Annotated in this window: 50 protein-coding genes, 1 tRNA gene and 1 pseudogene (1 of these 52 cut by a window edge); 28 read left to right on the forward strand and 24 right to left on the reverse strand. The window is 54.2% G+C overall.

The annotated features are described in order from the left end of the window. The 4 genes from B3759_RS01470 to hpf all read left to right on the forward strand — a co-directional run. On the forward strand, nucleotides 1–753 hold a 753-nt coding region (locus B3759_RS01470), incomplete at its 5' end, for a hypothetical protein (RefSeq protein WP_291362941.1). Between the two features lies 1 nt (nucleotide 754). Then, nucleotides 755–1,558, forward strand: a complete 804-nt coding sequence (gene lptB, locus B3759_RS01475; RefSeq protein WP_291362943.1) for an LPS export ABC transporter ATP-binding protein — start codon at nucleotides 755–757, stop codon at nucleotides 1,556–1,558. A gap of 9 nt (nucleotides 1,559–1,567) precedes the next feature. Continuing rightward, on the forward strand, nucleotides 1,568–3,013 hold the full coding sequence (gene rpoN, locus B3759_RS01480) for an RNA polymerase factor sigma-54 (protein ID WP_291362945.1): 1,446 nt from the start codon (nucleotides 1,568–1,570) through the stop codon (nucleotides 3,011–3,013). Nucleotides 3,014–3,078: 65 nt separating this feature from the next. Continuing rightward, nucleotides 3,079–3,675, forward strand: coding sequence for a ribosome hibernation-promoting factor, HPF/YfiA family (gene hpf / locus B3759_RS01485; protein ID WP_291363243.1), 597 nt, complete (start codon nucleotides 3,079–3,081; stop codon nucleotides 3,673–3,675). Nucleotides 3,676–3,757: 82 nt separating this feature from the next. Here hpf and B3759_RS01490 read toward each other — a convergent pair whose 3' ends face one another. Genes B3759_RS01490 through fliF form a run of 7 tightly spaced genes read right to left on the reverse strand, consistent with a single transcriptional unit; the run spans nucleotide 3,758 to nucleotide 11,929 of the window. Then, nucleotides 3,758–4,717 carry a hypothetical protein gene (locus B3759_RS01490; RefSeq protein ID WP_291362947.1) on the reverse strand — a complete coding sequence of 320 codons (960 nt, stop codon included), beginning with the start codon at nucleotides 4,715–4,717 and terminating at the stop codon, nucleotides 3,758–3,760. Nucleotides 4,718–4,734: 17 nt separating this feature from the next. Then, the gene (flhA, locus tag B3759_RS01495) at nucleotides 4,735–6,885 is read right to left on the reverse strand and encodes a flagellar biosynthesis protein FlhA (RefSeq protein ID WP_291362949.1); all 2,151 of its coding nucleotides are present in this window, start codon (nucleotides 6,883–6,885) and stop codon (nucleotides 4,735–4,737) included. Then, entirely contained in the window at nucleotides 6,885–8,216 is a 1,332-nt protein-coding gene (locus B3759_RS01500) for a sigma-54 interaction domain-containing protein (RefSeq protein ID WP_291362951.1), read from the reverse strand. Before B3759_RS01500 ends, flhA begins: the two co-directional genes overlap by 1 nt. 11 nt (nucleotides 8,217–8,227) lie before the next feature. After that, entirely contained in the window at nucleotides 8,228–8,521 is a 294-nt protein-coding gene (gene fliN, locus B3759_RS01505; protein ID WP_291363245.1) for a flagellar motor switch protein FliN, read from the reverse strand. A 22-nt stretch (nucleotides 8,522–8,543) separates the two neighbouring features. Continuing rightward, complete coding sequence (locus tag B3759_RS01510; protein ID WP_291362953.1) at nucleotides 8,544–9,254, reverse strand: hypothetical protein; 711 nt, start codon at nucleotides 9,252–9,254, stop codon at nucleotides 8,544–8,546. Next, nucleotides 9,251–10,258, reverse strand: a complete 1,008-nt coding sequence (gene fliG / locus B3759_RS01515; protein WP_291362955.1) for a flagellar motor switch protein FliG — start codon at nucleotides 10,256–10,258, stop codon at nucleotides 9,251–9,253. Before fliG ends, B3759_RS01510 begins: the two co-directional genes overlap by 4 nt. Before the next feature lie 3 nt (nucleotides 10,259–10,261). Then, the gene (gene fliF, locus B3759_RS01520) at nucleotides 10,262–11,929 is read right to left on the reverse strand and encodes a flagellar basal-body MS-ring/collar protein FliF (RefSeq protein WP_291362957.1); all 1,668 of its coding nucleotides are present in this window, start codon (nucleotides 11,927–11,929) and stop codon (nucleotides 10,262–10,264) included. Nucleotides 11,930–12,277: 348 nt separating this feature from the next. Between fliF and B3759_RS01525 the strand changes: the two genes are divergently transcribed. Together B3759_RS01525 and B3759_RS01530 are read left to right on the forward strand one after the other, a co-directional pair. Next, a complete protein-coding gene (locus tag B3759_RS01525; RefSeq protein WP_291362959.1) occupies nucleotides 12,278–13,084 on the forward strand; it encodes an NAD kinase in 807 nt (268 codons plus the stop codon). A gap of 11 nt (nucleotides 13,085–13,095) precedes the next feature. Further along, nucleotides 13,096–14,256 carry a serine hydrolase domain-containing protein gene (locus tag B3759_RS01530; protein ID WP_291362961.1) on the forward strand — a complete coding sequence of 387 codons (1,161 nt, stop codon included), beginning with the start codon at nucleotides 13,096–13,098 and terminating at the stop codon, nucleotides 14,254–14,256. Between the two features lie 107 nt (nucleotides 14,257–14,363). Here the strand turns inward: B3759_RS01530 and B3759_RS01535 are convergent, their stop codons facing one another. Further along, the gene (locus tag B3759_RS01535; protein ID WP_010665776.1) at nucleotides 14,364–15,377 is read right to left on the reverse strand and encodes a ferritin-like domain-containing protein; all 1,014 of its coding nucleotides are present in this window, start codon (nucleotides 15,375–15,377) and stop codon (nucleotides 14,364–14,366) included. Between the two features lie 102 nt (nucleotides 15,378–15,479). Then, the gene (locus tag B3759_RS01540; RefSeq protein ID WP_291362965.1) at nucleotides 15,480–16,169 is read right to left on the reverse strand and encodes an ATP-dependent Clp protease proteolytic subunit; all 690 of its coding nucleotides are present in this window, start codon (nucleotides 16,167–16,169) and stop codon (nucleotides 15,480–15,482) included. A 145-nt stretch (nucleotides 16,170–16,314) separates the two neighbouring features. Between B3759_RS01540 and B3759_RS01545 the strand changes: the two genes are divergently transcribed. After that, the gene (locus B3759_RS01545; protein WP_291362967.1) at nucleotides 16,315–17,346 is read left to right on the forward strand and encodes a hypothetical protein; all 1,032 of its coding nucleotides are present in this window, start codon (nucleotides 16,315–16,317) and stop codon (nucleotides 17,344–17,346) included. An 84-nt stretch (nucleotides 17,347–17,430) separates the two neighbouring features. Then, nucleotides 17,431–17,506, forward strand: a tRNA-Glu gene (locus B3759_RS01550). Between the two features lie 180 nt (nucleotides 17,507–17,686). Here the strand turns inward: B3759_RS01550 and B3759_RS01555 are convergent. The 15 genes from B3759_RS01555 to B3759_RS01625 all read right to left on the reverse strand — a co-directional run bounded on the left by B3759_RS01555 (nucleotide 17,687) and on the right by B3759_RS01625 (nucleotide 34,562). Beyond that, a complete protein-coding gene (locus B3759_RS01555) occupies nucleotides 17,687–18,949 on the reverse strand; it encodes a glycerate kinase type-2 family protein (protein WP_291362969.1) in 1,263 nt (420 codons plus the stop codon). A 148-nt stretch (nucleotides 18,950–19,097) separates the two neighbouring features. After that, nucleotides 19,098–20,687, reverse strand: a complete 1,590-nt coding sequence (locus tag B3759_RS01560) for an acyl CoA:acetate/3-ketoacid CoA transferase (RefSeq protein WP_291362971.1) — start codon at nucleotides 20,685–20,687, stop codon at nucleotides 19,098–19,100. A gap of 289 nt (nucleotides 20,688–20,976) precedes the next feature. Then, complete coding sequence (locus B3759_RS01565; protein WP_291362973.1) at nucleotides 20,977–21,672, reverse strand: TetR/AcrR family transcriptional regulator; 696 nt, start codon at nucleotides 21,670–21,672, stop codon at nucleotides 20,977–20,979. A gap of 182 nt (nucleotides 21,673–21,854) precedes the next feature. Next, on the reverse strand, nucleotides 21,855–22,889 hold the full coding sequence (locus B3759_RS01570) for a zinc-dependent alcohol dehydrogenase (RefSeq protein WP_349679282.1): 1,035 nt from the start codon (nucleotides 22,887–22,889) through the stop codon (nucleotides 21,855–21,857). Between the two features lie 19 nt (nucleotides 22,890–22,908). Beyond that, nucleotides 22,909–23,925 (reverse strand): ABC transporter permease, encoded by a 1,017-nt coding sequence (locus B3759_RS01575; protein WP_291362975.1) that lies wholly within the window; start codon nucleotides 23,923–23,925, stop codon nucleotides 22,909–22,911. Next, on the reverse strand, nucleotides 23,862–25,367 hold the full coding sequence (locus tag B3759_RS01580; RefSeq protein ID WP_291362977.1) for a sugar ABC transporter ATP-binding protein: 1,506 nt from the start codon (nucleotides 25,365–25,367) through the stop codon (nucleotides 23,862–23,864). The genes B3759_RS01575 and B3759_RS01580 overlap by 64 nt, the downstream gene beginning before the upstream one ends. 6 nt (nucleotides 25,368–25,373) lie before the next feature. After that, nucleotides 25,374–26,339, reverse strand: a complete 966-nt coding sequence (locus B3759_RS01585; protein ID WP_291362979.1) for an ABC transporter permease — start codon at nucleotides 26,337–26,339, stop codon at nucleotides 25,374–25,376. Nucleotides 26,340–26,425: 86 nt separating this feature from the next. After that, complete coding sequence (locus B3759_RS01590; protein ID WP_291362981.1) at nucleotides 26,426–27,535, reverse strand: sugar ABC transporter substrate-binding protein; 1,110 nt, start codon at nucleotides 27,533–27,535, stop codon at nucleotides 26,426–26,428. 169 nt (nucleotides 27,536–27,704) lie between these two features. Next, nucleotides 27,705–28,757, reverse strand: a complete 1,053-nt coding sequence (locus tag B3759_RS01595) for an aldo/keto reductase (RefSeq protein ID WP_291362983.1) — start codon at nucleotides 28,755–28,757, stop codon at nucleotides 27,705–27,707. A 176-nt stretch (nucleotides 28,758–28,933) separates the two neighbouring features. Further along, the gene (locus B3759_RS01600; protein WP_291362985.1) at nucleotides 28,934–29,863 is read right to left on the reverse strand and encodes an electron transfer flavoprotein subunit alpha/FixB family protein; all 930 of its coding nucleotides are present in this window, start codon (nucleotides 29,861–29,863) and stop codon (nucleotides 28,934–28,936) included. Further along, nucleotides 29,863–30,624, reverse strand: a complete 762-nt coding sequence (locus B3759_RS01605) for an electron transfer flavoprotein subunit beta/FixA family protein (RefSeq protein ID WP_291362987.1) — start codon at nucleotides 30,622–30,624, stop codon at nucleotides 29,863–29,865. The genes B3759_RS01600 and B3759_RS01605 overlap by 1 nt, the downstream gene beginning before the upstream one ends. 15 nt (nucleotides 30,625–30,639) lie before the next feature. Then, complete coding sequence (locus tag B3759_RS01610; protein ID WP_291362989.1) at nucleotides 30,640–31,497, reverse strand: sugar phosphate isomerase/epimerase family protein; 858 nt, start codon at nucleotides 31,495–31,497, stop codon at nucleotides 30,640–30,642. Between the two features lies 1 nt (nucleotide 31,498). Continuing rightward, on the reverse strand, nucleotides 31,499–32,647 hold the full coding sequence (locus tag B3759_RS01615; RefSeq protein WP_291362991.1) for a dihydrodipicolinate synthase family protein: 1,149 nt from the start codon (nucleotides 32,645–32,647) through the stop codon (nucleotides 31,499–31,501). Between the two features lie 8 nt (nucleotides 32,648–32,655). Beyond that, nucleotides 32,656–33,423, reverse strand: coding sequence for a 3-ketoacyl-ACP reductase (locus B3759_RS01620; RefSeq protein WP_291362992.1), 768 nt, complete (start codon nucleotides 33,421–33,423; stop codon nucleotides 32,656–32,658). Further along, nucleotides 33,420–34,562 (reverse strand): acyl-CoA dehydrogenase family protein, encoded by a 1,143-nt coding sequence (locus tag B3759_RS01625; RefSeq protein ID WP_291362994.1) that lies wholly within the window; start codon nucleotides 34,560–34,562, stop codon nucleotides 33,420–33,422. Before B3759_RS01625 ends, B3759_RS01620 begins: the two co-directional genes overlap by 4 nt. A 671-nt stretch (nucleotides 34,563–35,233) precedes the next feature. Between B3759_RS01625 and B3759_RS01630 the strand changes: the two genes are divergently transcribed. The 20 genes and pseudogenes from B3759_RS01630 to B3759_RS01725 all read left to right on the forward strand — a co-directional run. Then, complete coding sequence (locus B3759_RS01630) at nucleotides 35,234–36,733, forward strand: aldehyde dehydrogenase family protein (protein WP_291362996.1); 1,500 nt, start codon at nucleotides 35,234–35,236, stop codon at nucleotides 36,731–36,733. Beyond that, nucleotides 36,730–38,325: a GMC family oxidoreductase gene (locus B3759_RS01635; protein WP_291362998.1), complete on the forward strand. Its 1,596-nt coding sequence runs from the start codon at nucleotides 36,730–36,732 to the stop codon at nucleotides 38,323–38,325. Before B3759_RS01630 ends, B3759_RS01635 begins: the two co-directional genes overlap by 4 nt. A 261-nt stretch (nucleotides 38,326–38,586) precedes the next feature. Next, the gene (locus tag B3759_RS01640; RefSeq protein ID WP_291363000.1) at nucleotides 38,587–40,284 is read left to right on the forward strand and encodes a carbohydrate porin; all 1,698 of its coding nucleotides are present in this window, start codon (nucleotides 38,587–38,589) and stop codon (nucleotides 40,282–40,284) included. A 212-nt stretch (nucleotides 40,285–40,496) separates the two neighbouring features. Next, nucleotides 40,497–41,259: pseudogene (locus B3759_RS01645) on the forward strand (IS5 family transposase). Nucleotides 41,260–41,440: 181 nt separating this feature from the next. Beyond that, a complete protein-coding gene (locus B3759_RS01650; RefSeq protein ID WP_291363002.1) occupies nucleotides 41,441–42,001 on the forward strand; it encodes a phosphate-starvation-inducible PsiE family protein in 561 nt (186 codons plus the stop codon). A gap of 69 nt (nucleotides 42,002–42,070) precedes the next feature. Next, entirely contained in the window at nucleotides 42,071–42,226 is a 156-nt protein-coding gene (locus B3759_RS01655; RefSeq protein ID WP_173574848.1) for a hypothetical protein, read from the forward strand. 601 nt (nucleotides 42,227–42,827) lie between these two features. Then, complete coding sequence (locus B3759_RS01660; RefSeq protein WP_291363005.1) at nucleotides 42,828–43,253, forward strand: NADH-quinone oxidoreductase subunit A; 426 nt, start codon at nucleotides 42,828–42,830, stop codon at nucleotides 43,251–43,253. Further along, nucleotides 43,250–43,885, forward strand: a complete 636-nt coding sequence (locus B3759_RS01665; RefSeq protein WP_291363007.1) for a NuoB/complex I 20 kDa subunit family protein — start codon at nucleotides 43,250–43,252, stop codon at nucleotides 43,883–43,885. The genes B3759_RS01660 and B3759_RS01665 overlap by 4 nt, the downstream gene beginning before the upstream one ends. Before the next feature lie 5 nt (nucleotides 43,886–43,890). Then, nucleotides 43,891–45,651 (forward strand): NADH-quinone oxidoreductase subunit C/D, encoded by a 1,761-nt coding sequence (gene nuoC / locus B3759_RS01670; RefSeq protein WP_291363009.1) that lies wholly within the window; start codon nucleotides 43,891–43,893, stop codon nucleotides 45,649–45,651. Then, nucleotides 45,638–46,129: an NADH-quinone oxidoreductase subunit NuoE gene (nuoE, locus tag B3759_RS01675; protein WP_291363011.1), complete on the forward strand. Its 492-nt coding sequence runs from the start codon at nucleotides 45,638–45,640 to the stop codon at nucleotides 46,127–46,129. Before nuoC ends, nuoE begins: the two co-directional genes overlap by 14 nt. Beyond that, nucleotides 46,126–47,430, forward strand: a complete 1,305-nt coding sequence (gene nuoF, locus B3759_RS01680) for an NADH-quinone oxidoreductase subunit NuoF (RefSeq protein WP_291363013.1) — start codon at nucleotides 46,126–46,128, stop codon at nucleotides 47,428–47,430. Before nuoE ends, nuoF begins: the two co-directional genes overlap by 4 nt. Further along, nucleotides 47,427–50,162: an NADH-quinone oxidoreductase subunit NuoG gene (nuoG, locus tag B3759_RS01685; RefSeq protein WP_291363014.1), complete on the forward strand. Its 2,736-nt coding sequence runs from the start codon at nucleotides 47,427–47,429 to the stop codon at nucleotides 50,160–50,162. Before nuoF ends, nuoG begins: the two co-directional genes overlap by 4 nt. Further along, nucleotides 50,159–51,115 (forward strand): NADH-quinone oxidoreductase subunit NuoH, encoded by a 957-nt coding sequence (gene nuoH, locus B3759_RS01690; RefSeq protein WP_291363016.1) that lies wholly within the window; start codon nucleotides 50,159–50,161, stop codon nucleotides 51,113–51,115. The genes nuoG and nuoH overlap by 4 nt, the downstream gene beginning before the upstream one ends. Before the next feature lie 25 nt (nucleotides 51,116–51,140). After that, nucleotides 51,141–51,653 (forward strand): NADH-quinone oxidoreductase subunit NuoI, encoded by a 513-nt coding sequence (nuoI, locus tag B3759_RS01695; protein ID WP_291363018.1) that lies wholly within the window; start codon nucleotides 51,141–51,143, stop codon nucleotides 51,651–51,653. A gap of 5 nt (nucleotides 51,654–51,658) precedes the next feature. Further along, the gene (nuoJ, locus tag B3759_RS01700) at nucleotides 51,659–52,159 is read left to right on the forward strand and encodes an NADH-quinone oxidoreductase subunit J (RefSeq protein ID WP_291363020.1); all 501 of its coding nucleotides are present in this window, start codon (nucleotides 51,659–51,661) and stop codon (nucleotides 52,157–52,159) included. A 1-nt stretch (nucleotide 52,160) separates the two neighbouring features. Next, complete coding sequence (gene nuoK, locus B3759_RS01705; RefSeq protein WP_291363022.1) at nucleotides 52,161–52,472, forward strand: NADH-quinone oxidoreductase subunit NuoK; 312 nt, start codon at nucleotides 52,161–52,163, stop codon at nucleotides 52,470–52,472. A gap of 5 nt (nucleotides 52,473–52,477) precedes the next feature. Continuing rightward, nucleotides 52,478–54,445: an NADH-quinone oxidoreductase subunit L gene (gene nuoL / locus B3759_RS01710; protein ID WP_291363024.1), complete on the forward strand. Its 1,968-nt coding sequence runs from the start codon at nucleotides 52,478–52,480 to the stop codon at nucleotides 54,443–54,445. Next, nucleotides 54,442–55,953 carry a complex I subunit 4 family protein gene (locus B3759_RS01715; protein ID WP_291363026.1) on the forward strand — a complete coding sequence of 504 codons (1,512 nt, stop codon included), beginning with the start codon at nucleotides 54,442–54,444 and terminating at the stop codon, nucleotides 55,951–55,953. Before nuoL ends, B3759_RS01715 begins: the two co-directional genes overlap by 4 nt. Then, nucleotides 55,950–57,410 carry an NADH-quinone oxidoreductase subunit N gene (locus B3759_RS01720; RefSeq protein WP_291363028.1) on the forward strand — a complete coding sequence of 487 codons (1,461 nt, stop codon included), beginning with the start codon at nucleotides 55,950–55,952 and terminating at the stop codon, nucleotides 57,408–57,410. The genes B3759_RS01715 and B3759_RS01720 overlap by 4 nt, the downstream gene beginning before the upstream one ends. A gap of 45 nt (nucleotides 57,411–57,455) precedes the next feature. Then, nucleotides 57,456–57,671 carry the 5' end (the start) of a CBS domain-containing protein gene (locus B3759_RS01725; protein ID WP_291363030.1) on the forward strand. The gene runs 285 nt beyond the window's last position, so the window shows 216 of its 501 coding nt (coding positions 1–216); it begins with the start codon at nucleotides 57,456–57,458; its stop codon lies beyond the right edge, outside the window.

Below are 57,671 nucleotides of genomic sequence, written 5' to 3' on the forward strand. Positions count from 1 at the left end.
ACGCCTGCAACGCCTGCAACGCCACCCGAAGCCGACCACCCGACAGCGGTCAATCCCGGCGGAGCCGAAGAAAATCCTGCACCTGCCAAACAGGCAGACGCACCTTCCGGTGGACCAGACTCTTCAGGATCGAACGAGATCTATCGTCTGGAAGCGATCGGCAACGTGCATATCTTCACCCAGACAGATCAGGCGTGGGGTGACAAGGCGATCTACGACATCGATCAGGCCACACTGGTCATGACCGGCCATGCGCTGAAGCTGACGACGCCGCAGGATCTCCTGACAGCCCGCGACACGATGGAATATTACTCGCAGACCCGCATCTCCATCGGGCGTGGGAATGCGACGGTCACCACCAATGAAGGCAAGCAGATCAAGGCTGACGTGCTGGTTGGCTACAGCGCGCCGCCTTCAGACGCGCCGGCCCAACCGGCTGATTCGAAGAAGGCAAGCGGTGATCCACTCGCCAACGGCTCCGGCAAGCTGGAGAAGGTCAATGCCTTCGGCCATGTGTGGGTCCGCACGCAGACCGAAACCATCACAGGTGACCGCGGTGTTTATGTGCCGGATACTGGAATCGCCCGGATCGTTGGCAACGTCCATATTACCCGTGGCCAGAACCAGCTTCAGGGCTCTGCCGCCGTCATCAACATGCACACTGGTGTCGCAACCATGACTGAACAGCCGGGAGCCCGTGTCAGTGGGCTCGTCGTTCCAAACAGTGACGGCAACAGCAAGGGTGGACACTGAGATGAACTCTGAAGATTTCATGCAGGATTTCGTGCCAGCTTCTGTTGACGCAAGTCCAGGCGGACCGATTCTGCGTGACCGCAAGCATGGCCTGTTTGCCGACGGAATCGGCAAGTCCTATAAAAAACGCGAAGTGGTGCGCAACGTCTCGATCGAGGTTCATCGCGGCGAGGCTGTTGGTCTCCTCGGTCCCAACGGCGCGGGCAAGACGACCAGCTTCTACATGATCGTTGGGCTGGTCCAGCCTGACACGGGCAACATCACGCTCGACGGCGCGGATATTACGCGCCTGCCCATGTATCGGCGCGCCCGTTTGGGAATCGGCTACCTACCGCAGGAAGCCAGCATTTTCCGTGGTCTGAACGTCGAGCAGAACATCATGGCGGCGCTTGAAGTGGTCGAACCCGATCCCGACAAACGTGACGCGATGCTGGACGGTCTTCTCGGCGAGTTCGGCATTTCCCATCTGCGCCGCTCTCCTTCTCTGGCTCTGTCTGGTGGTGAGCGTCGTCGTCTTGAGATTGCCCGCGCGCTAGCCAGCCAACCGCACTATATCCTTCTGGATGAGCCGCTGGCCGGTATTGATCCGATCGCTGTCGGGGAAATCCGTGATTTGGTGTCGCATCTGAAGGATCGTGGCATCGGCGTGTTGATTACAGACCATAACGTGCGCGAGACGCTGGAAGTCATCGACCGCGCCTACATCATGCATGGCGGTCAGGTGCTGATGCAGGGCGTTCCGGAAGAGATCGTGGCGCACGAAGACGTCCGCCGCGTGTACCTTGGAGAAAGTTTTTCCCTCTAGTCTCACCGTATGGTGACACTACCCGGGCTTCATCTCCGACAGACACACAATCTTGCCATGACGCCGCAGTTGCGTCTGGCGATCCGGCTTCTTCAAATGACCAGCGCAGAGATAGAAACGCTTGTCGAAGAAGAGCTCGAACGCAATCCTTTCCTCGTTCGGGAAGAAACAGAAACGCCTGCTGCAGGGGCAGATCAGGCACCGCTACTTGCCAATGAAGCAGCATCGGCTCAGGAAGAAGCGTCTCTTGATATCAGTTTCGCGCAGGAAGCTGCCGCTGGCGGATTTGATGACACCTACGCGGAAGATGGAGCGCCTCAGGACTGGCGCCAGAGATATAACGGTGAGGATCATGATGTTGCCGCACAAGTCCCTTCCCTTGCAGGAAGGCTTGATGAGCAGCTGCGTCTCACATCGCATTTCACTCCGGAGCAGCGCCTTATCGGCCGAAGTCTCATTGAACATCTTGACCCGGCCGGACGACTGGATTGCTCGCCTGATATAATCGCTAACGAGACCGGATCATCAGTTACCGACGTTGAAAACGTGCGGCAAAGCATGATGCTGTTTGAGCCAGCAGGTCTCTTTGCATGTTCGTTGAAAGAATGTCTCTCGGCACAACTGAGAGCGAGAAACCGCCTCGATCCCGTCATGGTCGTTCTACTCGATAATCTCGATCTGCTCGCACGCAAAGAGTATCTGGCTCTTCGGCGGTTATGTTGTGTCGATGAAGCTGATTTCGCCGAGATGATTTCGGAACTGCATCATCTGGACCCCAAACCCGGTTTTGAGGCGCTTGAAGCCGACACCAGCAGCCGGATTGCGGATGTCTTCGTGCAACAAGCCCCGGACGGACAATGGTCTGTGCGGATCAACGAAAACATGCTTCCACGTCTGTATCTCGATAAAGCACTCCTTGAGAAAACAAGGAGGCCCAGTCATTCCTCAGACAGACAGTTCATTCAAAATCAGGCTCATCACGCGTCATGGTTACTGCGATCTATTGAACAGAGAACAAAAACTCTTCTTCGTGTTTCATCAGAAATAATTAAACATCAGACCAATTTTCTCGCTTCCGGTCCATCTTTTATTCTGCCTCTCACGATGAAAACAATCGCAGCAGAGACCGGATTACATGAAAGCACAATCAGCCGCATCACAACGGGAAAATACATTGCGACTCCCCAAGGTCTCTTCGAACTCAAATATTTTTTCACACGGAAGATAAGTAGCCTTCATATTTCAAAAGAACACAGCTCTGAGGCTGTAAGATACAAAATTCAAAAAATGGTTTCACAGGAAACGAGCCGGAACATCCTGTCAGATGAGGAGATTGTGCAAAATCTTCGCAAGGAAGGCATAGACATTGCCCGCCGAACCGTGGCCAAATACCGGGACGCGTTGCATATCGGAAATTCAGTGCAGCGCAAACGGGAGAAAGCCGCCTCCGCCTGATGGCGCAGTACGGCACCATTAACGCTGGGGCGACCGGTTTCCTCAATAAAAAGGAGCCTGGCAGAATGCATATCCACGTTTCAGGTAAACAGATTGACCTTTCTGACGCACTAAAACATCGGGTTACCATGCACCTCGGCAATATCGCCGATCGATATTTTGAGCAGGCACTCGAAGCCAACGTCACCTTCAGTAAAGCACGCTCATTTTTTACATGTGACATCAATGTCCATGCAGGTCGTGGACTAACATTAAGAGGCGAAGGCGAAGCTTCTGATGCACATGGAGCATTCGATGACGCTGCAGAACATATTGCGCGCCGCCTGAGACGTTACCGAAGAAGAGTCCAGACGCACTCCCGAGCATCCGCCCGCATTCAACGACCAGAAATCGGTCGAAGCTACATTCTTCAACAAACTGATGTGCAAGAGCCTCCCAAGAACACTCTGGAGAGCGCTTCAGAAGGGCCCTACGCGACAATTATTGCCGAACAACCGACAGAGATCGCTTTTTTGAGCGTCAGTGAAGCAGTCATGCGACTGGATCTGGCTGACCGTAACCTTCTGGTTTTCCGTAACAGCGTCAGTCGACAAATCAACATCATTTATCGACGTGACGATGGAAATATCGGCTGGATCGAACCTAACGGACCGATAAATTAAATTGGCTAAACCAGTGGGCACCTCACAGACAGATCTGTCTGTGAGGTTTTTTTATATCAAAAAAACAGAAACTAACTTGGATTTATCTGTTTTTCTCGTAATCTTCTGCTTTCTCGACCAGCAATGCAGCAAGCTTTCTTGCTGTCATTTTCTCAAGACCGGCATGGCAATTATCGGAAACACCATATTCGGTCATTACCAGACCACAGACTGCGGCTGTAATGATGTTGCCCAGTCGGCGCACCTGATCCAGCCTTGACGCAATCATCATCCGGGCACCCGCATTCCAGAACAGCTCAGCCACATCTGCCGTTTCCTCGGAATCATACCCGGCGGGGACAACCACACACAACTCCGATCGCGTGACCAGTTCAAGTTCCATCAATATAGCCAGAGCGTTTCCGTCATAAGGGTCGACAGGAGGAGTATCAATCAACACAGGCTGATTGTTTCTTCTCTGGGCCATAGCCTGCTGAAGCGTCTTTTTGTCATTGGCAACGATAAGAGGGAGCCCCAATCGACGTGTATGAGTAGCCAACTGATCAATCCCGCCAGCTCTTTCTCTGTCCGTCGTGATAACGAGTGGAGGATTTCCAGCCAGAACAAGGCGCGAAGACAGTTTAGCGACTGAAAGACTTTTGCCCGCCCCAGCCGTTCCAACCAGCGCCAAGGGTCTCTTGGCCTGAGAAAACGAAAAAGAACCAAACTGGATATTTCTGGCAATCATTGCCTCGAAGTTGGCTGACGAAAAAACATCAATCAGAGCATCGGGCACTCTATGCCATCTTAAAATATCTGAAATTCTGGATATTTTTTGAATATCTTGCGAATAAATGGATGTTTCAGAATCGTTTGAAACCTCAGAAACTTTCTGGACACTATCCTCTATGGAACCATTTTCCATAGAATCCTTCCTTGCAACGACCTCCACTCCATTATCCACAATACGCTCGGAAACAATCAAAGCTGTTTCACCCAAGTTCGCCCGTGCTTTACGGACAGCATCTTTCATATTTATCCCGACAAAAGTCTCATTTTCCATAAAGCACCAAATAAAAATTATTGTATTGTTGAAACAGTTCTGATTCTTGCCCGTGGTGCGATTTCAGCCTGCGCCATAACAGGAACCGATGGTTTTAGGCGCTCCATTATAGCATGCACAGCATCACGGATCCCGCCATTCACGACGACAACCGGAGTTTCATTTACACTAGCAAGGTGGTCGAATACAGCGCGTAATTTTCCAATGAATTCGTTCAGTTTGCTGGGAGCCATCGCCAACTGACGATCGTCAGGCGGTCCCACCATGCTATCCAGAAATACCCCTTCCCATACCGGGCTCAAGGTTACGATAGGAATATAGCCATTGGGCCCCATTACAGATGCACTAATCTGACGAGCCAGCCTGATACGCACGTGAGCAACGATCTGCGGCACAGCACGAAGCCCCTGCCCGCACGCTTCCTGAATCCCTTCCAGAATTGTTGGCAAATCTCTGATCGAAACACGCTCAGATAAAAGTGCCTGCAAAACACGCTGAACTGCTCCCAGAGAAATCTGGGATGGGATCATATCCGAAACAAGCTTTTGCTGATCGCGTGGTAACTCATCAAGAAGTTTCTGTGTTTCTGCATAGGTCAGAAGATCTGAAAGATTTTCCCTCACCAGTTCGCTCAGATGCGTCACGATCACACTGGCTGGATCGACAACAGTATAATTTGCAAATGTGGCCTCTTCTCTGAGGCCAATATCAACCCACATTGCCTGCAGACCGAAAGCGGGCTCTTTGGTCACTTCGCCCTGAAGTGCGGGCAAGCCACCCGCAGGATTCATCACCAGAAGTCTATTGGGACGAACCTCCCCCGAACCTACTTCTATTTCCTTGATCTTAATGACATACTGATCACCGGGAAGCTGTAAATTATCCTGAATACGGACAGGTGGAAGAATAAATCCCATCTCACTGGCTATAGTACGCCGCAATATTTTTATCTGTTCTGTCAGTTGTGGATTTTCACCACTAGCAAGACTGAGAAGACTGAAACCAAGTTCAAGTCTGATCATATCAATGCGAAGGGAATCTGTAATAGGCGGCTCTGCATTATGAGGCACAACATGTGTTGCAGCCTCTTCTTCATCTGCTTCTTCTATCGGATGAGTGTGGCGAGACCAGGCAACGCCACCACAAATCGCAGCAATTCCCAAAAACGGAAGAGCCGGCAAACCAGGCATAATAGCCATGATTCCAGAAATACCAGCAGCAAGCGCCAAAGGTTTGGAACCACCAGCCAACTGCTTCAGCAACGTTGCGTCAGCCGCTCCTTCGGTTCCTCCTTTTGTTACGACAATACCAGCGGCAGTCGAAACCAGCAAAGCGGGAATCTGAGCAACAAGACCATCACCAATCGTCAATGTTGTGAATGATCCAGCCGCTTCACTCAGTGGCATTCCATGCCGAACAACACCTATAGTAAGGCCGCCAATAATATTAATCGCTGTGATGATAAGGCTCGCAATCGCGTCACCTCTTACAAATTTGGCAGCACCATCCATTGATCCATAGAAACCACTTTCTTCTTCAAGCTCCTTTCTTCTTTTTCTCGCAACCTTGTCGGAAATGGCGCCAGACGCAAGCTCGGCATCAATCGCCATCTGTTTTCCCGGCATTGCATCAAGAGAAAATCGGGCTGCCACTTCAGCGATACGGCCTGAACCTTTTGTAATAACCATGAAGTTTACAACAAGAAGGATCGAGAACAGAATACCGCCAATGACAACATCTCCTCCCATAAGAAAGCCGCCAAACGCAGCTACAACATGACCAGCAGCATATACGCCTTCATTACCATGCCCCAGGATGAGACGAGTGGTGGCCACTTCCAGAGCAAGACGCAGAAGCGTTGTCAGAAGCAGGAGAGTTGGAAAGGAAGTAAAATCAAGTGGCCTTTGTAAAAACAGCGCTACCATCAAAATAAGAACTGAAACCGTAATAGAAATTGCCAATCCCACATCCAGGAACATGGTGGGCAATGGAATAATTAACACAGAAAGAAGAGCCGCAACGCCTAGCGCCAACCCCACATCACTACCTGGAACAAAATGACGCCAGCCACCGTTCTTCAAGTCTTGAACATTAAAAGACTTTATATTTCTTAGGATAATCTGATAATCAAACAGATTTTTTAAAGAGGTTTTTGTCGACTCTGACATTATATCTCTGTCAAGCTTTGATATGGAGGAGGAACTGCAACACCCTGACCAGCATACTCACGCAATTTATTTCTCAGAGCCCTAATGGAAATCCCCAATATAGAAGCCGCTTGAGTTCGGTTTCCATCTGTGTGCGAAAGAGTTTCTATAATAAGAGCCTGCTCAACTTCATCCATCCGATATCCGACCCAAGAGGATAGCGAATGTTCCTGAGAATGTTTCTCTGACTGTGCATCAGGAAGATCGAAACAATCGACATCTATAATGTCACCGGAAGAGACAACAACAGCACGATGAACTGTATTCTCAAGCTCCCTGACATTTCCAGGCCATTTATATTGCTTTAATTTCTCCAGTGCACTTTCAGAGATAGTCTTTGGTGGAAGGGCATTTATCTTACTGTAATAAAGACAAAAATGATTTGCCAGATAAGGAATATCCATTACACGATCACGTAATGGGGGAATCTTGACTGAGACCACATTCAATCTGAAATAGAGGTCTTCTCTAAATTTTTGTGCTTTAATTTCTGCCGGAAGATCTCTGTTGGATGTTGCAATAATACGAACATCAACCGAGACAGGAGTATTTCCTCCCAATCGGTCTATTTCTCGTTCCTGAATTGCTCTCAACAATTTTGCCTGAAGACGGACATCCATTTCACTGATTTCATCAAGCAATAACGTTCCGTGATTAGCAGCCTCAAACCGACCAACTCTTCTGGCCGTTGCACCGCTAAATGCTCCTCGCTCATGGCCAAAAAGCTCTGATTCAACCAATGTTTCAGGTAGAGCAGCGCAATTCAGTGCAATAAATGGGCCAGTTGCCCGCTTTGACTTGTGATGAATATAACGAGCAATAATTTCTTTTCCTGTTCCAGACTCTCCTGTCACAAGAACAGACGCTCCTGATGCAGCTATCTTATCGACCTGCTTCAACAGTTTTTTCATAACAGGATCGGCAGTATGAAAAATTGTTTTTTCGTTACTCGCATCCTGCAGGAATGCTGCGATGATATCGGGATCTGGAGGAAGAGGAAGAGGAATATAATCCTCAGCACCATTGGCAATTGCATCTGCTGCGATGACAGGATCTTCTGGACCGCAGGCAATGACAGGAATAGCTATTCTTTCCTGCTTTAATGCCTTAATCAATTCTGTAATATTTTCTCTTACAGAACATATAATAAATTTATAGTCTCCATTTGAGCATATTTTCTTTATAGCATAGGCATTGGTCTCAGCATGATCCACACAGGCTCCCCGTGCCAATACAATCTTTGTGGCCTTTCCTAATTCATCTGAGAGAGAACCAATAATCAGTATACGCACGGAGAATAGCCTTAATTATTTTTTTCTGATTTGATAATTTCTGTCATGGTTATACCGAGGCGGCTTTCATCAACCATGACAATCTCTCCTCGAGCAATCAGTCTATTATTAACGTAAATATCAATCGCCTCACCGACTTTTCTATCCAATTCGACAACAGCTCCCCTTCCCAGTTTCAACAACTGACTTACCTGCATTGTCGCTCGGCCCAAAACAGCACTTACAGTAACAGGGATATCATAAACCGCTTCTATGGAATGCTCATGTTCGCCTTCTGCTGGCGCAACCATTCCATCTTGCTGCATTAAGTCCTCTTGCAATGGTGCATTAACCATTGGGAACGTCTCCTTTGACATTTAAGTTTATAGAATTAGATAAATCAGTTAAGATATTTGAAACGATTAACTCTATATGCCGAGATATTTTTCCATCAGAGTATTCTATTTCAAAATCAGTTTTATGAAGTTTTGTATCTTCTAAAAATTTTATCCGATCATCTTTTACATTCCTGCTTTCAAATAATGTTTTTTTTACTTCTTCACAACAATCTGGATGAGTTTTTACACAAACAGTAAAATCATCTGAAAAATATGATAATATTTTGTCTAACATTCCTGATGCCCATAACTTTTCTTGAGAATCGCTCCACACAGGGAATGAAGACACAACTGCCGTTAATATCGATCTTGATAAATTTTCAGAATAATTACGCAGAGATGAATCTATATTTTTATTTATAGAATCAAATATATTTTGACATTTATTTTTGTTTTCTTCTTTTATTTTTTCAATTTCTTCGAGATGGGATTTTTCCATCTCATCTCTGACCTTTTCAGTGGCCTTTAAGGCAGAGGCGGCAATAGCAGAATCCATTTCTTCTTGTGAATAAGTCGGCGCTGGTGGAGCCTCAGGTTCTTCTGGAACAGTATCTTCATTATGGTCTGACGATTCCTGAATTCCGTCAGAAATATCATCAAAATCCTCGGCAAACAGGATGCCGGATTTATTCTCTCCAGAAAGAACAATACACGTATTCATGCCAACATCTCATTGTTGTCACTTCCAGGATTCAGATCTATCTCACCTTGATTCGCAAGATTCTTGGCAAGATTAACGATTTCCGATTGGGCCGCATCAACATCCTTTATACGCACAGGACCCATTGCAGAAATTTCGTCTTCCAGTATTTTCCCAGCGCGTGAGGTCATTGATGACAGGAACAGTTTTCTTATATCTTCTGATGCTCCCTTGAGCGCTAAAGGCAACTTCTCCCGGTCAATATCTCTCATGATTCTCATGATTGCATCGCGAGGCAGACGCTTGAGATCTTCAAATGTAAACATGAGCGCCTTGACCTGCTCAGCATCTTCAATATTTCTTTTCTCAAGAGCATTCATCAACTGCCCTTCAACGCGTCTGTCGAAGTTATTGAAGACTTCAGCAAGAAGTTCATGACTATCCTGCTTGGACGAACGTGCAAGACTTGCCATGAATTCTGATCGCAAGGTTGTCTCAAGACTGTCGATAACATCCCTCTGGACGTTTTCCATGTGCAGCATGCGCATCATGATATCGACAGCAAAATCTTCGGGAAAAAGCGCCAACACACGCGCTGTCTGTGACGCCTGAAGACGGCTTAGAATAACAGCCACAGTCTGGGGATATTCATTGCGAAGGTAGTTAGCCAGAATATTTTCCGGGACATTCCCCAGTTTGTCCCACATGGTCCTACCAGCAGGATCACGAATTTCTTCCATAATGGCGCTGACCCGATCTCCCGGAAGCGCCTTTCGTAAAATTTTTTCTGTCGTATCGTATGTACCTACCAACGTATCAACAGAAGAGAACGCTCCAGAGAATTCAGCGCAAACAGCCTCAACCTTTTCTGCAGAAACAGCTCCCATAGTGGCCATAGCAGCAGAAATCTCACGAATTTCATGCTCCTGCATGGATGAAACAAGCTGTGTGCCGCCTTCTTCTCCTAGCGCCAGCAAAAGTATCGCGGCCTTCTGAACTCCGGTTAAGGCTGTTTTCACCAACATATTTCAGCCCTCATGCTGTGGCGTGAGCCAGCTTCGGATGACATTAAGGCTTTCCTCAGGATTTTCGGTTGCCATTTCACGCACATGACGAATAGCCGAAGCCTTGAGACGCCCTTCGATTCCAGAAAGACTCATGAAATCAGACGTTTTTTCGCGAGGTCCTTCCAGCGCGAGCTGTGTGGGAGAACCCTGCATCAATTCATCTCCCTCCGCTTCTGTCAGCGGTGTCACAGGACGCTCTCCACCATCATTTAACGTCGCCGGCAAAGCGGACGACTCTCCACCGTTTTCACCTGCATCATCTTTTTTCAGGAGAGGTTTGACGAAGAAGATAAGAGCCAGAAAAATAAGAAGACCTGGAGCCAGACTGCGCAACATCTGAATGGCGTCGGCTTTTTCGATTGGCAGCCCCATCCATGAAGCATGGGCACTGGCCATGTCAGTGGGTTCCGAAGCGAAACGCATTGAGACAACATTAACTGTATCCCCTCGCTTTTCATCAAAACCAATGGCTGTCTTTGCAAGTGTCGTGATTCTATACAGCTCGGCCTGGTCCAGAGGAACCCATTCGGCCTTACCATCCGCTCCTTTATTGGTCTTGCCGTCAACCATGACCGCCAGACTGATACGAGACACGCGGGGCTGGTCCTGAACAACAGTACGAACACGTTTGCCAATTTCGTAATTGTTCGTTTCTTCTCGCCTGTCATCCTGGCTTCCGGCGCGAGGTTGTCCAGCATTTGCATTCGGCAGGTTATTCGCGACAGAAGTATTCTGCTGCCCTTCTGTATTTACAGACTTGTCTGTTGTGCTCTGCTGAGAGCGCAAAACCTGCTGATCAGGATCATAACTCTCCTGCGTCTCATGCACCCGATCGAGATTCATCAGAACGGAAGCTTCCGCACGCACATGGCCAGCACCCAGCGTCGGCACAAGCATGGCTTCCACTGTCTGGGAAAGCCGCGCCTCCATGGCCTGCCGCTGCTCATCAATATTCTGGGCAAGACCCGCCGGGCCATTGCGGTCTCCCGGTCGCGCCAGAACATTACCGTGGTTATCAATGATCGAGATGTTCTGGGGTAAAAGCCCCGGGGTGGCAGCGGCGACAAGATTGAGCACAGCCTGCACACTTTCAGCATCCGGGCGGCTTCCACTCATCGTCAGCAGCACGCTGGCCTGTGCCGCCTGCTGATCAGCAGAGAACATTTCACGATGCGGAAGCACCAGATGAACACGCGCGTTCCTTACGCCATGAATCAGGCGAATTGACCGCTCCAGTTCACCTTCAAGAGCACGGGTTTCGTCAATATGCTGTTCAAATTCCGTAGTGGTCAGCGTGTTGGAATGATCGAAGATCTCATACCCAACAGACCCTCCGGACGGCAGGGAATCACGGGCCAGAAGCAGGCGCGCCGCAGCCACCTGAGCAGGGGCCACATAAATCGCATCACCAGACGGTGAAACGGTGTGGGCAATATGGGCTTTCTCAAGATCCTCGGCCATCTGCGAGGCTTCATGCAGATCAAGATCCCTGTACAGCAGCGCTGTGGCCTGCCCGCCACCATGAAATGCAAAGACCGTCAGCATGCCCAGAATACCCAGACCGACAGCTCCCAAAGCAATCAGACGAGGCAGTCCGAGCGACTTCAGGCCGGAAAGTGTCGCTTTCAAAATTTAGCTTCCGAACAATGAGTTGAACTGCATGAGACTCCGGATGAACGTCTTATTGGACCTTGCACGTGAATCACTTGGTTCCTGATGTGTGTCTGAACTGATCGTGCATAAGTGCCATTACTCTGGAGTTAATATCGGCAAAATTTGCCGGGTTGCTGACAAACAAAAAACTCCCTTCACGGAGACCGGAGATCGAAACGCCAGAAATCTGCGACCTGTCCCATAAAGTCTGTTTCGCCCAACCCGAGCACTCAGTCCGCCGTTGCCCGTGGCGTTCCATGCACGGCACGTATAAGTTTGCGGCAGTAACCACGCCTGCAGCCAGAAAGACGCGGACCGGAATATATGGAAAAAGACTCTCCAGAGACCTTCTGGCCGCCTGCCACGCGCCCTGAACGCCTTGCTTTTGTCGCAGCAGAAACGGCGACGGCTCAGGAAGAACTGCTTCGACTCTCCCGTCGTTACGGCAACTGCTCTCAGGAAGAAGCAGAGGTCATCATCTGTCTGGGCGGCGATGGCTTCATGCTGGAAACACTCAGACAGGTCATGGACGGAATCGTGCCTGTCTATGGAATGAATTGTGGTTCCGTAGGATTTCTGATGAATCCGCTGGATGAAGATGATTTGCTGGATCGGCTTGCCGTGACCCAGAGCGCCCAACTTCATCCCCTGCACATGAAAGCTGTCTGCACCGACGGGTCCGTGCATGAGGCTGAAGCCTTGAATGACGTCTTTCTGTTCAGGGAAACCCGTCAGGCGGCCAAGATCAGAATCGATGTAGATGGACGCGAACGTCTCCCCGAACTGATCTGTGATGGTGTGCTGGTTGCCACACCGGCTGGCTCCACCGCCTATAATCTGTCAGCACACGGTCCGATTGTGCCGCTCTCCGGCAACCTGCTCCCACTTACTCCCATCAGCGCCTTCCGCCCACGGCGCTGGCGGGGCGCTCTGCTTCCCTCAACCGCTGTCGTGACATTTTCGATTCTTGAGCAGGAAAAGCGCCCTGTTGCCGCGGTCGCCGACTTTACGGAGATAAGGGACGTCAAAACCGTGTCCGTACAGGAAAATCGTAACCGCTCGGTTACCGTCCTGTTTGACCCCGGGCAGTCCCTATCAGAGCGCATTATTGCTGAACAGTTTTCGGCCTGAGATATCCAGCTATGAGCAGACGCCTGTTTCTCAAATGTTTGTCGGGAGCACTTCTCCCCGGAGCCACAAGTCTAGCGGGCTGCGCTGCCAGCCGCCCCTCTTACGATTTTTCGGAAGTCGATAGTCTTCTGTCAGGTGCCGTTCAACGCGGCGAGATTCCTGGCGTAGTCGCTGTTATCGGTCAGAGTGACCTTATCCTTCACCGCGCCGTCATGGGGCACAGAGCGCTAGTTCCTGCTCCCGAGCCCATGTCATGGGACACACGGTTTGATATGGCCTCGCTTACAAAAGCGACCATCACGGCACCGTCGATCATGCAGTTCTGGGAACAGGGCGTGTTCCAACTTGATGATCCGGTTTCACGCTATCTGCCGGATTTCGCACAGAACGGAAAAGCGGCGATCACCATTCGACATCTGCTGACCCACTATTCCGGTCTGGCCCCGGATCTGGATCTGTCCACGCCGTGGACCGGCAAGGACGAAGCCGTCCGAAGAGCCATGACCGCAGCACCGCAGGCTCCGGCTGGGCAGCATTTTGTCTATAGCGACATCAATTTTATCGTTCTCGGATTGCTGGTGGAGCAGTTCAGTCAGTTGCCGCTGAATGTCTATGCGACACGCCACGTCCTACAGCCGATCGGCATGGAGGAATCAGGCTTTCTACCGCCAGAAACATTGCGGCCACTCATCGCGCCGACACAATATGACGAGAACCATATTCCGCTTCGTGCTGTCGTGCATGACCCCACAGCGCGACGCATGGGTGGTGTCGCCGGACATGCGGGTCTATTCTCAGACGCCCACGACATGGCGCTCTACGCTTCCAGTCTTCTTGACCGGCTTGCGGGGCGTCCCAGCAATTACCCACTCCGCACCGCGACGCTACGGCTCATGACATCGCCCCAGTCACCCGGCGCCACGGATTTGCGCGGGCTCGGCTGGGACATTGCGACACATTACTCCACCCCTCGGGGCGATATTTTCCCTGTCGGTTCCTTTGGGCACACCGGATATACCGGCACATCTCTCTGGATGGATGCTGGCAGCTCTGCGTTTGTCCTGATTCTGACCAACCGGGTGCATCCGCTGGACGCCAACGGCAAGGCCATTGTCAAGCTCCGTCATGATGTCGCGACGGTGGCAGCGCGTGCGTTAAGGGGCAGAGCGTAAAGCAAGGGTCATAAACGAATGGGGACCACAGTTTATGAACTGTGATCCCCATTCAAAACACATGATGCGGGGACGAAAAAATCTACGTCCCGCCCTCAAACATCACTTCAGGCGGCGACCGGCGCGCCTGCTTCCAGATCATGCGGCTTGCGTCCAAACAGACGCAACACGAACAGAATCGTCTTGGCGATATTCGGAGCCAGCTTGGGCCGGAGCAGACGCGGGTCATAACCCGAAAAACGTCTGGCGTTCTCGGTGAGACAAAGCTGCATGAAGTCCGCCAGCGTAATATCCTGACTGGTCATGTCCTTGGTGCCGGTCACCGTGAAGTTGTTGTCCTGCGTATGCTCTTCACCATTGGCGTCGACAGAATGAACAAGACCCAGACGCTCGTAAATCAGGAAGCCCCACACGGCGAGAACCTTTAGTTCAAACCAGGGACGCTTCCACGCCGGCATGACTGCACGATACCAGGCCAGCCAGTTGGCGAAGAGCAGGATGTGACGGCACTCTTCCTGCATCACAGGCTCGAACGTCTCGATCAGTTCCGCAGGAAAGAACCCTGACGTCTGGGCGACGCGGAACATGCCGAACGCAAAGAAGCTGTCCACACATTCAGAGAAACCCGTGACGAGATAGGCCCACTCGACGTCCTTCGGCTCGACGTATGGCGGCTCGGGAGCCATCTCGATTCCGTAAGCCTCGACCAGCTTGCTCAGAACTTCCTTGTGCCGGTTTTCTTCCCATGCATTCCGGGAAATCGCGTCCTTGATGTCCGGATCGTCGATCATCCGCGCATAGGCTGCCATACGCAGACGCGCCTTGCCTTCCGTCTGCACGGCGATGTCCCAGATCGGCAGGGACGTCACACGCCTCAGGGCATCCGGCTCCAGCTTGGGCCAGTTGATGACAGAAGGACGATAGGGATTGAACGTCTCCCGAAACATGTCCGCCATGGCCCGCTTGTGCTCCGGCGAACCGGGTTTGAGCGGACCGGGAATGGAAGAACTCCAGTGACGGGCGCGGTAATCGGCCTGCTCTACGGCCTCTGCGTTCGGCGGAGGAGGCAGGTCATCAATGCTGTCCGGGAGTCTGGTGTAGATATCGGCAAGTGCAGTCATTTCCACGTACCCATGTTGGAAAATGGCGCATCCCCATCACGGAGACGCGCCATATCTGATGATGGATCTCTTTCCACGCACACAGCGCGGGACAGAGCGCGGTTAGTGGATATCGGACGGCTTGGAAATGATCCGTGTCACGAGACCGTAAGAAATCGCCTCTTCAGCCGACATCCAGTAATTACGATCCGTGTCCTTGCAGACTTTCTCGTAAGGCTGGCCTGTCTCACGGGCGAACAGGTGATTCAGACGCTCACGCATCTTGATGATCTCGCGGGCCTCAATGTCGATATCGGTTGCCGGCCCACGCACGCCGCCCATCGGCTGATGCAGCAGGAAGCGCGTGTTGGGGAGACAGAATCGACGATCCTTGTGACCAGCTGCGAAAATCAGCGCACCAGCCGATGCGACCCAGCCGGTGCCGATCATGTTGACCGGGGCCACGGAATCGACAAAGCGGATCATGTCGTGAATCGTGTCGCCACTTTCCACATGACCGCCCGGGGAGTTGACATAAACGTCGATCGGCTTGTCGGACGCACCGGCAAGAGCCAGCAGACGACCGGTCACATCGCGGGCGATCTTGTCGTTGATACCGCCAAAAATCAGAACCTTGCGCTGATCGAACAGCTTGGTTTCCAGCTCATTGATCGGCGAGGACAACGTCTTGTTGTCATCCGGCTCAGACGGCTCCGGGCCTTCGGGAGCAGGAATGTCAGGGCCGCTCGGATCCTCGTCATCGAGTCTGATCCGCCCTTTGGTGACATCGTCCAGCATGCGATTGGCGCCCATCAGGTCGGCCTCCTTGGTTGAGTAATGTGATCTCATTCTTCTTATTCTGCGCCGCCCTGCCGGCAATGCCAAGAGGTACAGCACAACATCGCTTTCACGACAGTGGCTCTCGCCAGAGAAACCCGAAGCGATTAAGATGAGCCCAATGACAATTTTTCCGTTCCAGTCGGCTGTGAGCCGAAGCTTCTTCAGGATCGTCCTGCCGTTTTCCTGTGCGCTTCTGGCTGGCTGCCAGCATCGCGATCTGGTCGACACCACGGTTGACTGGTACCACCAGCATGAGGGTGGAATCATTGCCCAGCAGCGCCCTCCTGCGCCGGGACAATTCGATCCATATCCCCGTGTCGGCCTGACGCCCACCACACCACCGGAGCTTCCGTCCCCGGAACTACGTCAGTCCATCACCAATAATCTGATCGCTTCCCGCAATCTCACCATGCGGACTGAGGCGCAGAACGGGACTCTGACGCCCGTCATTCCTCCGCCACCCAATGCAGCCGCCGCGAACAAACCTGCGGCTCAGGATGCGTCCAAAGCAGGAGCGACACAGGCGGCTCCGGCAAGCGCATCCACTCCCGTTCCTTCCGGCGGGATGGGCGCCATCCTTGACGCGGCAGATTCTTCGCCCACTCCAACTGCGGCGGCCCCACCCACAGCGCCCTCTCCTGCCCCCAAGGCAAAACCTGACGCTACACCGGCAGCATCTGAAGCAGAACTCGCCATGCCCGACTTCCGGGGGGATGCTGCGGTTGTACAGACTTCCGTGACCCAGCCTCTGCCGGAAATTCCTGCCGGACCGCCTGCTATCCCTTCCATCCCGGGCTTTGCGCCTCCTCGCGACGCACTCGCCTTGGAACCGATTCAGCCGGATTATGATGTCTCACCCAAGGACGGTACGCTGATCGGTTTCCTTCCGGGATCGGATCAGATGAAACCCGGACAGGATGGCACTCTGACCAAGCTGATCAATAACCGTCGCGGCGCTCCGCTATTCCTGCATTGCAGCGGCGAGACGGTTTCCATGTCACCGGACGATCAGACGCAGGCTGTTGAACTTGGTCTGCTGCGCGGCAGAACGCTGGCAGACGCGCTGATCAAGAAGGGCGTTCCCGCCTCTGCCCTGCATATCACCAGCTCCGCATTTGGCCCCGCAGCACGCGTCAGTACGCAGGGTTAACCCCTGAAAGACAATAATTTTGTTTTTTCTTTCATATGCCGCTTGACGCCCATCGCTCCCTCGCCTAATTACGCCCTCGCCTCTGTCCCGTTCGTCTAGAGGCCTAGGACACCGCCCTTTCACGGCGGCAACACGGGTTCGAATCCCGTACGGGACGCCAATTTATTTGGCAATTTTATGAGGGGTTTACGGGCAAACCGCTTTATTCCATCCAAAAATCAAGTAGCGATTTTGGACCAATGATGATTCCGTTTCATTTCGGAGTTCGTCTGATGACCCGTACAAAATCCGCCGAGATTGCTAGGCTCAGGACTCATTGTCCGATAAAATCCGGTCGTAATCATTCCGAAATCAAAATTGCACGGAAATCATTGACGTTTGTTCCGGTGGGACCGGTTACGAACAGATCATTCAGCTTGGAAAAAGCAGTCCACGCATCATTGCGTCTCAGGAAAATCTCCGGATCCAGACCGTACTGATACAGCCTCGCCGCAGTAAAGGAGTCCGCAAAAGCTCCTGCATTGTCCTCGCTACCGTCTATGCCGTCCGTGTCGGCGGCCAAGGCATGGATGCCTTCGATGCCGCTGATTCCGATAGCCAGACCCAGAGCAAATTCGCTGTTGCGCCCCCCTTTTCCTTTACCACGGAGCGTGACGGTTGTTTCCCCACCGGACAGGAGAACGACCGGTTTTGGAAAAGGCCGATTGCGCATAACGATTTCGCGAGCGATCGCCGCGTGCATCTGCGCGATATCCCTTGCTTCACCTTCGATGGAATCCGAGAGAATGACAGCGCGGATACCTTCCATCTCAGAAACAGCTGCTGCTGCCTCCAGAGATATGGAAGCAGAAGCGATGATCTGCACTGTGTTTTTCTGAAAAACAGGGTCATCGGGACAGGGAGATTCGACTGTCAGGGCTTCAAGATGCCGCCTGACGACTGCAGGCAACGGGATATTGTAGCGCTCCGCTGCGTTCAGAGCATCCTGACAGGTCGTCGGATCAGGAACTGTGGGACCAGAGCCGACCAGCGCGGGATTGTCCCCGGGAATATCAGACACAATGAGGGACGCAACACGGGCTGGCCACGCGGCGGCGGCCAGCCTGCCACCTTTGATGCGCGAAACCTGCTTGCGTATCATGTTCATGACGGAGATGGGCGCACCTGATGCAAGTAGGACTTCATTGAGCGACATTTCGTCCTGAAGCGTCAGTCCTTCGGGCGGCGCGGGCAGGAGTGCCGAACTGCCGCCACAGATCAGGGCGATGACCAGATCGTCCGGTTCTAGTCCGCGCACCTGTTCAAACAAGAGTGTCGTCGCTTCCAGTCCCGCCTGATCCGGAACCGGATGACTGGCTTCGACCACGCGTATCCGTTCGCAGGGCGCGCCATAGCCGTAGCGCGTCACTACGATGCCGGATAACGGCCCGTCCCACGCATTTTCCAGAGCACGGGCAAGCTGGGCGACTCCCTTCCCTGCCCCGACCACGACTGTTCTGCCGGCGGGACGTGGCGGAAGAAATGGACGCAGCACGACTTCAGGGTCCGCCGCTGCAACGGCTGCTTTGAAAAGCCGCGTGAGAAACGCGCGTTCACCCGACATGGATCTGTTCTCCTCACCCGCTTTTCCGGCTTATTCGGACAGGCCATCATGACGAACGGTCGGCAGGATCAGGGAAAGATCATCTTCCAGTTCCTGCCGCGCTGTTATGCCATGTCCGTTTCTGATTTATGGCCGAAACGGGCTATTTTCAGGCTGCGACGCGGGCGTTTTCGGACGGGGCTTTTCCATCGGGACGGAAAAGAGCAGCATCCATGACGCGGAGTGAGGGAGAAACGAGCAGCGCTGTATGGGCCTGATCGAGAACCTGAGTTTGCAGATCAATACCGGGTGCAATTTCGGTGACCATCAGGCCATCCGGAGTGAGGCGCATGACACAGCGCTCAGTGACGTACAGCACTTCCTGCCCCTGTTCGACCGCGCGTGGCCCCGAGAAGGAGACCTGTTCGAGCTGATCGACAATTTTCGCAACTTTTCCCTCTTTTTCAACGACCAGTCTGCCGTCAACAATGTTCAGCTTCGCGCCAGCATTGAAGTAGCCGGAGAAAATGATCCGGCGGGCGCGTGAAGTGATATCGACAAAACCGCCAGCGCCAGCCGTGACATGAGGTCTGGCGGACAGTCTGGAGACGTTGACCGAGCCGTTTCTGTCGATCTGGAGGAAAGACAGTAGTGAAATATCGAAGCCACCAGCCTGAAAATAGGTGAACTGATGCGGAGACGCGACAAAGGCTTCGGCATTAGCCGAACAACCGAACTTGAAGTCCAGAAGCGGGATGCCTCCGACGGCTCCCTGTTCGATAACCCATGTGACGTCACCGTGACGACCTTCCTCAAGAAGTATCCGAGGCACATTGGCGGAGATTCCGAACCCGATGTTGACGGCCCAGCCGGGTTTCAGTTCCTGCGCGACACGGCGCGCCATGACTTTTGCCGCATCGAAAGGCGGCATAGTGAAACTGTCGAGCGGCCGGAAAACCTCGCCGGAGATGGCTGGATCGTAGGGAGTAGCAGTTGTCTGCAACTGGTTGGGCGCTTCGACGATGTAATCCACCAGAATGCCGGGAACCCTTACATCGTGAGGGCGCAGCGTGCCAGCCTGCGCGATGCTTTTCACTTGAGCTATGACGATGCCACCACTGTTATGCGCGGCAAGCGCCAGTTCCATAGCACCAAGATAGGCGCCCTCGTTTTCGAACGTCAGATTACCGCGTTCGTCAGCGGTGCTGGCGCGGATGATGGCGACATCCGGTCGGATGGAGGGGAAATACAGCCATTCCTCGCCCTGAAACTCTACTTTGCTGACCAGCGGTTTTTCGCGGGCCGCCTCATTCATCGCGCAACCTTCCTGCGCAGGGTCAACGAAGGTATCCAGTCCAACCTTTGTAAGCACGCCGGGACGCATGGCGGCCCCTTCACGCAGGATGTCAAATATGATGCCGCTGGGCACGTTATAGGCAGCAATCTCGTTGCGGCCCAGCATCTGGCGGATGAGAGGCGGTTCGGCTGAAGACGGACCGGAAGGATAGGAACCGCCGATAATACGGGAAATGAGACCAGGTTGCGCAAGGTGATCCACACCTCGGGTTCCGAACATGTCACCTGCGGCAATAGGATGGATTGTGGTGATGTTGCGTGGCGCACCTTCATTGCCAAATCGTTCGCCAATGGCTGCCAGAACGGCATCGGGGCAACACAGGCCACTGGAAGAATTTACCGCGACGATAGCGCCATCTTTGATCATCGCTGCAACGTCCGCGGCGCTTTTTGTTTTTGTCATACCGGAACCTCTTAACCACATATAACTATCTGGTTATTTATATGCACAAGACCATCTGACCTCAAGCATAATCCCATGATTCATCGATTTACCCACGCGTATGTGAAGTTATCTGAAACCGGAAAAAACCTTTTGTGCAGAAGAACTCTTCTATCTGGCAGGATTATCTGTGCAGAACCGATTCAGAGCGGCTTAAGTAATATCGTCGATCCGCGAACCCTCTTACGATTTTGCGCGGAGTTTCATGTTCTGGGCAGATGTACAGAATAGGTATTTCCGTTCAGTGCGTTTATTTGCAGACCAGTCTCGTAATGGTTTGCAGATTGAACTTTATCCGTTTTTTCAGCTTGTCCGGCGCCATGAAATCACAGTCGAAGATAATGGAGCCTGTGAACCGGTTTGTAATATAATAATAGCCAATAGCAGCGATAGTGATGTTGAGCTGCATCGCGTCAACACCCGAACGGAACACACCTGCTTTTTCTCCGCGCGCCAGAAGAGATTCTACCATATTTAGACGGTTGCGACTGATGACTGGTAGCACTTCAGAATTCTGCAAATGCACGCCGCGTTGCAGGTTTTCATTGTTGACCAGCGTCAGAAAATCCGGGTTATCCAGATAATATTGCCACGTGAACCGGACGAGAGTTTCAAGTGCAGTTTTCGGATCCAGATGATCCAGTTTCAGAGATTGTTCCGCCATGCAGATATCGGCATAGGCATCTTCCAGTACGCGCTCGAACAGTGCTTCCTTATTGCCAAAATAATGATAAATCATGCGCTTGTTGGCTTCAGCCCTGGCCGCGATGATATCGACACGCGCACCGGCAAGGCCGTTCATTGCAAATTCTTTTTTAGCTGCGTCGAGAATACGTTTCTGAGTCGCCTCCGCGTCTCTAGCATGCGGCATTGGCGTTACTCTGGTGGACGCGGTCTTTTCCCCCCGCACTCCGGCCTGACTGGCGACATTCGACACTTTTGTCATGGTATCTCCTTAAACTGGCAGAGCGTGCGGCAGATCATGTCCCTAGTACCCTTTCCCAGCTTAAGTAACAAGACATTTACCGGATGTAAAAATACTCGCAGATCAGTGTTTTTCCGTTATCCCCAGTCATGAAATAATCCTTTTATACACGGTAATTTTCGCGTCTGATCGGCTCCATTCTGTTACGCTGACGGGGTGATCTGAACTTTCAGAATATCTGGTCTGTCTTTCAACGTATCGAACGCCTCCTGTATCTGATCAAGCGGAACGACGCTCTGCGTAAAAGGTTCAGTCCTGAAGCGGTTATGCGTCAGAAGCGTAAGCGCATCGTGCATATCTTCGCCCATACCGGCGACTGAACCTTTTATGGAATTTTCCTTCAGGATCACGTCCAGAATCCGGAGCGGGACGGTATCATCCGGCCCTGTAATACCGAAGGCCGCAATGTGACCGCCAGGACGAATAAGATCGAAAGCACGGGCATAAAGCGCAGGCGAACCGATACTCTCGATGACGATGTCAGCACCCCTATCGCCTGTATGAGCCTTGACGATCCGCACTACGTCCTCCGGATCGGTGATTACGACATCCGCTCCAGCTTCCGTCGCGAGTTTCGCACGTTCCGGGGACAACTCCACGGCAATAATCGGAGCCGCTCCGACAAGGCGCATCATCTGGATATGAAGATTTCCGATCGGACCTGCACCAAGCACGACAACGGACTGACCGAAGCCCACCTGAGCCTTGCGAGCAGCACGCACAACGCAAGCAACAGGTTCGGTCAGAGCTAGTATTTCTGGAGCGGTTGTCTCAGGCGCAGGAATAATCTGGCGGGCGGGCACGGAAACATACTGCGCAAAACCACCATCACAATGGATGCCTATCTGGCGCATGTCTTTACAGTTCAGAATTTCGTTTCGACGGCAGAAATAGCAGTGGCCACAGCCGATATTGATGTCGGCGACAACGCGCTGTCCGGTTTGCAGACCGCTAACGTGCTCACCGGTACGGGCGATGGTTCCGGTAAATTCATGACCCGGAATAAAAGGCAGTCTGTCCGCAACATAATGTCCATGGAATATATGGACATCGGTGCCGCAGATACCGCAGCGGTCAACCCTGACGAGCACATCGTCCGGACCTATGACGGGGATGGGAACTTCCCTGACCTCGAACCGGCCAGGGGCAACGAGAACGGCTGCCTGCATGGTTTCCATGGCTCTATCTCCACGTTATTTATTTGACGACCTTCATTTTTGAACGATCTATTGTTGTCGCGATGGCGACGATCAGGACTAGACCGAAGAAAATCTGCTGTCCTGTCGCAGGAATATTAAAATAAAGCATGCTCGCCCGCACGACAGCGACAATCATGGTGCCAATCAGCGTGTTAAGGACGCCGCCGACACCGCCTGTCAGAGGCGTTCCGCCGACTAGGACGGCAACAATTGCCGGCAACAGAAAGCCTTCCGCCAGAGTTGGTGAACCACCGGAAAGACGAACAGAGAACATGAGACCGGCAATGGCTGCGAACATGCCGGAAAGAGCGAAAGCCAGAATCTTGTAACGGTCCGCACGGATGCCGGAAGCGACAACGACCGGCTCCCCTGCGCCAATGGCTTTCAATGTGCGTCCAGGTAGCATGCGGACCTGCATGAACCAGGCAATGGCAACAATCGCGAGAGCGAGGACAAGAATGTGTGGAACGCCAGCAGTCTGGCCTGTCATCCAACCGAAAGCCTGCCGCCGCTGTTCCGTATCCATATGCAGCGCCTGCTGGCCAGACGCATATTGTCCAACGGAAAGCGCGATGCCGCCGACAGCCAGCGTTGAGATAAAAGATGGAACTTTCAGGCGTGTTGTGACCACGCCTGAAACCATTCCGGAGACCAGACCGGCTGCGATGACCAGCAGCGCGGAACCCACCCCCAGCGCAGGCAGCGAAATGGTCGCCAGTACGGTCGCCATGTTGGCGATGGACTGCGAGGACAGGTCGATGCCGCCAATATAGATAACGAACGTCATACCGGTAGCCATGATCAGCAGCGGCACCACATCAGACGACAGCGTAATCAGATTCTGCGGACTGAGAAAATTGATATCCCGCAGACCGACCAGCAGCAGCACACTGACGAGTGTAATCCACGGAAGGTGACGCCGTAACTTTTCGGTCAGGGTCAGATCGCCACTCACACCATGTGCTGGATGAGGTCGTAGAGTGACGGTTTTGCGCCCGGCTGACAGTTGAACCATTGTTTGATGTCCCCGTCTTTAATGACAGCGATGGTGTGACTGAGGCCGATTGCCTCTTCCAGTGTATCCGCGATGAGAATGATGCCGACACCGTCTGCCGACATGTCCCGGATCATGGCGTAAACATCTTCTTTCGCGCCGATATCGAGACCGCGTGTCGGATGGTCGAGCAGGATGATGTCCGATCCGCCGCTGCGCCATTTTGCCAGAACGACTTTCTGCTGATTTCCGCCAGAAAGATTGCCACAGTCGGCATATTCGGACGGAACCTTGATGGACAGTTTCCCGATCCATTCGCGCGCCAGCTTCCGTTCGGCTGCAATGTTGAGCACACCGCCCTTTGTGTAGTTTTTCATCTGCGAGAGCGTCATGTTCTCGAACACGTTCATGCCGCTGGCGATGCCTTCGATCTTTCGTTCCCGCGGGATGTATCCGATGCCGTGCGCTACACTGTGCGACGGGCTGAAGCGGTTGACCGGCTTGCCACGAATGCGGAGCGTGCCTTTTTCGGGCCTGAGCATACCGAATATGGTGCGAAGAATGGGCTCCCGCCCCGATCCCTCAACGCCGACAAGGGCGAGAACCTCTCCGGCATGGAGTTTCAGAGAAACATCGTTACCACGTCCCACGATTCCGACATGATCCAGTTCGAGAAGAACCTTCTCTTCATCATAAGGAAACTGGCGATCTTCCCGGTAGTATTCAGTGCTGATGTCGCGACCGACCATCTCTTTCTGAATGGTGGCAATGCTGGCATCTTTCGCTATCATGACATCCACGACAGCGCCGTCTTTCAGAACATAAATGCGATCTGAAAGAGCGAGTATTTCATCCAGCCGGTGAGAGACGAAAATGAAAGACGCCCGCCTCCGCAATGCACGAACGACGCTGAACAGAAGTTCTATTTCATCGCGAGAGAGAACCGAGGTCGGTTCATCCAGCAGAATGACAAGTTTGCCCTCTACGCGCTCTTCCAAAGCAAGAACCTTGGCCAGTTCGACAAGCTGACGCTGGGCGAAAGTCAGCCGCGATGTGATGGTGGCCGGGTCGATATCCAGACCGACCTTTGCAAGCTGCACCCGCGCGGCTTTAGCCATTTTCTTCCAGCGGATCGCGCCAAAGCGAACAAAGGGTCTTTCAAAACCGAGGAAGATGTTTTCCATGACCGTCAGGTTCGGGATCAGGGACTGTTCCTGATAAACCATGCCAACGCCCATCTTCATCGCGTCACGCGGTGTCCGGAAGGTGACGGCTTGTCCATCCACCAGAATGGTGCCGCCATCCTGCTGGACCGCACCATATATGATTTTCATCAGTGTCGATTTTCCGGCACCATTTTCACCGACAAGGCCGATAATCTCCCCATCATCGATCCGGAAATCCACGCCTTTGAGCACATGCACGCCGGTATAGCGTTTTTCGATATTCTGTAGCTCGAACATGGCTTCTTACTTTACAAATGAGAGCGAACGCCGGTCGGTGGAGAGCCAGACCGCAGTGATCACCAACAGGCCGAGGACACCGTCCTGGAAGTAATCGGCCAGACCGATGACAACCATTCCGTTGCCGATGACATTCACGATCAGCACACCGATGAGCGTGTTCCATACGCCTCCTTCACCACCACGCAGTGCGGTGCCGCCGACCACGACAGAGGTGATGGACATGAACATGAAGTTGCGGCCGGTTTCAGTTTCAGCGATGCCCAGTCGTGCGACGGCAAAAATGGCGCCCAAGGCATAAAACATGCCGGCAAGCACGAAGCCGATGATACGTAGCCTTCCGACATTCAGACCGGATGCCCGTGCCAGATCCTCTCCGCCGCCTACGGCGTAAAAGTTGCGTCCTGTTGTCGTGTGATCCTGAATGAACCAGGCCACCAGCAGGCAGGCCAGAGCCGCGTACATCATCAAGGGGAAGCCACCAACACGCACGGTCAGCAGGGAACGGAAAAGTGGGTCATCGATCAGGATCCGGTCACCGCCTGTTATGAGCAGGGACAATCCGATACCGACGAAGCCGAGTGACAGGCTGGCCATGAAGGAGGGGATACGCAGTCTGACATGCACCAGACCGTTCACCGCGCCCATCACCGCTCCGACAAACAGTGCCACGGGGATCGCCACCCAGCCCCAACCGGCGATCGAACCGCCGAGAGCGTTGAGAGTGAGTGCAAACAGCACGGCACAGACCGCGACGGTGCCTTCCATAGAGAGATCGATTGATCCCATGAGGATGACGAACGTGACCCCAATTGCGACCATCAGGACGGGTGATGAAGAAATGGCGATACGAGCGAAGTTACGCGGTGTGAGGAAATGGGGATTCATCGCCGTGAAAAACAGACATAAACCTGCGAGCACGAGCAGCGGCACCCATTTCCTTAGAGTTTCCATGGCCAGGAACCTGTTCATTGATCCAGCCTCATTTTTCTGGTCAGAGTTACGACATCGTCACGGACAGGATATTTTTGATTTTACTCTGTCGCGACAGTCTGTTTTTATTTGTACTGGATCTGACCGCCGGACAGCGCCCAGAAGTTTTTCCAATCGTATTTCGGGTTGGTATCTATGTATTTCGCCTTGAAATCGCGTGCATCTTTGGTGGTGACCAGTGTCGTCGGACCGTAAAATTCGCGATGTTCTTTTGGCTCCGCTGACGGTTTGAATACGCCCGTCGCTGCGTAATATGCGAGAGAGGCCGTAATGCCACCTGCCCAGTAAGGATTGGTGAAAACGGTTGCCAAAATCTTGCCTTTTGTAACGAGATCGACTGCCTGCGGATTGCCGTCATACGAAACGATCGGCATGTTTTCGATCCCTTCGGCGCGGAGGGCTTCGATAACACCATAGGCCATGGTGTCGCTGGCGCAGTGCACACCTTTGATGGCATCGTCGTAACGGGTGAGGAACCCGGACATGACCTGATTGGCTTTCTGCGTATCCCAGTCAGCGGCCTGTACGGCAAGCAGTTCAATATTCGGATAGGCTTTTAAAGCATTGCGAAATCCTGCAAGGCGTTCGATGGCCGGGTTATTCGAGCTGATACCTCCGAGATGAACTACGCCCCCTTTCCCACCCATGGCCTCGAACAGAACGCGAGCAGTCTGTTCGGATGGACCGACATCCGACCATGTCATGTGTGAGACATAGTGATCACCGAAATCCCAGGGATGCAGATCGTCGGTTTTATTCCAGATTGTCGAAGCGTAGGCTTGTGCTTTGCTGACAGCCTCGACGACGGGGCGGCAGTTCGGCATGTCGTTGGGATCGACTGCCAGCGCGACATTGCTGCCATAGCGGGACAAGAGGGATTGAATATCCGCCAGTGATTTTTCGCTGGACCCTTGGTTGATCAGATTGATGAGGGCGCTTTCGGGCTTTCCCAGACTCTGCACAAAGGCATTGCCTCCTGAAACGATCGCATTCCAGTAAGGATTGGTTCTGTCACGATAGCTCCATGCGATTTGCGTATCGGATGAGGCTGCTCTGGCCGCATGAGGTCTGATGGCGGACGTGACGGCTGCGCCGCACAGTCCATATGCTGACATCAGGAGCAGGTTTCGGCGGTTGATCGTCTGCTGCTCAATATATTTCCTGATGAACGACATGTTTGTCTCCTGGAGACATGAACTGGATACGTTTTACCGCTCGCACAGATTTTTGGCTTGTAGATGTATCGGACCAGATAGTTACCATTTTACCCGGAGAAACTGAGCGTAGTAAACGTATTGAGTGAAGTGATTGGAGTTTGATGATTTTACTGAAGACGTTTCTACGTCAGCCCGTCATGGCAGAGACAGAGTGCATGCTACTGCTATGGGGAACAGGCGCATCTTCACGCAGTAGACCACGACTTTTCAGATCAGCCCAAAAATCGTCCGGAATGGGGTAACGAAACCATTCGAGATTCTGTTCAAGTTGGGCGACATTTCTTGTGCCCGCACAGAATGTCGGGATGGCGGGATGCGCCACGACAAACTGAAGCGCGGCCGCAGGAAGCGGCACATTATGTTCCTGGCAGACAGTTTCTATAAGGGCGACACGCTCCATGACGTGCCGGGGCGCGGGTGCGTAGTTGTATCTGGCTTCCAGCGTGGCTCCCGTCGCGAGTATCCCGGAATTGAAACCGCCCCCAACAACGACGGCGACATTCTGTTTTTCGCAGAGCGGAAGAAACTGATCTAGAGCATCCTGCTCCAGCAACGTGTAACGTCCGGCGAGCAGGCAGCAGTCAAAATCCCGCTGACGGATGGCGTCATAACAGACTTCCCACTCATTCACGCCGACGCCGATCGCGCTGACAACCCCTTCATTCCGGAGACGCTCCAGAGCGCGCCAGCAGCCATCCATTGCTTGTCTGAAAACCTCCGGTTGGTTTTCTCCCTGCGTAAATCGGTCAATGTCATGAATAAAGAGGATATCAATGCGTTCCAGAGCGAGGCGTTGCAGAGAGTCTTCGAACGAACGCATGGTGCCATCATAACTGTAGTCAAACGTCATGGTATTGGGTGCTGCGTTGTTCCAGGGCGTGAAATCGATCTCCGATCGTTTGCCTGCACGCAGCACGCGCCCCACTTTCGACGAAACCACGAATTCATCACGCTTTTTCCAGCGCAGAGCCTGACCCAATCGCAGTTCCGCAAGACCGTGACCATACATAGGTGATGTGTCGTAGAAACGAATACCGGCATCCCATGCATGCCGGATCATGTCTCCTGCGACGTCTTCGTCCACTTCACGCATGAAGTTGCCAAGCGGCGCCGTGCCAAACGCGATGGCGGTTACATCCAGATTTGTCCGACCGAATTTACGCTTCTCATCAGGGTTCATAGCCTGTCATCCTGTTCTTGTGCCGCGTCATGTTTCGCGCGGCTTATTTTTACAGACGGCTTTATTCCCGGGATAAACTCCGCAACCCATGCTGGTGTTCCCAGAGCATTGGAAAATATCCGTTAATTATTTCGTGAGTTGCATCCTTGTTCAATCCATTCTGACGAAGGACCGGGTTAGAGTTTTGCTGTCAGTTCGGGGACGATTGAAAAAAGATCACCAACCAGAGCATAGTCCGCAACTCTGAAAATAGGCGCGTCTTCATCCTTGTTGATAGCAACAATAACTCTGGAATCCTTCATACCCGCAAGATGCTGAATGGCGCCTGAGATTCCGACAGCGAAATAGAGGTCCGGCGCCACGACCTTGCCGGTCTGACCAACCTGCCAGTCATTGGGAGCGTATCCGAGATCAACAGCGGCACGACTTGCCCCGACAGCCGCTCCCATCTTGTCAGCGAGTTTCACAATCGTTTCGAAATGCTCTTTCGACCCGAGCCCGCGTCCACCTGAAACAACCACCCGCGCGGAAGTAAGATCCGGACGCTCCGAAGCGACTGTGGTTTCTTCCACCCAAGATGAAAGCCCAGGATCGGTCACGGGCCGGGCTGTTTCCACCGGAGCTGTCCCGCCTTGACCGGCGGCCTTGAACACGGCGGTTCTGATGCTGAATACCTTGATGCGATCTGTGGAAGTAACGGTCTGGACGGCATTGCCTGCATAAATCGGGCGTTCGAATGTGTCAGCGCTTTCTATGGCCGTGACGTCTCCGATCATCATCACATCGAGCAGCGCCGCAACACGGGGAAGGATATTTCGGGAATATGCCGTGGCTGGTGTGGCAATATGCGTATAGCCGGACGCGAGAGAAAGAATGAGCGCCGCTGCAGGTTCTGCAAGGCCATGCGCCAATGTTTCGTCTTGAGCGACCAGCACTCGTGAAACACCTTCAAGTTGCGAAGCTTCGTTTGCAGCCCCGATGTCTTCTCCTGTCATGATCAGAATATCGATGCTGTCATTCAGCGGCGACAGGGCGGACAAGGCTTTTGCGACGGTATCGGTGGCCAGTTGTCCGTTATGGACTTCGGCGAGCAGTAGAACAGACATCAGAGGACTCCTGCTTCGTTTTTCAGTTTTTCCAACAGTTCATCGACTGAGGCGACACGCACGCCTGCAGAACGTCCGACCGGTTCGACTGTTCGAACCACTTTCAGTCGCGGGGCAATATCGATGCCCAGAGCCGCGAGCGGACGTTCTTCCAGAGGCTTTTTCTTTGCTTTCATGATGTTGGGCAGGGCGACATAACGCGGTTCGTTGAGGCGCAGATCGGCCGTCACAACGGCTGGCAGCTTTACACGGATGGTTTGCAGCCCGCCGTCAATTTCCCGCGTGACGAGAGCACCCCCATCCGCGATTTCGATGGCCGATGCGAAAGTAGCCTGTCCCCAACCGAGCAGACCCGCAAGCATCTGGCCTGTGGCGTTGGCATCATTATCAATGGCTTGTTTGCCAGCGATAATCAGATCAGGATTTTCATCTTTGACAATATGCACAAGTATCTTTGCGACGGACAAAGGCTCGATGTCCTGATTGACGTCCGTTGTAGCCTCTATGAGAATGGCGCGATCAGCCCCCATGGCGAGGGCGGTGCGGAGAGTGTCTTTTGCCTGCGGCATCCCTATGGAAACGACGACAATTTCGGAGACAACGCCTTTCTCCTTCAAACGCACGGCTTCCTCGACAGCGATTTCGTCAAACGGGTTCATGGACATTTTCACGCTGGTCAAGTCCGGACCCGATCCGTCCGGCTTCACCCGGACCTTGATGTTGTAATCAATCACACGTTTTACAGGAACAAGAACTTTCATGTTTCCCTCTGACATTCAACAGACGGTCCGGAAGCGGTCGATCATAACATCCAACACATCGACCGGATCGCGCTTCCACCAGTTATTTACGGAAAAGATTTCAACCTCGCAGGCACCACAATACCCCGCGTTTTCCACAGAGGCGCGAAGTGCCTGAATATCGGCCACGCCGTCACCCATCATGCCACGATCGAGAAGAACATCCCGCGTTTCGACAAGCCAGTCACACAGATGGAAACCGAAGATCCGATTGCCCGCGCGTTTCAGCTGTCGAGACAGATCCGTATCCCACCAGACATGATAAACATCGATTGCGACACCCAGATTGTCGGCGCTTATCCGGTCGCAGATATCCAGTGCGTCACGGGTAGTGGTGAGGCAGGAACGGTCGCCACCATAGACGGGATGTAATGGCTCCAGCGCCAGCCGGACATTCATTGTCGCGGCATAGGACGCAGCTTGCGCAACATAATCCGTGACCAGCCCGAGGCTTTCACTCACGCCCTTTGTGCCGAGCTGCACACCACCGACCACGATTGTCAGGATATCCCCACCAAGTTCAGCCGTCTGGTCAATAGCAAGGCGGAAATCGTCGGTAACATCCCTGCTCTGACGAGAAGCAAGGATACCTGTCAGAAATGGCGCACGGCACAGACCGATGACACTGACCCCGGCTGCGCGGGCGTATGCGCCGATTGCGGCAGGTCGATCCGCGATCTCTCTACGCCAGAAGACAATGCCCTTGATGCCGCGTTCGGCACAGGCGTCTATCGTCTGTTCGGGCGACCACCCTGCCCCTGCCCCGGTAACATTATGACCCAGTGTTGCAGTGTTCAGAGCAAGGGCGGACAGATCATTGCTGAAATCGCGCATTTCATGCTCCGTACAGAGCCAGAAGCGTGTTCATGCGCTGCACCGCGAGGTCGGGTTCGCGCAATAGACCGCAGCCATCCGCCAGTCTGAATATTTCGGTGAAATAGGGCAGCGGACGCAGAGCCTGAGCACCGTTGAGCATAATGAAATGGTTCTGAAACCCGTTCAGCCAGGCGAGAAAGACCACTCCGGTTTTGTAATACTGTGTCGGTGAACGAAAAATGACGCGCGCCAACGGCACAGTCGGATCAAGAATGGAACGGAACGCGGCGGTATCCCCTTCCCCCAGCTTGCGAACAGCCTGAGCAGCGGCGACGGCCAAAGGATCGAAAATCCCAAGCAGGGCATGGCTGAAACCCTGCGCATCACCCTGAATGAGTTCAGGATAATTGAAGTCATCTCCAGTATACATCCGCACACCTTCAGGCAGACGACGACGCAGGATAATTTCCTTGTCCTTATCAAGCAGAGAAATCTTGATGCCGTCGATGCGGGATCTGTTGTCTTCAATAATGCTCAGGACCGTTTCCAGCGCGCCATCGAAATCTTCCGTTCCCCAGTATCCTTTCAGGGCCGGGTCAAACATATCTCCAAGCCAGTGCAGGATGACCGGCTCGTCGCAGCTTTCCAGAACTCTGCGATAGACTTTTTTGTAGTCTTCAGGCGTTTTCGCGACCTGAACCAGCGCGCGGCTGGCCATCAGGATCAGTCGTCCGCCTGCCGCCTGGATTGCATCGGCCTGCTCAAGGTAAGCTTGGATGACCTGATCGACCGATGTCACATCGCGCGGATCGAGCTGATCGGTTCCGCAGCCATTTCCGACCAGCGCATCCGGCAACTCGGCTTTTGTGCGGCGGATCAGTTCGAGCGAACGCGACCAGTTGAGTCCCATGCCGCGCTGCGCCGTGTCCATGGCTTCGGCGATGCCCAACCCGAGCCCGGCGAGATAACGACGGAATTCCAGTGTTTTTTCCCAGTCGATAGCTGCCTGTCCCGAAGGATCTGTTGCGGCGAACGGATCAGCCACGACATGGGCGGCGGAGTAGACAATCCGCACAGGATCGGATGGTAGAGGCATGGGAGGAAGCGGCGTTCCGGTCAGAAGGTAATCCACCTTCCGTCCGGTTTCATCAGGCAGAGCGATTTTCATGGCGGTTCTCAGAAACGGGGCACAAGCATTCCGGCGTCTGCCGAAATGACCTGTCCGGTCGTGTAAGGAAGCTGACCGCCGGCCAAAGCGGCGATGATGGAGCCCATGTCTTCCGGCGTGCCCACACGCGGAAAAAGAGTAAGGCCGTCGGCGGAGCGCTGGCGATACATTTCGATGACGGGTGCGGTCATATCCGTAGCGATCAGGCCCGGCTGCACGTCATAAACAGCAATATTCTCGGGGCCGAGCCGGACCGCGAGGGCTTTTGACACCATCGCGGCGGCGGCTTTCGAAGCGCAGTATTCGGATCTCTGCACAGCCACGGCCGTTGCGTTGGACGACGTAACATTGACTATGGAATAAAACAGACCGACTTCCCGTTTCGCGGCCAGAAGACGACGTGCAAAGACCTGAGACAGGAAGAACAGCGCACGGGCGTTGATGGTCTGGCAACGGTCCCAACTGACTTCCGTGACATCCAGAAGATCGCCTCGCTGAAGCACACCGACACCGGCATTATTGACAAGCGTGGTGAGCGTGCCGATCCGGTCTTCGATAAAGGCAAGTGTATCAGCATGACGTCGGGTATCGCTGACATCGAACGGCGCGGCTACGACGGGAACATCATAGGCCTGTATCCGCCTGACGGCAGTGCGCAGTTCCTCGTCTTCCGCCGGACCGTTGATCGCAATCGCGAAACCGGCCTTTGCGAGCGCTTCCGCGGCGGCGAAGCCTATGCCGCGCGAAGAGCCGGTTACGAGCGCCGCCTGTCTCATGTGCGGGCACCTTTTTTAAGAAGTTCCCGCGCTATGATCATACGCTGGATTTGATTTGTTCCTTCGTAAATCTGCGTAATTTTTGCATCACGATAAAGGCGCTCGACCTCGAAACCACGAATATAGCCGGACCCTCCAAACACCTGAACGGCATCAGCCGTACGGGCCACGGCCATGTCACCAGCAAAACACTTGGCCATGGAACAGGAACGTGTCGCATCCTGTCCCCTGTCGATTTTGTCCGCTGCGGAATGCACAAGGAGACGCGCCGCCTCAATGTCTTTCGCCATATCGGCCAGAAGCCACTGCACGCCCTGGAATTCGGAAATATGTTTACCAAACTGCTTGCGGGTGCCTGCGTAATCGACAGCGGCTTCAAGTCCAGCCTGCGCGATGCCAACAGCAAGTGCGGCGATGCCGACACGGCCCTTGTCGAGCACACTCATCATCGTATGGAACCCGCGGCCAGCCTGTCCGAGAAGCGCGTCAGGACCCAAGCGAACATCAGTGAAGTTGAGACCACCGACCTGACTGGCCCGCTGGCCCATCTTATGTTCCTTGGGGCCGCGATCGACACCGTTCGCGTGCAGATCTACGATGAAAATCGACATACCCCGGTTTCCGGCTTCCTTGTCCGTCCGGGCAAGGACGAAACCGGTATCGGCGACTGGCGCATTGTGAATCCACAATTTTCCGCCATTCAGAACCCACCCTTCACCATCCTTTTCGGCAGTGGTGCGTATTCCTGAAACGTCGGTCCCCGCTTCCGCCTCGGTGATGCAGTAGGCCACCTTGCGCCGCATACTGATGACTTCCGGCAGCATTTTCTGCTGGACCGGTGTGCCGTGGCGCACGAGAAGCGTGGAGATCAACTCAACCAGACCGCACTGATCCGCCACACTGGCGTAGCCGCGCGACAACTCCTCCATGACCACAGCATAGGTCAGAGTGTCGAATCCGGGACCACCCAGCTCTTCCGGAACGCCGATCCCAAAAAGACCGACTTTTGCCATTTCCTCATATATTTCAGACGGAAAACGCTCTTCGCGGTCCAGCGCCTCGGCGGCCGGGCGGATGACTTCATCCGCGAAAGACCGGGCTGTGTCGCGCACCTGTTCCTGTGTCTCGTTCAGATACATTCCGGCAATTCCTGCTCTTATATGCACTATCTGGTTACATACCTTCTCCAGTTAGCAGGAGCAAGCGAAAAACAAGAGTTGTTTTTGAATCCTCTTATTATTTTCGGGCGATTATGATCACAGGAGAGTGTACGAGACTTATTCTTTTCACGAATTCCACCATCAAATGACCAATTCTGATGATCGAATCACTCCATATCACCGACTCTATGAACCGCCGCTTTTTCTGGCGGCATAAATCACGAAAATATGAATTACTCCTTTTGAACTGACGTTCTATCTGTGACGTAACCAGATGGTGCATCTGGATGATGTCGTTCTAAAAATACGTGCCGTCAGAAAACGAAGAGCACAAACAAAAAAAAACAGGACGTCGACCAATGGTCAGTATCGGGCGGTCGCGCCGTGTGCCACACGCATATCGGCGTTTCAATGTATTCCGTAAAGAAACAGAGGCTTTCCGAGGTCGCGTCTGCGCTTAATCTTGCGCTTCCTGAAGTGACGCTGAATTATGATCATCGTTACATCCATAATTCAATGAAACGACCCGATCTTTATTTCGTTTATGAAGTTCAGGCGCATTTCACCTACCTCAGGAAGCGTCATTACTTACCATCAGATCACAGAACCGTCCGGGAGATACCCGGATCAGAAATACGGAGAGGCCATCCATGCAGGAGATGACATACGGGATTACGTTACCGGAAACACCGCGCGAATTCGGTTTTTTTATCAATGGTGAATGGCGTGGTAGCCGGGAACTGTATGAACGTGACTCCCCCAGCCATGGTGTACCGGTGACACTCACGTCCCGTTGCACACCTGATGATGTCAATGATGCTGTCGCAGCTGCCCGTCTCGCTTTTGACGATCGTCGCTGGGCGGGGCTACCCGGAGGCACCCGCGCAGGAGTCCTGTTGCGGACAGCAGAAGGCATTCGTCAGCGCCGCGAAGAAATTGCCCGATGGGAAGTTTTGGAAAACGGCAAACCGATTTCACAGGCACGGGGAGAAATCGATCACTGCATTGCCTGTTTTGAAACGGCAGCAGGTGCGGCGCGGCTTCTTCATGGTGACAGCTTTAACAATCTTGGCGACAACCTGTTCGGGATGGTGCTGCGTGAACCAATTGGCGTGGTCGGGCTGATTACACCGTGGAACTTTCCTTTTCTTATTTTGTGTGAGCGGGTGCCGTTCATTCTGGCTTCCGGCTGCACGTTGGTTGTCAAGCCTGCGGAAGTTACAAGCGCCACTACACTGATTCTAGCTGACATTCTAGCCGAAGCGGGTCTTCCAGCTGGTGTTTATAACGTGGTGACCGGTACGGGACGCACGATTGGACAGGCGCTCACGGAGCACCCCGATATCGATATGCTGTCATTTACCGGTTCGACCGCCGTTGGACGTTCCTGTGTTCATGCATCTGGCGACAGCAATCTCAAGAAACTTGGACTGGAACTTGGTGGCAAAAATCCGATCATCGTCTTTGCGGATGCAGATCTGGAGGACGCCGCCGATGCTGCCGCTTTCGGAATCAGTTTCAATACGGGCCAGTGCTGTGTCTCTTCCAGCCGTCTCATTGTGGAACGATCGGTCGCGGAGGAATTCGAAACAATTCTTGCAAATAAAATGAAAAAGATTCGCGTCGGTGACCCGTTCGATCCTGAAACGCAAGTCGGAGCGATCACCACGACCAGCCAGAACGAGACGATCCTGAACTATATTGCAAAAGGCAAGGAGGAAGGGGCAAAGATCCTGACTGGCGGTGAGGTACTGGACTGCGGGAATGGCCGCTACATTGCTCCCACGCTGTTTTCGGGCGTGAAGTCATCCATGGCGATTGCGCGTGAGGAAATCTTCGGCCCCGTTCTCTCATCTTTTCACTTTGATAGTCTCGACGAGGCAATTTCACTTGCCAATGACACGGTTTACGGACTGGCAGCATCTGTCTGGTCAAAAAATATCGATAAGGCGTTGACTGTGACGCGACGGGTGCGTGCCGGACGATTCTGGGTCAATACCATTATGGCCGGAGGCCCTGAGACACCAACCGGCGGCTTCAAACAGTCCGGCTGGGGCCGTGAGACGGGCATTCTGGGTGTGGAAGAATATACCCAGGCAAAATCCGTGCACATTGAAACCGGCGGCCGTTCACACTGGATTGCATCATGAAGCAGGGTTTCGATTACATCATCGTGGGTGGTGGTTCAGCTGGATGTGTTTTGGCTGCTCATCTTTCCGAAAATCCAGACGCACGGGTGTGCCTGATTGAAGCGGGGAAAAAAGACACCAATCCGCTCATTCATATGCCGATCGGGTTTGCAAAGATGACGACAGGTCCTTTGACATGGGGATTAACGACCGCACCTCAGAAATATGCCAACAACCGTGAGATTCCTTACGTTCAGGCAAAAGTTCTGGGAGGCGGGTCTTCAATCAATGCCGAGGTTTTTACCAGAGGGCATCCTTCGGATTATGATCGATGGGCAGATGAAGGTGCTGACGGTTGGGCATTCAAGGATATCAAGAAATATCTTTTGCGTTCTGAGGGAAATACATTCCTTGCTGGCTCATGGCATGGCACGGATGGTCCACTGGGAATTTCCAACCTGTCCACACCGAGTTCAGTCAGTCGGGCCTTTGTGCAGAGCTGTCAGGAACTAGGCATGCCTTACAATCCCGATTTTAACGGACCTGTTCAGGAAGGTACCGGCATTTATCAGATGACGATCAAGGATAACCGTCGATGCTCAACGGCACAAGGTTATCTAAAACCCGCTCTGAAACGAGATAATCTACGTGTTATTACAAATGCTCAGGTTCTGCGTATCCTCTTTACAGGCTCTCGTGCAATCGGTGTTGAATTCGCAGTCGAGGGTAAAACATATGCCGTGCAGGCGGATCAAGAAGTTATCGTAACATCCGGTGCCATCGGAACACCAAAACTTCTTATGTTGTCGGGCGTAGGACCTGCTACGCATTTGCGGGAACGCGGTATTGACGTAATTCATGATCTTCCTGGAGTTGGTGAGAATTTACAAGATCATTTCGGAATCGACATTGTTGCAGAATTAAAAAATCATGACAGTTTCAATAAATACAACAAACTTCCATGGATGTTCTGGGCTGGGCTACAATATGCCATGTTCAATTCTGGACCCGTAGCATCGAATGTGGTTGAAGCGGGGGCCTTCTGGTATTCAGACAAAAAAGTATCTAACCCTGACTTGCAGTTTCATTTTCTGGCTGGAGCCGGTGCGGAAGCTGGAGTTTGCTCTGTTCCAAAAGGCGTTTCGGGTATTACCCTGAACAGTTACACGTTGCGTCCGAAATCACGAGGGACAGTCAAACTGAAATCTTCAGATCCGGCTGACAAACCGATTGTCGATCCGAATTTCCTCGCTCATCCGGATGATCTCCGTATTTCGTGCGAAGGCATCAAGCTGAGCCTTGATATTTTCAGACAGCATTCTCTTGGAAAATATATTGATAAAATAAGTTTCTTTGAAGAAAACAATCCTGACATAGAAACGTTTCAGAACTATGCACGCCAACATGGTCGGACATCGTATCATCCGACCTGCACGTGTAAAATGGGACGGGACAGTATGTCTGTCGTTGATCCGGAACTGCGCGTTCATGGCCTGGATGGCATCCGTATCTGCGATAGTTCGGTTATGCCATCTATTATTGGTTCCAATACAAATGCACCAACAATCATGATTGCAGAACGGGGATCTGATCTTATTCGTGGAAATGCATAAAACATACACTACTACCCTTATTAAAAATGGAATGTGTCCTTGTTAAAAGTCAGTTGACACATTCCACAATTACTACCTAACAAATGATTGTATCATTCATGGGAAAATATAATCGCATTTATTTTCTCAACAATAACTCTTGCCCCACAATCTTAAAAAGACCGTTTTGATATAAATATGGTTGCTATTGCCCAACTATACCGCCTTCAAATCACCTCAACACTCTAGTTCCACAAAACAACAACAATCGTGGAGATAAAAATGGCACATCACATGCGTCAAATATACCAGAGTGACCTTAATACATTCTCGTTAATGAAGGAAACTTTGGGAAGAAAAATTTTTTCAAAAACCTCATCAAAATTCTTTTTCTTAGAAAAAGAATACATAAATACATCCTTTCTTATAGAAAAAAACTCAAATAGCGCACGAATTATTTTTTCTGTTTTTTCCATTCTAGTTTGGCATCCCCGCAATGTACAGGCGCAGACCGCTCTGGTTAATATTTCCCAGAATGAGTCTGGAACGCCTGACTGGCTCAATGCTTTTCGCAATGATTACGCTCCCAACCCGACAAAAACCATTCAGCCTGCACCAGAATTTCCCGCTCTCCCACCACCTATACGACGCGGCAGAATGCCTACCCTCTCGCCTATTTCTGATACCACGGAAAAGAACCTGTTTCCGGCCAGCTTTCATGACTGGACGACGCAAGCGACGATGACCGGAAACTGGGCTGGATGGCGACCATGGTTTGCTGATAACGGCGTCACAATTACCGGACATTATTTCCAGGACAGTGCCGGAAATCCTATGGGCGGCAAATCCAAGAATGTTCGTTATGCTCACGAATTCGGTCTTAACTTCGATTTCAATCTTGAAAAACTGACCGGATATAAAATTGGTGTGTTCCATTTCACAGTGACATCCCGTGATGGCAAAGGACTGGGTGCGACATTACCTGCTCTGGACAGCCCCCAGGAAATATTTGGTTCTCCAACAGTACGCCTGTCGCTTCTGGCATGGGAAATGCCATGGAACCGATATGTAGTGACGAACGTGGGCGAGGTGAACGCCGAAACCGATTTCGAGACGTGGTCCATGTATTGGAACATGAACAATTACTGCCAGTTTCAAAGCAATGCCATTTGCGGTATGCCACAATCAATCGCCTTTAATTCCGGCTATAGTTATTATCCGACAGCCCATCCAGGTGCATGGGTCAAGTTCTATCCGGCAGGAAATAATCATTACTCAATTCAGTTCGGTGTCTATTCGGTAGATCCGACAATTGCGAATACGCATAATGGGTGGAAGATGAACCTTCATGGTGCGACGGGCACATTCCTACCCTTTCAGCTTATATGGCATCGGGGCGGTAAGGATGATTATTCCGGACCACTTCAGACCAATATTAAAATCGGAGGTTACTGGGACACGTCGCAAGTTAAAAACGTCTATGCGCAATTAGGAAATTTCGGTATTGCATCGCAGTATCTTGCTGCAGCACCTGTTTCCAACGTGCGTGGACGTTTTGGCGGGTGGTTTCAATTCGACCGCATGCTTCAGCGTGACCAGCGTGATTCGAGGCGAGGAACATCATTCTTTGCTTCATTTACTTGGGGTGATCCGCGCACGTCCCTAGCACCTTATTTTGTGGATGCCGGCATTACGCGCAAAGGCACTTTCTGGGACAGACCTGAAGATACAATCAGTTTCGGGATGAAGATGATCTGGGTGAATCCAAAACTGACGAACTGGGTACGTGAGTTGCAGGGCACCGGTGTGACCGGGGTGTATAAACCCTCAGGCGAGCCAGCAATTGAACTGAATTATGGATGGCGTCCGACGCCGTGGTTGCTGATCCGGCCCGGCGCGCAGTATATCTGGAGCACGGGCGGAAACAATCATTATAAGAATCCACTGGTTCTCGATTTTGAAACAGGCATTACATTGTGAATACTTTCTTATACAACAAAATTTATTATATGCGTTTTAAAAATATCTTATAAATCAATATTAATGCATAACGATATTGTTGATTTATTCTGTTATTATCGATGGATTGCATTAAAACAATAATATCAGATTTTTCTAGAATCGGGGCCTGTTAATTCATTGAATTGAACTGGCTGTTGTGATTCACAGGCTTACCGATGGAGGGTGGGCCTGTGAGTGAGCTATTTTTGCTGTCTGAGAGCCAGATGGAGCGGATTGAGCCGTTTTTCCCTTCTGGCGCACGGAGTACCACACGTAGATGACCGTCATGTTCTGAGCGAAATTGTTTACATGATCCGCAATGGTCTTCAGTGGAAAGATACCCCGAAAGCTTATGGCCCGCACAAGACCTTATACAATCGCTTTATCCGGTGGAGCCGTCTCGGTGTCTTTGACCGGATCTTCATGCGCTGACAGAACAGGCTTGCCGATCGCAGCGTCTGATGATTGATGCAACACATCTGAAAGCACACCGGACAGTGGCCTCCCTGTTTAAAAAGGGGATTTTCCCCGCCATATCGGACGGAGAAAAGGAGGCCTGAACTCAAAGCTGCATACTATGTGCGACGGCGAGGGACGTCCTGTCCGTTTTCATCTGACCGCAGGGCAGGTCAGTGACTTCAGAGGGGCTGATGTTCTTCTGACAGATCTCTGGATGAGACAGAAGAAGTCATCGGATACCGTGGCTATGACAGCAACTGGATCAGAGGGTTTCTCGCAGACCGGAATATCACCGCCTGTATTCCGCACAAGAAGAACCGGAAATCAAAGCCGCCTTACGACTGGCATTTGTATAAAAGGCGCCACTTCATCGAAAATATGTTCGCAAAGCTCAAGGACTGGCGACGTGTCGCAACACGATATGATCGCTGAGCCCATACATGCATGTCCGTAATCCATATCGCAGCAAGCTTCATCTTCTATCTCAAAAAATGAGCCCTGAGCCTAGAATGCGGAGAGCGCACTCGTCTGCTTGGCTTCATTTATGACAGCGAAGAAAGTTCGGAGGAAGCAGACGGACATACCGGCCATCCTGTTCTTGGCTGGACCCGCCGCGCGATGCCTGCGACACTATCCGCATCAGAGAACCGACGCGCATCGATAAGGAAAGTCAGAAATGGACGGTTCAGGGGACGGAAAAGAACCTCACGATCCCTTCTCGCGGGAAGCCCTGCGTCTCGGGCGCAGCTTCCGGGAAATGAATCTCTACGAAGGGTTCGAACTTTTGATCATGCTGATCCTGACAGCACTGATCATGATCATCACGGCAATCGCCACCTGGAGCCTCACGAAAGAAGTCTGGCGGCTCGCATGGTTTGGTCAAATCAGCCCGGACAACGCACCTACCTTCCAGAGCGTGTTTGGCAATATTTTCACCGTCATCATCGCCCTGGAGTTCAAAAGCTCGCTCCGGATCAGTCTCTCACACAACAAGGACGTTGTGCGCGTCCGCACGATCGTGCTGATCGCACTTCTCGCCGTCTCCCGGAAATTCATTATCCTCGACCTCAACGAAGTACGTCCCATGGAAATGATCGCCTTTTCCGCAGCGGTGCTGGCGCTCGGCGTCGTGTACTGGCTGATCCGTGAACAGGACACGCGCGTTGCTGCCCAAGCAGCCCGTTTCTCCGCCGTCGAAAAAGCCCCGCACGATCTACCGTCTCACACACAGGAATAATTTCGCCTTACCGGGCCGTCATTTTTCGTATACATACCTGCATCCATCTATAAAAAACAAGAAGGTATCATGAAACGCAACATCCTCATTCTCACGGCTTTCGGCATCCTTCTGGCTGCGTGCTGTCCCAAGCCTGACCCGAATAATAGCCCCGTGGACGGAAGCATTTCCTGCAATTTCGATCATCTGCCCGGTGAGAAAACCACCTGCCCTCTGCACCACTGACGAAATTCAGCGCAAAGCCTGAAATGTTTCGGCATGGATGGCAACTGTCTCGGGTTTTTCTCTGCTTCTCAAAGAATGCGGCTCCTTTGATCCCGGTTTATAAATTTCAAAGAAAGCAGGACAGCTTTCCGTCCAGGGGCGGCGGGACTGAATGATGGACGGTTACACAATTTCTGCCACTCCTTCGCCTCAGATGCACTGTGTCACCGGGACATCAGACACATCGAGGATTTGTCCAGAATATTCAGCGTAGCACGCCCATAATCCCGGTCTCCCAGCACTCCGAACAGGCCATTTCCAGTCGTATCCTGCGATTACTTTCTGTCCATGCTTACCTGATACGAAAACAGAAAATTGAGAGAAGAATATTCCTCATAAATAAGCCGTCCCATTTCGTGAAAAACTTGCACGATAGAGCCGCAACTTCCCTCTTCTTGCCGCGTATAGACGACTGATAACGCATTCTGACGTTTCCTTCAGTGAACCCGAATGCGTCAGAGGACACGCTCCTCCTCGGACCGCAGCCGCCTGTCATCCGTCACGACCAATAGCACTACACAAATAGCCTCCGTTCAGAACAAATAGAAACGGAACTGCCAGTATGGAAAATGTTTCCAGTATATGGTCGATTTTTACCTATGCACTTGTCATAGGAATAGTGCTGGCCGGCATGATGGGGCTGTCCGCCATAACCGGCACCCGACGAAGCGGCAGAGCCATGGGCCGCTCCATGTCCATGCCTTTTGAGTCCGGTATCATCCCCACGGGATCGGCGCATCTGCGGCTGCCTGTACAGTATTACTTGGTGGCTATGTTCTTTGTCATTTTTGATGTCGAAACCGCCATCCTCCTGACATGGGCAACCGTTGTGACCGAAGTGGGTTGGATCGGCTATGGCGCAGCACTCGCCTTTATTGTCTTTCTGGCGATTTCCCTTGCCTATCTGTGGCGAGGCGGAGCGCTGGACTGGGGGCCGCAGGTTCACTCACGCCGTGTAACGGACACACGAAAGGACCTCGTATCATGAGTTGGTCTCTTTCCTCTCCCGGCGCTCCCAGAAACGCACAGTCCTCACCCAGTTTCAGTGAAACTCTCCGTCGTAATCTGGTCATGGGCCGGTTGCAGGATTTTGTATCGTGGGGACAGAAAAACTCGATCTGGCCGCTGAATTTCGGCCTGTCATGCTGTTATGTGGAAATGGCGACTGCGTTCACCAGCCGCTTCGACATCGCCCGCTTCGGGTCCGAAGTCCTGCGCGCCACACCACGCGAAGCGGACCTGATCGTTATTTCCGGCACCGTGTTCGTCAAAATGGCTCCCGTTATCCAGCATCTTTACAATCAGATGCTGGAACCACGCTGGGTGATCTCCATGGGGTCATGCGCCAATTCCGGCGGCATGTACGACATTTACAGTGTCGTGCAGGGCGTGGACAGTTTCCTGCCCGTAGATGTGTATGTGCCCGGCTGCCCCCCGCGTCCTGAAGCGCTGCTGGAAGGACTACTCCTATTGCAAAAATCTATTGGCACACAACGCAGACCCCTGAGCTGGATGGTGGGGCCACAGGGCGCGGAACCCGTGACACCGCCCAGCCTGCGGGATGCAAAGCGCGACCAGCGTCGGGCCATGCGCGACCTACGCACGCCCGACGGGATCTGACGCCCATGACGACGCTCCTTTCTCCCGCCCGCGACCAGAGTCTTGCGGAAAGAATTTCGGAGCATCTCCCCAACGGTTTGCTAGCCACACAGACTGGATGCGACGGGGTCTCCATCCTCTGGATCGCGGCGACCGATCTGCGCCCCACCTTCGCCGCACTGAAGGCTGCTGCATCCCTCATGCTGCTGGACCTGACGGCCATAGATGAACGTGATCGCGCCCACAGCGACGGGCAGCCAAAATCGGCATTCACGGTTGTCTATCACCTGATTTCGCTAGCCACCCGTACCGATGAAGTGCGGATCAAGGTGCCTCTCGGCGCAACAGCCCCCACCCTCCCCACCATCTGTGATCTCTGGCCCAACGCCAACTGGTATGAGCGCGAGGTCTGGGACCTATTCGGCATCCATTTCCAGAACCATCCCTCCCTGCGCCGTATCCTGACCCCGCCCACATGGACCGGACATCCCCTGCGCAAGGACCACCATGCCCGCGCCACGGAAATGCCGCCCTACAGCCTGACGGAAGAACACGAAGCGCAGGAGCAGGACGCCCTGCGCTTTGACCCGTCGGCGTGGGGCATGCGGCGACACAGTGACCACAGCGACTTCATGTTTCTCAATCTCGGTCCCAATCATCCCAGCGTGCACGGGGTGTTCCGCATCGTGCTGCAACTGGAAGGGGAGCGGATTGTCGATGCCGTGCCCGATATCGGTTTTCACCATCGGGGCGCGGAAAAGATGGGGGAACGCCAGTCATGGCACACCTACATCCCCTACACCGACCGGGTGGATTACCTCGGCGGCGTCATGAACAATTTCCCCTATGTGATGGCGGTCGAGACGCTGGCCGGAATTACCGTGCCGCCACGCGCACAGATGATCCGCGTCATGCTGGCGGAACTGTTCCGCATTGCCAGCCACCTCGTTTTCTACGGCACCATGGCGCAGGATGTCGGACAACTTTCTCCCGTATTCTACATGTTTACCGATCGCGAGCGCGTGTTCGGGATTATCGAAGCGATATGCGGCTTTCGCATGCATCCGGCGTGGTTCCGCATTGGCGGGGTCGCCATGGACCTGCCCAACGGGTGGGAAGGACTGATCCGCGCCTTCCTTCATGATCTGCCCCTGCGGCTGGACGAATACGATGCGATGGTCATGCGCAATCCCATCTTCCGCGCCCGGACGAAAGGCATTGGCGCCTATACCACCGCAGAGGCAGTCGAGTGGGGCGTTACCGGGCCGGGGCTGCGCGCTACAGGGATGGAATGGGACTACCGCAAACATGCGCCCTATGCCTGTTATGACCAGCTCGAATTCGACATTCCCACTGGTACCAACGGCGACTGTTATGACCGGGTTGCCGTGCATGTGGCGGAAATACGCGAGAGCCTGCGCATCATCCGCCAGTGCGTGGACAACATGCCCGCAGGCCCGATCAAGGCCGACCATCCACTGACAACCCCTCCGCCCAAGGCGCGGACGATGCACGACATCGAAACCCTGATCCATCACTTCCTGAGCGTAAGCTGGGGGCCGGTCATTCCACCGGGGGAAGCTCGGGCCAGCATCGAAGCCACGAAAGGCGTGAACACCTACACACTCATCAGCGATGGTGGCACGACGTCCTACCGCACGCGCATCCGCACGCCGTCCTTCGCTCACCTGCAAATGATCCCGCTGCTCAGTCGCGGCATCATGGTCGCGGACCTGATCGCGATCCTGGGCAGCATCGATTTCGTGATGGCCGATGTCGACCGCTGATCTCCCCCTCCCAGCGCCCATGCGGGCGGAAATCCTTGCCCTTGCGGCGCAGGAACTGCATCCGCGCGGCGCGAGCGTCGCAGCCCTGCGGCTGGTGCAGGCCCACTTTGGGTGGGTCAGCACCGCGCATCTGCGCGAAGTGGCCGATCTGCTGGGCATGTCGGCGGATGATCTCGACGGCGTCGCGACCTATTTCAACCTGCTGTTCCGCAGACCGGTCGGACGACATGTCATCATGCTGTGTGACAGCGTTTCATGCTGGATCATGGGATGCGAACCGCTCTGCGCCCATCTGTGCCAAAAGCTCGGCATAAGGCCCGGAGAAACCACGGCGGACAACGCCATCACGCTGCTCCCCACGGTCTGCATCGGGCACTGCGATCACGCTCCGGCCATGCTGGTTGATGACACGCTGCATGGCGATGTGACCATGGAAAGCCTTGATCACCTGATCGATACGCTGAGGAACACGCCATGACGGTCGCCTCCGAACGTCCCCTGACCGCGATGATTGATCCTGCCATCGGTCCACCGAACTGCGCGGCATATGAACGCGCTGGCGGCTGGCAGGCGGCTCGGCTGGCGCTGGGAAGCCTTACCCCGGCTGAAATCATTGACAGGGTGACACGCTCAAAGCTGCGCGGACGTGGAGGCGCGGGCTTCGGGACCGGGCAGAAATGGAGCTTCGTGCCCAAGGAACCTGCCTCCGAACGCCGCAAATATCTGATCGCCAATGCCGACGAGATGGAGCCGGGCACTTTCAAGGACCGCTGGCTGCTGGAAGGTAATCCTCTCCAGCTGGTCGAAGGGATGATCCTTGCAGCCTACGCCGTGCAGGCCGGGCATGGCATCGTTTTCCTACGTGGGGAATATCAGGAAGCCTGCGTCCGCCTGCACCGTGCGATCGGAGAGGCACGGCAGCAGGGCTGGCTGGGCGAGAACATTCTCGGCTCAGGCTTCACTTTTGACATCCATGTGCATTCCAGCGCCGGACGCTACATCTGCGGCGAGGAAACCGCCCTTCTGACCGCACTGGAAGGCCGTCGCGCCACACCACGCAGCAAGCCGCCCTTTCCGCAGACCGGTGGCCTGTGGGGCGCACCCAGCGTGGTGAACAATGTCGAGACGCTGTGCAACCTGCCCCATATCATCGCCAACGGGCCGGAATGGTTTGCGGGCCTCGGACTGGGCGAGGATGGCGGCACCAAGATCTATGGTGTCAGTGGCCGAGTGGCAAAGCCGGGCGCATGGGAACTGCCGATCGGCACGCCGCTGCGTCAGATCATCGAAGACCACGCAGGCGGCATGCGTCCCGGCTACCAGTTGCGCGCCCTGCTGCCCGGTGGGGCGTCCACCGCCTTTATTGACGCAACTGCCCTCGACGTCGCCATGGATTACGGATCGGTGGAAAAGGCGGGCAGCAGGCTTGGCACCGGCATGGCCATCATTCTGGACGACCGCACCTGCCCTATCGGCATGATCCGCAACCTTGAACATTTCTTCGCAAAGGAATCCTGCGGCTGGTGCACGCCCTGTCGGGATGGACTGCCTTGGGTGGAGCGCCTGCTAGACGCGATCGAGGACGGAACAGGACGGGAGGAAGACATGGAGCAGCTCGACCGGCATGCCCGCATGCTGGGCGCTCCGGGGCGAACCTTCTGCGCCCATGCACCGGGAGCGATGGCGCCACTGGCCAGCGGGCTGAAGCTTTTCGCCGCCGATTTCGCTGCCCACATCCAGCAGGGCCGTTGCCCGCATCACGCCGGAGCAGGACCATGACCACCATCCGCATTGATGGACGGGATTGCCCGACCCGCAGCGACATCAACCTGCTTCAGGCCTGCCTGGAGGCCGGGGCCAACCTGCCCTATTTCTGCTGGCATCCCGAACTCGGCTCCGTCGGGGCGTGTCGACAGTGCGCCATCAAACAGTTTAGCGGGCCGGAGGACAGGAAGGGCCGCATCGTGATGGCCTGCATGACCCCTGTCAGCGAGAACGCCATCATCTCCATCGACGATCCGGAAGCCCGTGACTTTCGGGCTGGCGTCATCGAATGGATGATGGTCAATCATCCACATGACTGTCCCGTCTGCGAGGAAGGCAGTGAATGTCACCTGCAGGACATGACGGTCATGACCGGGCACAACACCCGCCGCTACCGGTTTACGAAACGGACCCATCGCAATCAGGATCTCGGGCCGTTCGTAAAGCATGAGATGAACCGCTGCATCGCCTGCTATCGCTGCGTGCGGTTCTACCGTGATTACGCGGGCGGGGACGATCTGGCGGCCTTTGCCTCGCATGACAATGTCTATTTTGGTCGTGCCGAAGACGGCACGTTGCGAAATGCTTTCAGCGGCAATCTGGTGGAAATCTGCCCGACTGGCGTGTTTACCGACAAACCTTTTTCCGCCGTCTACACACGCAAATGGGACATGCGGGGCGCGCCCTCGGTGTGCGTGCACTGCGCGGTGGGCTGCAACACCATCGTCAATGCCCGCGAGGAAACCCTCCGGCGTGTTCTCAACCGCTATAATACAGACATCAACCGCTACGTATTGTGCGACCGGGGCCGGTTCGGTCATGGTTTTATCAATGCGCCGACACGGATCCGCACGCCGCTACGCGCCATTGACGGACAGCAGGTGCCCGTCCCTATGGCGGACGCCCTGACGGCTTTCGCCCGTATGGCGACGCAGGGGCGGATTGTAGGCATCGTCTCTCCTCGCGCAGCATTGGAGACCTGTTTCAGCCTGCATGCGCTGGTAGGGCCAGAGCATTTTTCCACCGGCCAGACGCGGCAGGAACAGGAATGTACGGAACTGGCTCATACTCTGCTCACCCGGCATCCCGGCGCCCTCCCCACCTTGCATGAAATGGAAAGTGCCGACGCTGTGCTGGTGCTGGGTGAGGACGTCTGCGCCACCGCTCCCCGGCTGGGCCTGTCGTTGCGGCAGTCGGTACGTCAGGCCTCCTTCCACACAGCGGACAATGCCAAAGTGCCACGCTGGATGGATGCGGCGGTTCGTACGCTGGGCGGCGAGTGTCCTTCCAACCTGCATATCCTGACGCCTGCGCCGACCGATCTGGACAATGTGGCTGCGGAAACCTTTCGCGCAGCGCCTGATGATATCGCACGGCTTGGCTTTGCCATCGCCTACGCAATTGATCCCTTCGCCCCACCCGTCACGGATCTGACGCCGGATGATGCGGCGCATGCCGCACGCATTGCACAGGCGCTTATGGCCGCCAGAAAGCCTCTGGTCGTATCCGGCATGCAATATGGCTCTCCGACATTGATGCAGGCCACCGCCAGTATTGCAGCCGCTCTCGTCCGCACCATACCTGCTGCGGGTCTGTCGCTGGTTCTGCCGGAATGCAACAGCATGGGACTGGCCATGCTGGGCGGACTGCCGCTGGAAACAGTGATGGAGCAGGCCCGAGCAGGCGAGATTTCTACTTTGGTCGTCGTGGAAAATGACCTGACACGTCACCTCGATCTGGCCGATGTGGCGGACCTTGTGGCAGCCGTTCCCAACATCGTCGTGATCGACCATACGATGACGCCGCTGTGCCAGCACGCCAGTCTTGTCCTACCCATTGCGACCTTCAGCGAAAGCAACGGCACGCTGGTCAATCAGGAAGGCAGGGCGCAACGCTTTTTCCAGGCGGTTTTTCCCCCTGCTCCCATACAGGCTGGCTGGCGGTGGATACAGGCGCTGGCCCGGAGTCTTGACCCGTCCATGCACCCCATAACGGGTCTGATCGACTGGCGGGATCTCGATGAGGCTCTTGCCGCGCTGGCAATGGCATTTCCCGATCTGGCCCCGGCCGTTATGGCCGCGCCCGAAGCGGATTACCGCATCAATGGCGAGAAACTGCGCAGCCAGACCTATCGCGCCAGCGGACGGACCGTCATCCGTTCCTTCGTCAGTGTGCGCGACCAGCCGCCCCCCGCCAGTCCGGACACACCATTCAGCAGTTCAATGGAGGGAGCCTATGAACCGGACATGCCCGGCGCACTGGTTCCCTACTATCAGACGCCGGCATGGAATTCGGTGCAGGCGCTTAACCGATTCCAGTCCGAAATTGGTGGACCGATGCGTGGTGGTCCATCCGGTATCCGACTTTTATCCCCAGCGGAAAATCAAAACACGGAAGCGCAGCCCTACGCTTACGCTACGGACATTCCGGCCCCCTACATCCCGCAGGCGGATACCGTTCTGGTGCTGCCCGATACGCGCCTGTTCGGCAGCGAGGAATTGAGCATGTTCTCGCCTCCCATTACGGCGCGATCCAGCGCGCCAACGCTGGGCCTGCCCGCCAGCGCGACCGGATCAGGCCGTATGGTGCTGCATCTGGAAGACGGACCACATGACCTGCCCGTGGAGCCGGTGCCCGGTCTCCCCGAAGGCACTGTCCTATGCCCCACGCACATGGTCGCACGCGCGTTCCGTTTCCCTCGCATTGCCCGGCTTGAGGGTTTGACAGATGGAGGGGAACGGCCATGACTTCTTCAGCACTCCTCACCATCATTCTTACTCCGCTTCTCCTCCTTGCCCTTGCGACTTTACTGACATGGGTCGAACGACGTCTGCTGGGCTTATGGCAGGACCGGCATGGTCCCAACCGCGTGGGACCGGGCGGCATGTTTCAGGCTGTGGCGGACGGAATCAAGATCCTGTTCAAGCAGGACTGGATTCCTCCCTTTGCCGATCGGGACGTTTTCATTCTTGCCCCCGCTATCGGCATGATGACGGCCCTGCTGTCCTTTGCCGTCATTCCGATCACAATGGGCACGGGCATTGCAGGCGATCTGAATGTCGGGCTTCTGTTCATCCTCGCCATGATGGGACTGGGGGTTTATGCGGTGGTGCTGGCCGGCTGGTCCTCCAACAGCAAATTCGCACTGCTGGGCGGCATGCGGGCCGCAGCGCAGATGATCAGCTACGAAGTCTTCATGGGACTTGCTCTGCTGGGCGTGGTCATGATGGCCGGATCATTCAGCCTGCATGACATCGTGACGGCGCAGGCGGGGTTGTGGTTCATCATACCACAATGCCTCGGCTTCGGCGTGTTCCTGCTTGCAGGCATTGCGGAAACACACCGTCTGCCCTTTGATCTTCCCGAAGGGGAGAACGAACTCGGAGCGGGATTCCATACCGAGTATTCGGGCATGAAATTCGGTATGTTCTTCATTGCCGAATATGCCGGGATCGTTCTGGTCTCAAGCCTTGTGACCACGCTCTATCTTGGCGGCTGGCGCGGGCCACTGCTGCCTCCCGCCGTGTGGTTCCTGCTCAAGACGGGCGGCATGGTGGCGTTTTTCATTCTGTTGCGCGCAAGCCTGCCCCGCCCGCGTTACGACCAGTTGATGGCGTTGGGCTGGAAAGTCCTGCTGCCACTTTCACTTTTAAATGTCATGGCGACCGGAACTATTCTTATGCTGCGTGCGTCTTTGTAGCACGCCCGATGCAAAGGCATCTCCCATGTTCAATACATTGCGCACCCTGCTCCTGACGGCGCTGCATGCTTTCCACCGGCGCGCGACCGTGCAGTATCCCGAACAGCAACCCTATCTGCCGCCGCGTTATCGCGGACGGATCGTTCTGTCGCGCGATCCCGATGGAGAGGAACGGTGTGTGGCGTGCAATCTGTGCGCTGTCGCCTGCCCGGTGGACTGCATCAGTCTGCAGAAAACCGAGACCGATGGCCGCTGGCGTCCAGAATATTTCCGGATCAATTTTTCCCGTTGCATTTTCTGCGGCTTTTGCGAGGAAGCCTGTCCAACCTACGCCATACAACTGACTCCCGATTTTGAGATGGGCGAATACGCGCGCCCCAATCTTGTTTATGAAAAGGAAGACCTGCTGATAAGCGGAACCGGGAAATATCCCGATTACAGCTTCTACAATGTCGCGGGCATCCCCATCCCCGGCAAGGAACGTGGTGCTTCCGAACGTGAACGTCCGCCAATCGATCTCCACTCGCTGCTGCCGTAACCATCATGCACGCCCTGGCCCTCCTTGCTGCCAGTGTGACCGTCATCGGGGCCATCATGGTCATTACCCGGAAAGTCGCCGTGCATGCGGTGCTGTATCTGGTCGTAACATTGCTGGCGCTGGCGGCATTACTTGTGATGCTGGGAGCCTCCTTCGCGGCGATGCTGGAGATCATTATCTATGCCGGCGCGATCATGGTGCTGTTCGTTTTCGTCATCATGATGCTCAATCTGGGGCAACCGGACAGCGCGCGTGAAAAGGAATGGCTGCGTCCGCGCGCATGGCTGGGACCGGGCATTCTCGCCGCCATTGTGTGTGCGGAACTTCTTTATTGTATCAGCCCTCTTTCCGGATCCATGCCCTCTCTTGCCTCAATAACGGCACATGATGTCGGGCTGAGTCTGTTTGGCCGCTACGTGCTGATGGTCGAGCTGGCGTCATTCCTGCTTCTGGCTGGTCTGGTCTCGGCCTTTCACATCGGACGCAACCGGATGGAGAACCGCTGACATGCCAGTGTTTTCCTTCAACGACACCCTGCTGCTGGCGACCATCCTGTTTTCGGTCGGGCTGGCGGGCGTTCTGATCCGGCGCAACATGCTGTTCATGCTGATGTCGCTGGACATCATGCTCAATGCGGCCGCCCTCGTCTTCGTGGGCGCAGGTGCACGCTGGCATGACGCGGCGGGACAGGTGATGTTCCTGCTGATCCTCGCCCTCGCCGCCGTAGAAACGGCGGTGGGACTGGCCATCATCCTATGCCTGCACGCTCGGGGACGTCCCACGCTCGATGCCGATACCGGCAACCTTCTGCAAGGATAAGGGCCATGGGCGAAATTCTGCTTCCCCTTCTCATTCTTTCTCCATTGGCGGCATCCCTGATCCTGTTCGTAACTGCCGGACGCATGAGCGCGTATGCTGTCGGGACGGTTGCCTGTGTGAGCATGGGACTATCCGCTGCCATCAGCATCGCTCTTTCCATTCTGCTTCTGTCCGGTCCAGCGACAGGGATAGTGCAGACAATACTGTGGCCATGGATGCATATTGCAGGATTTTCAGCCGATATCGCATTCATGCTGGACCGGATTTCCATGGTCATGATCCTTGTCGTCACGATCGTGGGATTGCTGATTCATATTTATGCCGCAAGCTATATGCGGGACGATCCGGGGATTGCCCGCTTTTTTGGCAGCATGACGCTGTTCGTGGCCTCCATGCTGGTACTGGTGCTGGCGTCTGACCTGCTTTGCCTGTTTATCGGGTGGGAGGGCGTGGGGCTGTGCTCCTACCTGCTCATCGGGTTCTGGTATGACAACCCCGTCAATACTGCCGCTGCACGCAAGGCTTTTTACATGACACGCATGGGAGATGCGGCCTTGCTGTGCGGGCTGCTGCTTCTGGCCACGGCGGCAGATTCCCTGCACATCGGCACCGTTCTGGCGGCGGCTGCAAACGGGCAGATAACCCCGACCGCCCTAAACATGGCAGCCCTTTTCATTCTCATCGGGGCCCTCGCCAAATCGGCGCAGATCCCGTTCCAGACATGGCTGCCGGATGCCATGGCCGGACCGACACCAACCTCCGCCCTGATCCACGCGGCGACGATGGTCACGGCAGGTGTCTATCTGATTGCACGACTGCATGACCTTTTTGCCTTGGCGGTCCCCGTCATGGCGCTTACGGCCGTGCTCGGAGCGCTGACCATTCTTATGGGAGCCTGTACGGCGCTGGTGCAGTCCGATCTCAAGCGTATTCTTGCCTGGTCCACGATCAGCCAGCTTGGCTACATGTTTCTCGCCCTTGGGTGCGGCGTGTGGCAGGCGGCGCTGTTTCACCTGATGACCCATGCCTTTTTCAAGGCGCTCCTTTTCCTGACTGCGGGCGCGGTTATCGTGCGCACCCATCATGAACAGGATATTTTCCGTCTGGGCGGCCTGCACCACACCATGCCGGGACTGACCGCCGCCTTTGTCATCGGAGCCTCCGCGCTAGCCGGTCTGCCACTGGTCACGGCCGGATTCTACAGCAAGGAAATGATCCTGTCGGGCGTATGGCCCGCCCATTTTCGCCTGATCCACGAATTGATGCTGAGCGGACATTTCCTGTGGGGGATGGCCCTGCTGGGTGCCTTCCTGACCGCGCTTTATATTTTCCGCTGCGTATTCATCGTTTTTTTCGGAAAAGTGGGAACCACGGCGACAGGACGAACGTCACGTCTCATGACCATTCCCCTCGCCTGCCTGTGTGTCCTGTCCCTCTGTGGAGGCATCATTGAAATGCCCACGACATTTCCTCCCCTTCATCTGTTCAGCGCCCTTCTTGATCCTGAGGCATCCCACTCACACGCGGATGAACCCGGCTGGCTTGTGCTGGCGGGCGCGGTCGTTCCTCTTGCCGGACTTGGCGTCGCATGGGTGCTGTGGGGACGTCCTTCACCCGTCATGTGTGAGATACCGGGACAGGCGGCCGTCATCCGCTTTGCCCGCACCGGCGAAGGCATAGATGTCCTGTATGACCGCCTGTTCGTACAGCCCTTTCGCTTCCTGACGTGGCTGACGCGGCATGACATTCTTGATTATGTCATAACCGGAACAGGACGGCTGACACGGACAGCCAGCACCTCGGTTCTCAGGGCACGTTCGGATTTTCTGGGCACGCTGACCCTGTGGGGAACCAATGGCATCAGAGGCGCGGATCGCCTGCTGGGCCAGATACAGAACGGTCGCGTGCGGTGGTATGCGGCATGGATTGCCGGTGGATTGTGCGCGGCTCTCGCCATGGCGGTGCTGTCATGAATCCCCTTCCCGCCCTTGTGCTGCTGCCTGTCATAGGCGGTGGTCTGGCATGGCTGGCTGAGCGCGTCCGACCTCATACCGTCGTACCCTCACGCAATGCGTCGTGGTGGGTGATGCTGGCGACCCTGATTGTGGAAACCCTGTTGCTTGCAATGGTCACATTCAATCATCCGACCATTCGCACAGGACCATGGCTGGAGCATTTTTCCATGCCATGGATTCCGACCATGGGGATCGCAGTCAGGCTGGATATGGACGGTCTTTCGCTCTCGCTGATCTGGCTTTCGCTGCTCCTGTGCTTCCTGTGCGCATGCCTTGCCACCCGTCAGATTACGGTGAAGGCAGGCACATTCCATTTCCTTTTTCTTACGACGCTTACTGGTATTATCGGGACATTTCTGGCCACAGACCTGTTCCTGTTCTTCTTTTTCTGGGAACTGATGCTGGTGCCGATGTTCGTGCTGATCGCCGTATGGGGACATGAGGACAGGCAGCGCGCCGCCCTGAAGTTTTTTATGTTCACGCAGGGCAGTGGGCTACTCATGCTGCTGTCCATACTCGGTCTGGTCATCACGCACGACCGGGAAACCGGTGTGCTGACATTCGATTACTTCACACTGGCGCAGACACATCTGTCTCCTACCCTGTCCATGCTGCTCATGCTGGGTTTCTTCATCGCTTTCGCCGTCAAGCTGCCGATCGTGCCGGTCCATGTCTGGCTGCCGGATGCGCATACGCAGGCACCCACGGCGGCCAGCGTTCTACTCGCTGGCATCCTTCTAAAAACCGGTGGATATGGCATGATCCGTTTCAATGTCATGCTGTTTCCCGATACGGCCATGCACTTCGCGCCCGTCGCCATGGGGCTGGGCGTTGTCGGGGTTCTGTACGGGGCGTGGCTGTCCTGTGCACAGGAGGACATCAAGCGCCTGATTGCTTACAGCAGTATCAGCCATATGGGCTTTGTGGTGCTTGGCATCTTTACCGGTTCCCGCATGGGGATGCAGGGAGCGATCATTCAGATGCTCGCCCACGGATTGAGCGCGGGCGCGCTTTTTCTGATCGCGGGCACCATTCAGGACCGACTGCATACACGGGACATGAACCGTATCGGCGGCTTGTGGACAGCCATGCCACGCCTGTCCGCCACGGGGCTATTTTTTGCCGTGGCATCGCTTGGAATGCCGGGACTGGGTAATTTCGCTGGCGAGTTCCTCGTGCTGCTGGCGACATGGCATGTCAGCCCTATCATTGCGACAGTGACAACCGTGGGGCTGGTCCTAGCCGCCATTTATGCGCTGCGGATGGTCAATCGCGTCTTTCTGGCGGCTCGCCGGGAGGGCCAAATCCCCCTGAAGGATTTGCCTGTGCGGCAGATGGCAGTTTTTGCCTGTGCGATGATTTTTCTGGTCGTGCTGGGCCTGCATCCACAGCCTTTCATGACGTTTTCCGCTCCATCTCCCCTGTCCGTAATAGGGGTGACCGGTCAGGGAGAGCACGCGCCATGATCGGACACGATGTTTTCCTGCCAACATCTTTGCTGGTGCTCTGTGTAGGGATCACGGTCATGCTCGCCGCAACGGCGTGGCGACGTTCGACGAGCCGTAGTTTTCTGACCGGAATGGGGACACTGCTGCTGGCTCTTGTGTTTGTAGGGCACCACACCGGCATAGCACCGGATAATGGCGACAGCCTGTTCATTCAGGATCAATGGGCAAACTATACTGCCATCCTCATCATGTTTTCCAGCATGTGTATCCTGCTCATGTCATGGCGGAATGATGCGAACGACAGAACTACGTCGCTGGTGGATGAATATCCCCTGCTGTGCATGCTGGGCACGCTTGGCGCACTGACCATGGTCTTCAGCGCGAATTACATGCCCTTTTTCCTGGGGCTGGAAATCCTTGGTGTCTCGCTTATGGGACTTGTGACTTTCCGGCATCGCCCTGCCATCCAGGGTTATGAAGCGGCGATGAAATACCTGATCCTGTCAGGCATGTCTTCCGCCATTCTTCTGTTTGGTATCGGTCTGGCATACGGCGTTACGGGATCGCTGCGGTTCATGCCGCCCATCACGATCGGGAATATTTCCCCGGCGTTGCCGGTTGCAGCCACGATCATGATCCTTGTCGGCATGTTCTTCAAGCTTTCTGCTGTTCCCTTCCATATGTGGCTGCTGGACGTGATGGAAGGCGCACCCGTTCCTGTGGCGGCGTTTTTAGCCGTGGTCTCAAAAATCGCGATATTTTCTTCTCTTGTCCGTTATTTCGGAACGGGGAACCAGTCGCCCTTCCTCAACGACATCCTGTATATCGTCATTATCCTGACCATTATGGGGGGCAACCTGCTTGCATTGCGTCAAACCAGCCTCACACGTCTTCTGGCCTGCTCATCCATTACGCATGTGGGCTACCTGCTGATTGCCTTTCTTTGCCCCGGCCGTCTGCAATCGGGGGCCATAACCATTTATCTTCTGGCCTATACAGCCAGTACATTAGGCGTCTTTGCGACCATGTCCGCCTTCGCAACGTCTGACGGCCCCGATGGCACGGTCATCGCGCAATGGAAGGGACTGTTTTTCACTCGCCCGTTTCTGGCTTCTTCCATGTCGCTCATGCTGCTTTCGCTTGCAGGCATTCCACCCGGCATCGGATTTTTTGCAAAGTTCGAGATCGCGGCGACAGGAGTTGAATACCAGCGCAACCTGCTTCTGGGTGCGCTCATAATCGGCAGCATTATCGGGTTGTATTATTACCTGAACATCATCCGTGTCATGATGTCAGCACCGTCGCTGCCATCCGCCAGCCTGAATCGACATATCCGCCCGGAACTGATGGCGCTTGTCATCGTTCTCACAGTAATCGTGGTGATTGGAGGGCTTTTTCCCGCCCGCGCCCTCCATCCTCTTCTTCCTGTCTCCGCCATCCCATCTGACACAGAGACTGAGATGACGATGCGTTGACGAAACTTATTTTCGATTTCCCCAAAACATGGAAAGGATTTTCCCATGTCCTCTCATGTCTTTCACATTCTGGCGCAAAAAGGCAGCACGGTCATTACCGTGAAAGCCGATGACCCCGTTGTGAATGTCGCCACCATACTGGCGCAGCATAATATTGGTGGCGCTCCGGTTCTTGATCCTGATGGACAACTGATTGGTATGGTCTCGGAAAAAGGCATTGTTCATATGTTATCCGAACACGGCGCGGACATATCCATCCTG

Source organism: Acetobacter sp. UBA5411, assembly GCF_002409645.1.
Classification (GTDB): Bacteria; Pseudomonadota; Alphaproteobacteria; order Acetobacterales; family Acetobacteraceae; genus Acetobacter.

What these genes read in the sequence shown, in the direction of transcription:
- lptB (WP_291362943.1), top strand. Translation starts at nt 755, where the DNA reads ATGAACTCTGAAGATTTCATGCAGGATTTCGTGCCAGCTTCTGTTGAC.
- rpoN (WP_291362945.1), top strand. Translation starts at nt 1,568, where the DNA reads ATGGTGACACTACCCGGGCTTCATCTCCGACAGACACACAATCTTGCC.
- hpf (WP_291363243.1), top strand. Translation starts at nt 3,079, where the DNA reads ATGCATATCCACGTTTCAGGTAAACAGATTGACCTTTCTGACGCACTA.
- B3759_RS01490 (WP_291362947.1), bottom strand. Translation starts at nt 4,717, where the DNA reads ATGGAAAATGAGACTTTTGTCGGGATAAATATGAAAGATGCTGTCCGT.
- flhA (WP_291362949.1), bottom strand. Translation starts at nt 6,885, where the DNA reads ATGTCAGAGTCGACAAAAACCTCTTTAAAAAATCTGTTTGATTATCAG.
- fliN (WP_291363245.1), bottom strand. Translation starts at nt 8,521, where the DNA reads ATGCAGCAAGATGGAATGGTTGCGCCAGCAGAAGGCGAACATGAGCAT.
- B3759_RS01510 (WP_291362953.1), bottom strand. Translation starts at nt 9,254, where the DNA reads ATGAATACGTGTATTGTTCTTTCTGGAGAGAATAAATCCGGCATCCTG.
- fliG (WP_291362955.1), bottom strand. Translation starts at nt 10,258, where the DNA reads ATGTTGGTGAAAACAGCCTTAACCGGAGTTCAGAAGGCCGCGATACTT.
- B3759_RS01525 (WP_291362959.1), top strand. Translation starts at nt 12,278, where the DNA reads ATGGAAAAAGACTCTCCAGAGACCTTCTGGCCGCCTGCCACGCGCCCT.
- B3759_RS01530 (WP_291362961.1), top strand. Translation starts at nt 13,096, where the DNA reads ATGAGCAGACGCCTGTTTCTCAAATGTTTGTCGGGAGCACTTCTCCCC.
- B3759_RS01535 (WP_010665776.1), bottom strand. Translation starts at nt 15,377, where the DNA reads ATGACTGCACTTGCCGATATCTACACCAGACTCCCGGACAGCATTGAT.
- B3759_RS01540 (WP_291362965.1), bottom strand. Translation starts at nt 16,169, where the DNA reads ATGGGCGCCAATCGCATGCTGGACGATGTCACCAAAGGGCGGATCAGA.
- B3759_RS01545 (WP_291362967.1), top strand. Translation starts at nt 16,315, where the DNA reads ATGACAATTTTTCCGTTCCAGTCGGCTGTGAGCCGAAGCTTCTTCAGG.
- B3759_RS01555 (WP_291362969.1), bottom strand. Translation starts at nt 18,949, where the DNA reads ATGTCGGGTGAACGCGCGTTTCTCACGCGGCTTTTCAAAGCAGCCGTT.
- B3759_RS01560 (WP_291362971.1), bottom strand. Translation starts at nt 20,687, where the DNA reads ATGACAAAAACAAAAAGCGCCGCGGACGTTGCAGCGATGATCAAAGAT.
- B3759_RS01565 (WP_291362973.1), bottom strand. Translation starts at nt 21,672, where the DNA reads ATGACAAAAGTGTCGAATGTCGCCAGTCAGGCCGGAGTGCGGGGGGAA.
- B3759_RS01570 (WP_349679282.1), bottom strand. Translation starts at nt 22,889, where the DNA reads ATGGAAACCATGCAGGCAGCCGTTCTCGTTGCCCCTGGCCGGTTCGAG.
- B3759_RS01575 (WP_291362975.1), bottom strand. Translation starts at nt 23,925, where the DNA reads ATGGTTCAACTGTCAGCCGGGCGCAAAACCGTCACTCTACGACCTCAT.
- B3759_RS01580 (WP_291362977.1), bottom strand. Translation starts at nt 25,367, where the DNA reads ATGTTCGAGCTACAGAATATCGAAAAACGCTATACCGGCGTGCATGTG.
- B3759_RS01585 (WP_291362979.1), bottom strand. Translation starts at nt 26,339, where the DNA reads ATGAACAGGTTCCTGGCCATGGAAACTCTAAGGAAATGGGTGCCGCTG.
- B3759_RS01590 (WP_291362981.1), bottom strand. Translation starts at nt 27,535, where the DNA reads ATGTCGTTCATCAGGAAATATATTGAGCAGCAGACGATCAACCGCCGA.
- B3759_RS01595 (WP_291362983.1), bottom strand. Translation starts at nt 28,757, where the DNA reads ATGAACCCTGATGAGAAGCGTAAATTCGGTCGGACAAATCTGGATGTA.
- B3759_RS01600 (WP_291362985.1), bottom strand. Translation starts at nt 29,863, where the DNA reads ATGTCTGTTCTACTGCTCGCCGAAGTCCATAACGGACAACTGGCCACC.
- B3759_RS01605 (WP_291362987.1), bottom strand. Translation starts at nt 30,624, where the DNA reads ATGAAAGTTCTTGTTCCTGTAAAACGTGTGATTGATTACAACATCAAG.
- B3759_RS01610 (WP_291362989.1), bottom strand. Translation starts at nt 31,497, where the DNA reads ATGCGCGATTTCAGCAATGATCTGTCCGCCCTTGCTCTGAACACTGCA.
- B3759_RS01615 (WP_291362991.1), bottom strand. Translation starts at nt 32,647, where the DNA reads ATGAAAATCGCTCTGCCTGATGAAACCGGACGGAAGGTGGATTACCTT.
- B3759_RS01620 (WP_291362992.1), bottom strand. Translation starts at nt 33,423, where the DNA reads ATGAGACAGGCGGCGCTCGTAACCGGCTCTTCGCGCGGCATAGGCTTC.
- B3759_RS01625 (WP_291362994.1), bottom strand. Translation starts at nt 34,562, where the DNA reads ATGTATCTGAACGAGACACAGGAACAGGTGCGCGACACAGCCCGGTCT.
- B3759_RS01630 (WP_291362996.1), top strand. Translation starts at nt 35,234, where the DNA reads ATGCAGGAGATGACATACGGGATTACGTTACCGGAAACACCGCGCGAA.
- B3759_RS01635 (WP_291362998.1), top strand. Translation starts at nt 36,730, where the DNA reads ATGAAGCAGGGTTTCGATTACATCATCGTGGGTGGTGGTTCAGCTGGA.
- B3759_RS01640 (WP_291363000.1), top strand. Translation starts at nt 38,587, where the DNA reads ATGGCACATCACATGCGTCAAATATACCAGAGTGACCTTAATACATTC.
- B3759_RS01650 (WP_291363002.1), top strand. Translation starts at nt 41,441, where the DNA reads ATGGACGGTTCAGGGGACGGAAAAGAACCTCACGATCCCTTCTCGCGG.
- B3759_RS01655 (WP_173574848.1), top strand. Translation starts at nt 42,071, where the DNA reads ATGAAACGCAACATCCTCATTCTCACGGCTTTCGGCATCCTTCTGGCT.
- B3759_RS01660 (WP_291363005.1), top strand. Translation starts at nt 42,828, where the DNA reads ATGGAAAATGTTTCCAGTATATGGTCGATTTTTACCTATGCACTTGTC.
- B3759_RS01665 (WP_291363007.1), top strand. Translation starts at nt 43,250, where the DNA reads ATGAGTTGGTCTCTTTCCTCTCCCGGCGCTCCCAGAAACGCACAGTCC.
- nuoC (WP_291363009.1), top strand. Translation starts at nt 43,891, where the DNA reads ATGACGACGCTCCTTTCTCCCGCCCGCGACCAGAGTCTTGCGGAAAGA.
- nuoE (WP_291363011.1), top strand. Translation starts at nt 45,638, where the DNA reads ATGTCGACCGCTGATCTCCCCCTCCCAGCGCCCATGCGGGCGGAAATC.
- nuoF (WP_291363013.1), top strand. Translation starts at nt 46,126, where the DNA reads ATGACGGTCGCCTCCGAACGTCCCCTGACCGCGATGATTGATCCTGCC.
- nuoG (WP_291363014.1), top strand. Translation starts at nt 47,427, where the DNA reads ATGACCACCATCCGCATTGATGGACGGGATTGCCCGACCCGCAGCGAC.
- nuoH (WP_291363016.1), top strand. Translation starts at nt 50,159, where the DNA reads ATGACTTCTTCAGCACTCCTCACCATCATTCTTACTCCGCTTCTCCTC.
- nuoI (WP_291363018.1), top strand. Translation starts at nt 51,141, where the DNA reads ATGTTCAATACATTGCGCACCCTGCTCCTGACGGCGCTGCATGCTTTC.
- nuoJ (WP_291363020.1), top strand. Translation starts at nt 51,659, where the DNA reads ATGCACGCCCTGGCCCTCCTTGCTGCCAGTGTGACCGTCATCGGGGCC.
- nuoK (WP_291363022.1), top strand. Translation starts at nt 52,161, where the DNA reads ATGCCAGTGTTTTCCTTCAACGACACCCTGCTGCTGGCGACCATCCTG.
- nuoL (WP_291363024.1), top strand. Translation starts at nt 52,478, where the DNA reads ATGGGCGAAATTCTGCTTCCCCTTCTCATTCTTTCTCCATTGGCGGCA.
- B3759_RS01715 (WP_291363026.1), top strand. Translation starts at nt 54,442, where the DNA reads ATGAATCCCCTTCCCGCCCTTGTGCTGCTGCCTGTCATAGGCGGTGGT.
- B3759_RS01720 (WP_291363028.1), top strand. Translation starts at nt 55,950, where the DNA reads ATGATCGGACACGATGTTTTCCTGCCAACATCTTTGCTGGTGCTCTGT.